Source organism: Paenibacillus sp. 05T425 (genome assembly GCF_056396205.1).
Genome location: NZ_JBFTLA010000014.1, coordinates 1 through 57,671, shown reverse-complemented (window position 1 = coordinate 57,671; position 57,671 = coordinate 1). Strand labels below are relative to the sequence as shown.

Genomic DNA, 57,671 nt, shown 5'->3' with positions numbered 1-57,671 from the left:
TCGGCATCTATGATTTGAATCGCCGGATTCTGCTCGCTGCCAACGTTCATTGTTTCATTTGTTTCAGAGAGCAGCACTCTTCTCTTCTTGCCGTTAACCACGAGCACCTGCGTTAACCCCGCATATCCTGCATTCGTAAGCTCGCTGCCTTCATAGGACGGGTAATGGGCGATCTGTGCAATATATTCAGCCTGCGGATGTACCAGCTTCTTATACTGAAGTGCTGTTACCTCAGAGGTGCCGTTTCGGGCACGGCTCATATTCGAAATGTCATCGATGGAGATCGTCATATTGATTTTGGTACCGGTGGCTGATTGCTCGATCTTCGTAATCGAAACATTGTCTGCTCTGGAAGTGAATGAAGTTCTCGTCCACCTGCCGAACTCATCGGTGTAACGCACGCCCGTCTCCGCCGTCTCATAATTCGTCCATCGCTCATAACGAGATACGCTTCCTCTATTTGCCGCGCTTAACCGGAGCTGATGTCCGGGGTGATAGCTGTAATAGAACGTTCTGATTCGGGTCGCGCCTCTCTCATCCTCGATCTTCCATTGGTCGTTCTGATTAAAGACGTTCCATCTCGCATCGCCAAGCTGCTCCGTTAACTCATCCGGAATGAATCTCGGATCTTTGGACGGATAGTTGAACCACATATACTGGAAAATGAAGCTGTCCGAATATGGCGAACCAGACGTAATATAACCGTTCTCGCCGTTGCCGCTAACCATGCCGTCCCGCCAAGCGTATCCTGGGTTGGAAGCCGGCACGTCCGTATAGGTGCAAACGTAATTTCCTTTTTCAAACAAACACGCAGTCGAAGTTGTCATCGTCTTATTTCCCCGCTTCCCAAAGCTCCTAGCATTTCGATATAATTATATCGATACAAGCATGAAAACGTTATTGATAGAGACGACCAAAGGCATCCTCGAGGTGTCGCATTTTGGCAGAGGAGAACAAAGATATGAACCTCCCCCCCATTAACATCGGCAATATGGATATTAAGCTTGCGCTCGGCGGATTTGCACTCAATGTCTTGTATGTGAAGTTCGGCTATTTCCATAGCTCGATGCGCGAGCACAGTCATAGCCACGGCAGCTATGAGCTTCATTACATCCCTAGCGGTCAAGGTATACTGGTCGCGGATGGGGAGCGTTATCCCCTAATGCCTGGAACGTTGTTTATGACCGGACCTGATGTCGCGCATGAGCAGATTCCGGATCAGAACGATCCTATGGCTGAATACTGTATCTTCTTCGAGGTTCTCACTGGTGACTCCCAGTTAACTGCAAATAAAAACAGCACGCATAAGGATAATCTCCTCTCGGAATTGCTGGTCAACACGCCGTTCTGGATCGGTCCGGACAACGAAAATATGATGCCGTTGTTCCAGATGCTTGCAGACGAACTGTCATCGAAGCGCCTCGGCTTTCATCACATGGCAACGAATATATTAGAAATGATCGTTACCCGAATGGTTAGACAGTATACGGAGCGCCTCTCCTCTCTAGTGGACGTTCCGGTGAAAACGTTGGATGACAGCAGACTGCTTACCATCGAGAACTGCTTCTTATACGAGTACTCTTCCATTACGCTAAAGCAGCTTGCGGACAAGCTGGGTCTGAGCACCCGCCAGACGGAGAGGACCGTACAAAAGCAATACGGCGTTTCCTTTAAGAATAAGAAACAGCAATCCCGAATGAGCGCTGCAGTCCAGCTTCTTGCAGAAACCGACTTGTCTATTAGTACCATTGCCGCAAGGATCGGCTTTGCAACCTTGGAACAATTCAGTCATTCGTTCAAACAATATTATGGAATAACGGCTACCCAATACAGGTCTCAAAAGAAATGACAACCCGATTTCCTATACTCTCCAGGAGTAACGCCTACCGTATTCCGAAAAACTTTATAGAACGTGCGGCTGTTGTCGTAACCGACGCATTTGGCGATTTTGTCCAGCGGCATATCTTTGGTGCCCTCGAGCAGCTGTTTCGCTTTCTTAATACGTACTTGATTCAAATATTTGACAAAGGTGTCGCCCGTTTCTCTTTTGAACATTTGTCCGACATAGCTTGGATGAAGGTTTAGGTTTGCGGCTATATCAGGCAAGGAAATATCTTTCATATAATTGGTTTCAATAAAGGCCTTCATGAGCGAAATATTCTCGTTTTGCGCAGAAGCCGCTAATGTGTTCGACGATAATGGCTCCGTTATGTGCTGTTTTTCCTCCAGCAGCGCCAAGGCGATTCGCTTCAGCAGCTCGGCGAGCTCCTGCTGATTGACAGGCTTGAGCATATAATCCACGACCTGCAGTTGAACCGCTTTGCGAGCATACTCGAATACATCATGTCCGGTTAGAATGATGAACCGTTTCACCTTCTTCTGCTGAGCCTGTTTTATGAACTCGAGACCATTAATCCCCGGCATATGGATATCCGTAATGATAAGGTCGGGGTGAAAATAGTCGATTTTCTCCAATGCGTCGATCCCATCGTTAGCCAATATGATTTTGCCGAACGGCGTGTTTTCTTCCTCGATCATATCGCGAATGCCCTCTAGTATGATGGGTTCGTCATCCACGATCATCAGCCTCAACATGCTTGATCTCCCCCGTTTGCAAAATAAGAGTAAACGTAGTTCCCTGTCCATCCCCGCTTGTAACAAGCATTTTCGATTCCTTGCCGAAATACGCCTTCACGCGTTCTGTTACATTGCCGAGGCCAATGCCCGTTCCTGACGATAAAGCGAGATCTGCTATACCGCCATGAAGTCTTAGCCGCAGATTCGAAAGCTTCGGTTCTGGAATACCCACTCCGTTATCCGTAACATGGATTTCAATAGCATCTTGTGCTCTCTTGAAATGGATAGCTATCTTCTTGGTACCTCGCATGTTCGACAGTCCGTGAATCATGCTATTCTCTACCAGCGGCTGCAATATAAATCTCGGACAACGAACCTTGAGCAGCTCATCATCCGTTTCAAGCTCGAACAGAAGATCCCTCATCCGAATCTGATGAATGGCGATATAGGCCTTGACATGCTCCAGCTCCTCCTGAAGCGTCGTATCATCCGATTGCGATAAACTATAGCGAAGCAGATTGCCTAAGGAATAGGCCATCTCAGCTACCGTATAATCCTTGTTCGACCTTGCAAGCATTCGCATCGTCTCCAGCGTGTTGTACAAAAAATGAGGCTGAATTTGGGCTTGCAGCATTTTGAAATCCGCATCCTTCTTGAGCAGCTCAACCTTCTGTACGTGATTAACGAGTTCATCGATGCGCCCCATCATGGCGTTGTAATTGGATATGAGGAAGCCGATCTCATCCTTGCCCAGCTTTCCCGCATACGGGGTTCCAATATCATCCAAGCCAACTTTACGCATATGACGGGACAGAAGCAAAATACGCTTTGTAAGCGATGACAATAGAACGTAATAAAATACCGAAAGCAATMCAAGCAGGACAATTCCAGCTCCTGCGAGCCAAAGCTTCGTCCATAAAAATTGGAACAAGGCGTCTTGTTTATTCACTTCAACAACGGTTAAACCGAGGCGCGGCACTTGTACGGAATTAACCATAAGTCTCTCTCCGTCAACAAGGAACGTATTGTCCTCTCTGCTCAGCACGGATGATTTGATCCTCGCAAGCAGCCCGGTACGAATGACCGTTTCCCTACTCGAGCTGAAGACAGTGCCCTCCGAATCCATCAGCAGAATCGTATTTTGCGGATGAATGGCGCTAAGCGCTTTCATAAACTCCTCTAGTAAAGCCGATTTAACCTTGATTTCAACAATGCCAAGTTCGCTGGTATATGTCTCACTATAAAGCTTGTGATAGTACACCAAGGAAGGTTCCGACCCGGCGTCGATTGATTTCTTCCACAATCCCTTCGCCGGAAGCAACTTCCTCTTCTCCTCGCTGCTCAGCTTGCTCCCTATCTCCGAATAGTCCGCGAATTCCGGGAAAGACAACAGCCTTTTCTGCGTTTTCGGGTATACGACAAGCTGCTCAACCATCGGCTCGCCAAGAGACGCGAATGCAAAAGCGGGACTGATCTCCTTTAAATACGAGTAAATCAGATCCCTGTCATACACGTAATCGCCTCGCAAGAAGTCAAGCAAAGCGGTATTATTTTGGTAGATGGAATACAAAGATTCGATCTTAGACAGACTGGCCTCCAAATTAGCGCCCTGCTGTTCGATATTTTGCTGATTGGTCAGTTGATACTGCGTAATTAATCGCCCATAGAGCTGGTTATAGACAAACGCCGAAAAAATAAGGAACGGGAGAACAATAAGAAAAATATATCCAACGACCATTTTTGTGCTAATACGCATAGGATCAGATCTCCTCGATAAACTGAAAGCAAGCGAGCTCATACGGAAAGCCGCCCTTGCGGGCTAACCTTCCATATGAGCTTATAAGCAGCCTCTTATTTCGTCAATCTATCATACTTTTCCTTTAAAGGTCCGTATTGCTCGCTCGCCCAAGCCTCCAGCTTCGACATTCMGATCTTCTCGGCTTTCTCTATCATATCTTCGTACGCTTGCAAAGCTTCGGCTTCCGTTGGCGCCAAATACACCTTCGTAACCTCCGTTTTCACCATATTATCAATATTGGTTCGAATAATCTGTTCAGGAGAATCCGTATCCGGATTAATCATGCCGATTGCTGGATTAAAGGTTGTTATTCGGGAATAGGCTTCCCCTTGACGAGTTGTTTCCGAACCTTTCTTATAAGAGCTTAATGCCATGCCAACTCCCGTCTCAGTTGGTACTCCCCACCAGTATACACCTTTTTGTTTTAGTGTCTCTAGATCTTGGACATTGTAGTTAAACTCAGGATATCCTTCTTCATTCCATGTCCAATCTTTCCCTTCTACTCCCCATTCCGCCGTACGCCAGCCCTCTTCCGAATACAAATATTCTAGGAACTTCACAGTCGCTTCTACATTTTTGTTATCCTTCGACACATACATGCCAAGTCCTCCGGTTCCCGTACTAACAACCGAGGCATCAGCTCCGAGAGGCTCGGCGAGCTGGATGAATTCTAAGCCAGAGTCTTTACTGGAAGCATTGAGGCGATCCGCGCCAGAATAGGTCCACGTGTAAGCAAAGCCTTTGCCGGAAACCATCATTTGCTCTGTCTCCGATTCATTCTTGTAGGCAAAATTTTCCGATGTAACATAACCGTTGCGGTATAAGCTGTTCATATACAGAATCGATTTACGAGTGGTTTCTTGTCTAAGATAATATTCAATCTTTCCGTCTTTATCTGCAAATCCGCCTACTGCTCCAAATTGCGTATCAAAGTAAGGACGTTGCCAGTTCGGATTAAGAATAAGCGGCGTCATGTCCGGATATTTCTCCTTTACGGCAGCAAATGCCTTATCCAAATCTTCTATCGTGTTAATTGTCGGATTGCCGATTCCCTCCAAAATATCTTTGCGAAGCGTTAGCCCCGGTACCATCATATGGGCATATGGACTCGCTTTCCACTCTGATTCAGAAGAGAAGTCATTTCTAATGGCATAATAATTTCCATCGCTTACCGTATTGACGAGCTCCTTGACCGGATCAAACTTCACGCTTGGGGCATATTTCGGAAAAATTTCATTATAAGGAAGGCTGATGTTGCCGTCCGACATGAGCTTGAAGTTGAAGGAAACAACGATATCGGGCAAATCTCCTGATGCGACCATCAGGGCAAGCTGTTTGTCATCCGTAGCTACCGTAATTTTTGGTTTAACGCCTGTCGCTTTCGTAATTGCCTCTGGTATTTCACCCTTCCAGTCTTGGAACGGATACCATGTTGCATCGACGAACATCGACAGCTCGACCGGTTCCTCTGTCCCGTTATTGCCGGAATCTTCTCCTTCCGCTTTACCATTGTTCGTGTTCGCCGTTCCGTTATTACCACTGTTACTGCAAGCAGATAGTGATCCTCCTATCAATAATAATGCTGCGAACATGACAATAACCAGTTTATAGCTCTTATTCATTCCCATACCCCCGTCTATAATAGTCTTATTTTAAGGCCGCCAGTCTCATTATGAAAGAGTCAGCCGAAAAACCGCATCAGCCTTTGACTGAACCTAACATCATGCCGGATACAAAATACTTTTGCAAAAACGGATAAACACCGAGAATAGGAACGATCGATACGACCATTGCTGTCGCTTGGACAGAGAAAGGCGTAACGCTGGAACGCGACATCGCTGCCGCTTGCGCATCTCCCGACGGGACCATGGATTGGTTAATGACCTGCATCATCCGGTAGGTCAGCGTACGAAGGCCCTCGTCCTGTACGAAGTAAGCCGAATCCAGCCAAGCATTCCATTGACCGGAGCCGATGAACAAACTCATCGTGGCAAGCAGCGGCATCGAGACAGGAAGAATAATTTTGGCAAAAATCCGCACCTCCGATGCCCCGTCGATTCTTGCCGACTCACCCAGCTCCTCGGGAATGTCAGTAAAGAAAGAGATCGCGATCAATAGGAAAAATAAATTCAGCATACCCGGGATAACATAAACGCCGAATGTATTGATGAGCCCAAGGCTCTTCAGCACGATGTAGAAAGCGATAATGCCGCCGGAGAAATTCATTGCTACTACAACAATCGTAAAGTAGCTCTTGCGGAAAATGAGATCCCTCTTCGCTAGGCCATATGCGACAAGCCCGGTGAACAAGACGCCTAGAACAGTGCCCACGATGGTCCTTAGCAACGAAATGCCGAAGGAGCTGATCCACTTCGGATCCTCGAGAAAATAGAGATAGTTGCCAAATGTGAACTGCCTAGGCCACAAGTACATGCCTCCGGCCGCAGTGTCGGTGCCGGCATTAAAGGTAATCAACAAAATATAGTAAAACGGATATAGCGTTCCAAAGACAACAACGACGAGAATAATCGTAATGATCGTGTCCAGTATCCGATCCTCTAGCGTTTTTCTTCTGCGCATGATGAATTCACCACTCTCTTGTTACTTATTGAATCAGAACAATCCGTTGCCCGACACGCGTTTGGCTATAGCGTTGCTGCTGAATATCAGGATCACGGAAATAACCGATTGCATAAGATCGATTGCCGTAGCGAACGAGAATCTGCCTTGGGCCAGACCGATCGTGAAGGCATAGGTTTGAATGATTTGCGACTTCTCGCTGTTAATCGTATTGCCAAGCAGCATCGATTGCTCGAAGTTCGATCCGACTAATCCTCCGCCAAGCATGCTGCCGATCGTTAGGATTAAGACAACGATGCTTGCCCCCTTTAAACCAGGCAGCGTAATGTGGATAATTCGCTTAAGACGCCCCGCGCCATCCATCTCGGCAGCCTCGTATAGCGACGGATCAATGCCGGCAAGCGCTGCAAGGAATATAATCGTCCACCAGCCCGCTTCCTTCCATATGGCTGTCGAAACTGCTAGTCCCCAGAAAGCATCCGGATCGGTTAGGATGGCGAGCGGCTCCTTGATCAGATGAAGCGACAGCAGAAAATCGTTGACGATGCCGAAGCTTGAGGAGAAGAAGGCAAACGATATGCCGGTAACGACAACCCATGAAATGAAATGAGGCAAATAGCTGACCGTTTGTACGAACCGTTTCACGAATACATGCCTGACTTCGCTTAAGATGATGGCGAACAGGATTGGAATCGGATAAGAAAAAATGACTTTCAAAATGCTAAGCACCAACGTATTGCGCACTAGCATCGGAAAATTATAGTCGTTGATGAGCTCCTTAAAGTGAGAGAATCCTGCCCAGGAGCTGCTAAAAATGCCGTCGATGCCGGTTGATATTTTATAATTTTTGAAGGCAATGATGATACCGAACATCGGAATGTAACTGAACACGAGCAGGAACAACAATCCGATCCATACGAATATCTGGAAGGGCAACTGTCTTTTGAACTGCTTTAAAAATACGGATTTCTGAATGGGGTTCGCCTCTCCTTTCGGTCTATTTCATGCGAGCTAGCTACGCTGCGACCTCTTGTTTCTCATTATAAAAGCGCATACATTCCATGAAAACGGTTCATTTCGCATAAAATGATGTCCTTTTTCAAGGTGGATCATACGGCAAAAAAAGAACCAATCATTGATGTAATCAATGATTGGTTCTCATATTGTCAAGAAACCCAAGTTGCTTTCGAAACTATGGGTTTCTCTTTTTGTTTTTTAGAATATTTTTGGAAATTACTAAGGGATTTATCTTCTTGTGCCCTCCGTTCCATCAATGGCTGGACGACCATTATCCTGCGAGTAAAGATGGGGAAACTTTCTCATCGGTGAAGGTGAAGTTGATATGTTTATCAATCTTGCGAAGCATATGATCAACAGGTACTAAATCTTCAATGGATACCAACTCGTACTTTTGTTGCTTATCTCGATTATTGCGTAGCATAGTGACACCATCCGTTCGTATAAGTTATTATCATTATACTATATTAAAGCGGTGTCGTCTTAAATTATCTAAACATAAAGAAGACTGTCGAGACTTTCTCGACAGCCTGAGAACGCACCCTGATTTCTCAAGGTGCGTTCTGTTTGATGGAACCTAAGAAGAAGTGAACTTATGACCTCATCGCAACCAGCGACGAGGCTAACTCTCAAGATCACTTCTTCGCCTTATAGAACTCGTGATATAACATCATCAACGCCCGCTTCTCAATTCGAGAAACGTAGCTCCGGCTAATGCCCAGCTCCTTCTCGATCTCCCTCTGCGTTCGCTCGTCGCCGCTGTGGAAGATTATTCTGTTAAATGCATCAGGGTTATTCATTTCGGCATCGCATCAGCTATGGGTCACGTCTGTTGGTAAGTGTCGACTTGAGCCGGCTTGTACATCCGTATAAAGCTCAATCTTCAGCCATTTGCACCATACAATCATGCTGCAAGCCGTAATGAACGCGCCAAACAACACATCGGTAGCAAAATGATCGCCCATAACGATTCGGCTATACGAAGTACAGAGCCCCCATGCAATCGCAATGATAAGCATGGTGTTGCGCCATATTTTAACGAAAGGCATGAATAACATCCAGACTAGCATCGTCCATCCGTTAGCTGAATGACCCGATGGAAACGATTTGAACACCTCTGCGGTAACGCCGTTCTTCTGAATGCCATTAGGGAGAAACCAATTGGTAAATTGCGAATAATCACCATTCATGTTACGAAACCGCATTCGTCCCCAGAAAATCTTGAGAACGTTGACCACGATCATTTCCGTGAAAACAATGCCGATACCAGCCCAAGCAGCCATATTGTACACCTTAATTTTCTCATCTGGAACCTGATTAAGCAGCAGCTGTACGATGACCGATACAATAATGACTGCGACAACACTTGCCAGCAAAACGCTTCCGCCATCCCAACCGAATTGACGCGAGACTCCGATAAAGATCATCCCGATGCCGCCAAGTCCCATAAAAAATGCACTTGCAATTCGAATGGCGAGCTTCCTGCCGAATGGTTTATCCCTTGCGTTTCTGAATAAGATATTTCCAGCTATGAAGAAGATCATAAAAGCGGGATGCTCTCCAAAGTTTTCAAAAAAAGCTCCAAATCGGGAATGCGTCTCGTTGTACACAGCTTTAGACAAGCTCATATCAGCAAAACTAAAGACAAGCATTAACGCTGCCCATCCGAGAAATAAACCAAGCATAAATCGTTTTGAACCTTTTGTTTGCATAACGACCCCTCCATAGTAAGGTATCCTTATAATTACATCAGCTATGAGTTGCGGGAGCATTCAATTGGGAGAGCAAATGCTCCAACATTTCATCTGAAAACGAACCTTGGCTGAAGGAAACGAGACTCCGGAGCGGCATTGCACCCAAAGCCGCTTGCATGATCTTTGACATTTTTTCATCCCCCTCGGCAATCCCCATAGACGCTTGGAAATTTTGTGTCAAAGCCTGAATCATAGGTGCTGCAGCAGGGTTGCTCATTAGCTCGCCCAGCAAAGAGTTCCGCGTGTACGTTTGGCGCAGTGTCACCGTCGATTCTACTTCAAGCAAAGCTTGTTGGAAGATATCTCTCGATGAACAGCCAACCATAACTGCAAATTCACCGCTCTCTACATGCCAATCTTTCAGTTCTACATTGTAATAGGCAAAGGCTCTTTTATCGAGTTTAAATGTAACTGTCGTTTGTTCACCCGGCTTCAGGTCAACCTTGGCAAACTCTCTTAACTCTTTGTCCGGCCGTATCACCGTGCTCTCCATATCTTTCACATATAGCTGCACGGTCTCTTTCCCGGAACGAGTCCCTGTATTCGTAACGGTCACCTGAACTTCAACCGTTTCCGTATCGTTCATATGCGAACGGCTGAGCGTAAGATTCGAGTATTCGAAGGTTGTATAGCTGAGCCCATGCCCGAACGGGAACAGGGGAGTCATTTTCTTCGTATCATAATAACGATAACCAACGAAGATGCCTTCTTTGTATTCCACTCGATTGCCTTCCCCTGGGAAGCTTAGGAAAGAAGGATTGTCCTCCAGCTTCTCCGGGAATGTCTCCGCAAGCTTGCCGCTCGGGTTTACCTCACCGTAAAGGATATCCGCCAGAGCCCCTCCTATTGCTTGCCCGCCTAAATAAGCTTCAACGATCGCGCTTACCGACGATACCCATGGCATTTCCAATGCGGAGCCGTTCATAAGCACGACGACAACCTTGTTATGAACGGACGCTACGGCTTCAATAAGCTGTTCTTGGTTGTAAGGAAGACGCAGATGCCTGCGGTCAGAAAGTTCGGATTCAAACCCATCAGGTATCCCCGCATAGATAACCGCAATATCTGCTTTCTCCGCTGCTCGCTTAGCCTCTTCCATTAGCCTTTTGTCTACCTCTTCAGTATCAAGAATATAACCTGGTGCATAGGAGAGGTTAGCCGTATTTGAAGCAAGCTGCTTCATCTCATGAAGCGGAATGTCAACTTGGGTCGGAACAACAATCGCACTTCCGCTGCCTTGGAATTTAGGGTTTTGAGCCATAGCGCCGATGATTGCGACTTTACTGCTTTTCTCCAGAGGGAGTACGCCGTTCGTATTTTTCAAAAGCACGATGCTTTCACCCGCTGCTTTACGTGCAAGCCGATGAGAATCCTCTTGATTGAATGAAACATGCTCCTTCTTGTTGTCTACATGCCTAAAGATGAGCTGAACGACCCGTTCAACAGCAAGGTCCAGTACCTCAACCGACAAGGTTTCATTCTGAACGGCCTGAATGATTTTTTTCTCGCTAAGGCCGTTGTTTCCAGGCATTTCAAGCTCAAGGCCAGCAGCTATTGCATCTGCAATCTGATCCACAGCGCCCCAGTCGGATACGACTACTCCATCGAACCCCCATTCCTTTCGTAATACGTCGCCTATCAGATATTCATTTTGCGAAGCATAATAGCCATTAATCTTGTTATAAGCCGTCATTACGGTCCAAGGCTGCCCCTTCTTCACGGCACCCTCGAAGCTGGTCAAATAGATTTCGTGCAAGGTACGCAGATCGATACTGGCATCGTAACTCATCCGGCGATGTTCTTGATTGTTCACGGCGAAGTGTTTCAATGAGGTGCCAACTCCTTGACTTTGCACGCCTTGGATTTGACTTGCTGCTAATTCAGATGATAAATAGGGGTCTTCGGAGAAATATTCAAAATTTCTGCCGCCAAGGGGAGACCGTTTAATATTGGTACCAGGCCCAAGAAGTACGGCAACGTCTTCCGCCTGACAAACCTCGCCAAGTGCGACTCCTACATCATGGAGCAATTCACGATTCCACGAGCTGGCTAGTGCTGCTGCAGATGGAAAGCAAGCGGAGGGAATGCCGTTGCCCATATTTAATCCTTCTGATGAACCAGCTTGTTTATGAAGGCCATTCGGACCGTTAGCAACCATTATAGAAGGGATACCAAGCCGTTCAACACCTTTCAGATGCCACACGTCCAAGCCGGAGCACATCCCTGCTTTTTCCTCCAACGTCATTTGAGCTACTAGTTTTCTTGCGTCTCGGTTCATGTTAATTCCCCCTGCTGTTAGATTTGATCAAATTGATACATACAAATTCCAATTATTAATGTTGATAATAGCTCAGCTGTCCTTTTTATTCATTCCAAACCACTCGTTCGCCTGTTCCGTTTTCTATTTCGTTAACGCTTACTTTTTCATCCGAGATCAAAACGGACATAAAGAAAAGGAACACCCGCTTCCCGCGAACGTCCCTTGAACTGCCTTGCCATCTATTAATATTTGCGATTTATAATCAAAAGCCGTATCTCATGAGGCTCCAGAGTCGCTTTCAGCTCGAGATTATCTTGAGCCAATTCGATTCGTGTCCGGTAGCCCGGTTCCGCCCTCCGATTTAAGTGCTGGTAACCAGCTGCGGATAACATGTCCGGTCCCCCCATCTCGACCCAGGCGTCGTAAGACGAGCCTTGATTACGATTAACCCATTGCTCTTCTATGACAAATTTGCCACTTAGACCATGCAAGCGTAAACCCACTTCTTCCGCCTCGGTATTCAGGAAGACGCCATAACGCGAGGTCTCCGAGAGCTGAGAATAATCGAATTGGTCATACAGCTCGTTATAATGACAATAATGATCGAAGAGGACCTGATACTCATCCCCTCTCCGCGTTACAATAACGCCTTCCTTCTGCAGGACGATTTCATCGCCGAGCTTAGCAAGGAAAGAAAAGGCATGAAACCCTGCTTTCTTAATTCCGTTGTACGTCATGAGACCAAAGCCGCCGTGAAACAACGGCTGAGGCAGACGAAACTCTTCGTGAAGATCCGTCGCCGTCCAGAAGCCCAGCCCTTCGACATTCTGACCTATCCGCAGCGCCGTACGGACAATGAATGCTGCCATATAACAGGTATCGTGAACAAGGTCACGACAATCGGTATTCGCATTCCATTCGGTAATCCACCTCTCTGACGTCGTCATCGGCAGGATGCTTGACTCTGCAAGCTCTTGTTCGACAGCTAATGGGATCGTATTGGCGTCACCGAGACGAACATCGGTAAGCCTATTCAATAATTCAGAGTGAAAATGATCGTCAAAATTCGAATCTGCCAGCAGCTCCGCAGCGGCTAGCGACGTTTCTCCCACATTCGTAAAGCGCGATAGATGATAGACGTGAAACGAGTAAAAATCGAGCTTCAGATCATGCTTACGCGCGTATTTGGCAAAATCACGAAGCCACTCTCCGTCTCCAACCATGCTTAGGTTGCCGAAGCCGCCGATCCTCAATCTGGAATCAATTGCTTTCAAGCGCTCGAAGCTTGCACGGAAAAACTCAAAAAACTGCTTGCGTGACCCTTTCCAAAAGACGCCTTCAATATCGGGTTCATTCCAAAACTCAAAGTACCAAGTCGTTACCTCCGCAATACCGTAACGGTTCAGAAGATGTCGAATAAACGCTTCAATCAAATCAAGCCAGCGAACCGTATCTTTCGGAGGCGTTACGTTTGCCTTCCACCAGAAGATTTCACCATCCGAAGATGCAAGCTGCGTCGGCATAAAACCAAGCTCTAGAAAGGGCCTCACACCTTCGCTGATCAAGTTATCAAGCAGTGTGTCGATATGGTTAAAGTTATAGTACACGCTTCCGTCTGACCGCTCATTATAAATGAGCAGCTCATCTGCGAAAATACCATGAAACCTCACGTATTCAAAACCAATATCCCTTTGCAAAATTCGGAGCTGGTCTCGGAAGTCCGAACGCAGGCCGTGCAATGCGTATCCGAAAGTCATAAGACGCGTCCACGTATGGCGCAGCTTGTCTGCTCCCGGCATGTCTGTGCGAGCTTCATAAACGACCGAGCGGGCCGGCATAACCTCATGGAACTGTCGTTGATCGACTTCGCTAAGATCTGCATACTTGAACAGCTCCGCCAGTGTCTCCTTGCTGTTAATGCTGAAATAGTCTTTTGGTCTTTCAGAGCTCACATCTACGCTTTGCAACTCGCGAAATACAGTGGGTGTCGTACCGAGCACTTCTCGGAAGACACGATAGTAGGATTTTGCATCGGGGAACCCGTACTCAAGCGCGATTTCCACGATCGTCCGATCCGTCAGCTTGAGCGGTCTTAGAGACTTGTTCAGCCTAATATTCTCAATAAACTTCTTCACCGAAATTCCCATATTGGTCTTAAAATAAGTCGACAAATACGGAGGCGTCAAAAAGAAGCGATCAGCAATCTGATTCAAGCTTAAAGTCGAATCGGCAGAATGGGCATTAATGTATTTCAATATCTCAAGCAGCCTCTGATCATCTTCACGCACATGCATGTCATTGTTCTGCTCMGGCATAGAGAACCGAGAGGTTAGAATGATAAGAAGATCAAGCAAATGACGCTCGACAAGCAGCCTCTGGGGCTCTTCACGGTTAATGACAACTTTCATAAGAGAAGCTAGCAGCGTACGGATTCTGTCGTATTCCTTCTCTCGGGCCAGGTCGTGATCTCCCGAATTAAGCCGGAATCTCATGACGCCCGTCTCGACGCCAAATCTTCGAAACTGCTCAAGATTGAACTGAAGAATCAATAGATGAGTCCCTTCCTGCTGATCAAGCGAGCGGATAAAATGGATCTCGTTGCGGTTCACGAGAAAGATGTCTCCGACGTTCAGAATCGTTCCTTGCTTATCTATCATGATTTCAATAGATCCCTTCAGAATGAACAGAATTTCCGTTTCTTCGTGCCAGTGGTACGGAAAAAACTCGACTAATTGGGTAAAGATTTTAATTGGAATATGGCCATCCTGCTTGATCGTTTCATAATGAAACTGCATATCCACTGCCCCTTCGACAAATTCACAATGTTACCTTTATCATAGGACATTGTCTAAAAATGCGCAAAAAGAACCTCGCTAGAGGAGGCTCTGTTTGGACAACTATGCGTTTAAGACTTTTTCTGGGCTCTTTCCTGCAAGTCCCGAATGATTCCCGGATATTCCTTGTCCAGCTTGTAATACAGAAGCAATACAAACTGAAGCGCAAACAACAAGAGCGGGATGTAGATGTACAGCGCTTTAATCGATGATAATGCTGCTGCAGACTGGGCGGTCTGACCGCCGACGTATCCACCGAGCGCAAGTGCCCATCCGAGGACGCCAGCTCCAAGTCCCGATCCCACCTTAGTGCCAAAGCTGCCAGCACTATAGACGAGCCCCTCGGTGCGTACACCGGACTTCCATTCCCCATATTCGATCGTATCTGCAAGCATGGCAAACCCGGATGCTGCGATCGGTGCCATACCGAAACCTTTTATAACGGAGCCTGCAATGACGATCGTTAGGCTCTCCGGATTGATCATCATAATGAACGATCCAACTATACCAATAACGATTCCGATCAGCATGGCATTGCGTTTCCCTAGATTCTTAACCACCGGCGCTAGTACAACCATACCAAGCAGCAAGGGTAAAAACGAAGTCATAGTCAATGTGCCTACCAGATCCTTATTACCGAGCACATATTCGGCATAATAGATGTTCGCCCCGCTCGTGCCTTGAATGATGAACATCAGTGTCATGACAACAACCATGATCGCCCAATACTTATTGCGGAACAGCGCCTTTACTCCGACCTTCACCGGAACGTCAATCGGCGTCGAATGTTGAGCGACTGGCTTTACCCTCTCTTTAGTAGAGCGGAATGTGACATAGAACAGAATCGCGGCAATCACGCCGTAGATACCGAATGTCATCTGCCAGCCGCGCGGTCCATCTCCCAATGCCTCTACAATCGGCGTCGTAATGACCGATACGAGCACCGCCCCCACCATCGCCATCATCATGCGGAAAATATTTAGCAACGATCGTTGGTACTGGTCTTGCGTAATTAATGAATTCAACGCTCCATAAGGAACGTTAATTGCCGTATAGAGAATGTTTACAAGATTATAAGTGACGATAATCCAAATGATTTTGCCCGTCATTCCAAAGTCCGGCATCGTAAACAGCAGTACCCCCGATATCGAGAACGGCACGGACATCCATAAAATCCATGGTCTCGTCTTGCCATGCTTGGATTTCGTCTTATCAATAATAATGCCCATACCGATGTCAGCGAAGCCATCAAGCACCCGTGAGATCAAAATAATAGTACCGACCGTAGCCGCCGCTATGCCTGCGACGTCCGTATAGAAGTAAGTTAAAAACGTTGTCATCGCCGCAAAAACGAGATTACTCGCCAAATCTCCAACGCCATACCCAAGCTTTTCTCCAAATCCGATACGTCCTTCGATCGTCTGGCCTGAGGCTGTACGAGCCGAATCAGACGTTTCGATTACTGTATTCATATCCCTTCCCCCTCCTGAATTGTTGCCGTTCCTTTTTTTCATTCCAGTTATTAATATTGATCTTAGCTCGAAAGCGCTTTTCATTCATTCCAAAGAACTCGTTCGCCTGTTCCGTTTTCTATTTTGTTATCGCTTACAATTTGTTCAGGACAAAGGATAAATATTAAAAAAGGGAACAGCTAGTTAGACCGAGACTTTTCAGGCAAGATGCAAAAAAGAACCATCTCCCTTTATAATTGAGAGATKGTTCTTTTGATTTTCTCGACAGCCAGACGCCACCTCTACAGGCGGCATCACATGATCACTTCTTCGCCTTGTAAAACTCATGATACAGCTTCATGAGTGCCCGTTTCTCAATGCGCGACACATAGCTGCGGCTTATTCCCAGCTCCTTCGCGATCTTCCGCTGCGTCCGCTCGTCGCCGCTAAGCTCCAAGTGTTCAATTAAATTTTCCAATGAAGTCTGATGACGTCTTAAAATATCAGCTGTTTCAGCTGTAAAGTCTCTCTGATGTGCTTTGCACTCCCTAACTAACTTTATTGCTTCTTTCCCAGCTGATATTTGATGTCGTTCGGGATTTTCACTATCAATTCTGCGCGCCAAGGCATCAGGGTCAATATTTACACTTACAACAAGTCGATCGACAATAAGATTCCGAATTGTACTTAACAAACTCACCTTCACGTGTCATAAACAATGTAGGTACCGTTTGCTTTGGCGTCCAATTTGGCTCTGTCTCTAGTTAATCTTATGAACTTACTTAAATCATGGATTAATGCTCCGTTATACATTTCGGATTTGACTGCTTCGCGCTGCTCCTGTATAACGTCTTTCTGCCGTTCTTGCATAATTAAACTGACAGGCCCGGCAACTGCTTGGATAGCTTCTGCAGCCTACTCTCGATAATGGCTTGCTGTTCAAGCACATCGGACAACATCTCGTACAGCATTTCATTCGTTACCGTGAAGCCGGACTCCGCCTTCAAGCTGCTAAGCTCCTGCCGCTGAGACTGACGCTCGAACTGGCGTTCTTGAATTTGCTTTGCTTTAAGCCGCTGCGGATCGGCGGGGATGTGGAAGTGGGCTTGCTGCGGTTGCGGGTCACGCTTTTTCGCCATCGGTTATCACCACCTTCATTTGACTGTTACGTTCAAATCCCACCGTTCGCAGCACAAACTCTCCTGGCTCTTCGCTGCTGACCGTAATTGTTCCAACGCCCTCCGTCAGCTTAACCGCTTGCGTCATTCCGTTCATTTCAAGCTGCACTTCCTCGTTAAAAGCAGATTGTATCTGACCTTGCTCATCGGATAAGGTTACGGTTATTGTCATCGTATCCGCTCCGTCATTCGTAATGGTTTGCTTATCAGATGACAGCATAGCGGCAAAGCCAGCCCCATATTTATTCTCCAGCATTTGCCAGCCGCTGCCGTGTTTGTATTCCAAATATTGATTGTAGTACGAACGGAATTCGATCCCATTGACAGAGTCTGCGTTCATTCTCGTTCCAGCAACTCTTGCTGGCAATGCACAATTAAAATAGGCATAACCGTCCTCGCCCCTCTGGGCAATAATAAGCCGATTAGGGTTATCATATTGTTTCACAGATAGAGGATACTCTCCCACGGCTAGATTAGCAGTTACGTTATTCCAAGCGGATGGGATAGCAGTTGGAATATCTACATACAAATACCCCCATGACGGGAGGTGATAGCCTCCGCCATATATGGTAAACTTCATACCTGCAGCTGCGTTTACAACTGCGATCGTATTATTAATATAGATATAACCGTTTCCGTCATCCGTAATATCTCCTTGCGGTATAACCATCATCCCTTGRAGCCGGGCATTAAGCCCCCAAGGCCGGGTATCGTTTAATGCTTCTTGTTCGATCGCACCGTAATAGCTGCTATATACGGCTATAGCGGATACGGAGGTTATATCGCCCTCGCTCCGTTCGGTGATCACTAGACGAATATAAGCAGCGCTTGCAGCTCCAATAAAAGGTAAGTAGGTAAACGGCGTATACCCGCCGCCCGGGTGGGTATACACCCGTGTCCATGTCCCGTTATTCAAACTGGCTTCAATATAAAAACCGCGAGGAGCTTGAGCTGCATCCGCTCCGTTAGCCGTTCCAAATGACATTCCTTCGATTCCATGATAGGTTTTACCAAGATTAATAGTTAAAAATTGCGGAAGCTGAACCATGCGGTTTATGCTCCACTGGTTCTCTCCGTCGGCAGCATAATGCACCGTAGGACTGCCGGTAAGATTGCCTCCGGTCACGCTAACCGGTTTGAATTTCGCAATATTGGAGCCTAGTCCGCCTCCCCGCAGATGTCTGCGATCAACACTGTTGTTCGCCAGCTTGTTAGCTGTAACGGCATTGTCCGCAACTTTCACGCTCGTAATCGCATTTTCGGCTACTTTATCCGCCGTAATCGCGCCATTGGTCAGCTTGCTGCTTGTGATTGAAGCCGGAGCAAGCTTATTCTCCGTTACTGCGCCATCGACAATATGCCCGGCATTAACTGAAGCCGGGGCAATTCTGCTGCCTGTAACGGAAGCTTCAGCAAGCTTATCCGCGGATACAGCACCGAGTCCCAAATTGCTATTCATAACCGCGAATGCAGCAAGCTTGTCGCTCGTTACAGATGCCGCTGCAAGCTTTTCCGATATAACTGCTCCGCTTGCTATTTTGGCAGCTATTACAGCTCCAGTTGCTAAGCCCCCACTCCCTATTGGCGGCGCATCACCCGGTTCTCCGCTATGCCGATGTCCGCTTGACGGGTGAAACAGCGCATCAATCACTTTGATATTTTCATTCTGCGCAGCGCGACTGACTGTATCGTTAGCCTCAAAGGTGTGCAGATTTGTCGGCAATTTGTTAGGCATCATACTCTTCCCTTTCAATTGGTTTCCAAACCTCAAGCTGCTCCCATGTCATATTCAAACCCTCCAGCTCTGCCCAGGATAGACCTGCCAAGTCCAGCTCCTCCCAGACCAAATAAGTGAACCGGAAGCTGATCTGCAAATGCGCCGGTACAACTTCGCGCAACGCATGCTCGACATCATCCAAATTCGGCGGCAGACCTCGCGTGCCGATAAACGTAATAATAACCTCATATTTAGAGAAGTTTTCCTCCAGTTGAATAACGCCGTTCTCGAAGGAGTCAACCACCTCTTTAATCGTGGCCAGCGTAATCGTACCCGCACCGCGAAGCTTCGTCAGTATAACCGAACGCCGCTGTTCGAATGGCTTGTCATTGTCCGTCGGAATGCCGCAAAGCTCTTCCCATTTCGATAATCCCCATGTTGCAGTTCCGACAAAGAACTGCCTCAACACGTCTTGCATGCGGGTATGAAGAATTTGCAATTCCTCTGCTTCACGGCTGGTCAAATTATCAACAAGCGCTGACTCGGAATAGTAATTAGGCAAATAATCCAACATGTCAGCCAAAATATTACGAGACAACGAAATTCACCGCCCCAGCTATAGCAACCTCATCTGCCTCCAGCGATAAATTGCCGTTAACCCCATTAATACGCAAATCGCTAAAGTCCGATATCTCTTTGATATCAAGCAGCAAGCCGAATATCCGGTTATAAGGAACAATATCATGACGGAAAGCAAGCTCCGCTAAATACTCCGTGAGTTGAAGCTGAAACAAGGCGGAAATTTTGTCCATTTCAGCTCCCGGGGCTAGCTTAAGCGCAGCCGAAACCCGAAGAGGAACTTCCTTAGCCGGCCAGACCGTTACAGAAGCACCAACCGGACGCCGCGCATCAACAGCATCGGAGACACGTTTAATAATGTCGCCATCAGGAGCTTTCTTATCTTTCGAAAGTATCGTTAGCTTCACTGTGCCATTGCCGGCCCAAACGGGAAATACTTTCACATCGCCAACGCCAGCTACCTCTAGCGCCCACTGGCGGTAATGCCATTCGTTGCCGCTTGTGGCTGGACGCCGTACCCGGTCGTAATACCGGTTAAGCAGCGATTCGTCGCTTTCGGTATCCGTCCCGTTATCGAACGGTTCCGGGTTCGTAACCGTCACAACTCCCGACAACGAGCCAAGCATCAGCTTAATCCGCCCGGCAGCAATATTCCCGGCTGCTCCCCCATTGGCCGCATAAGCTTTCACAGCCGCTTTGCCTTGCTGAATAATTCCCGGCTCAGCCGTTATGAACGTAATCGGGGTTTCCTCATCGGTTGAAACCGCTGTGCCTACGGGGATCGACACATTCTCATTGCCGTTGAATACGACAATCCCTGCCGCCTTTACGCTTTCCAGCCGGAATACGCCAACCTCAGCAGCTCTCATATCCAAAAAAACGGAAGGCTGCTGAGAACCGGCAAAACCAAACCGCAGCACATTATCCAGCTGAATATAGGCTTGCGCCAGTTCAATAGCTACTGGCGACAACAGGTCAAAGGTAACCGACCCCTGTCGTCTGTCCAGACTGTCCGGCGAGGCTGCCAGCATCCGATCCAGAATGTCTTTCTTCGTTTCTTGCTCGAACATGTTAAATGCTCACCTCCTGCTCCATTACGCCCTCGGATGTTGTGACTGCAAACGATGCGAACAGCTTATCGCCGACTCGTTCAATCTGGAATTGCCCGACGGATCGAATTCGGTCATCAGCCAGCAACGCTTCCGATATAACACGTTTGATTTCGCTCTTCAGCAGCTGCTGGGATATGTCCTGCCCAAGCAGGTCATTCAGCTCACATCCGTATTGGCCGTTGTAAATCATATAGCGATAACGAGCCGTTTCGATTGACTTGCGAATCGACTGACGCAGTGCATCCACCCCGTCGATCAACCGTTCCTCCACTTCGCCTGTATCGAAATTAAGAAGATAAGTGCGGGACGGACTAGCTTTCGGAGCAACGGCTTCATACCGTTCCTCCCGACTCTGCAGCGGAGATAATGCCATTAATACATCACCGCCCGATCCAAAATAATGTAGGTTTGGCCCTGATTGATACCTGTAACGATAACTCGTTCACCCTTCTTCAGTTCGTCGAGAAATTCCAGTTCCGCTGTCTCGACCTTGAACTCGGCGGTATCAAGACCGAAGGAATTAAAATCAAACGTTGTTACAGATGCATTAGCAAGAACCATATTGTAGTTCATACTTACACTAGTCGATGAAATCTTACCCTTATCCTTGCTCGTCAGCGTCACACTGCGTATATGCTTCGTCAGCGATTTCGCAACAATCAAATCATCCTTCTCCAGCTCGATACTCATATGATCCACTTTAATCTTCAGCTCCGGAGCGTCGGCAGTCACCGTCGCCAGCTCGAACGTAATATCAGTATTATGACCGATAGCGCGGATCAACTGAACGAGCTGGCTTGCTCCCGAGCCTTCAATGCGCTCCATGCTATTGCGCCCCCTTCTGTTCCTTGTATTCCATCTTCGGCAGATCGTCGGTTGCCGATAGCGTCAGCGACATCGTGTGGCTGCTCTTCTCATAGCGGTGCTCGTCGGCAGATACATAATAGCCGCCGACAATTCCCGTCAGCTCTTCCTTCACATAAATGCAGGAGCCGGCGATTACATCCGGGATGCCTAAGCACTCGATTCTCGCTTCGTCCTTGATCATCGCCAAATCCTTCAACAGCTGCTTGGCACGCTGCTCCATTTGCGATTTCGTCATATTCTGTCCCGGCTTCTCCAAATGCTGCATCACACCATACAGCTTAATAACCTCGCCGTCCTTGGCAACAGCCGAAAGCTCCTTTTTCTTCTCGTCGCCGCCTGCTATCTTCACTTGCGTGCGCGTCTCTTCAATCGACTGACTGTAGCTCGCCGTCAACAAATTGACGCCATTCTCCAGCACCCACTTCTTTTTCTGCTGCTTGCGGGCCAGTAATTGCAGCTTTCCTTCCTTTGAAGAAAGAAAAAACCGCTCGCCATTCTGTTTCTCTGATTCCGTCAGCGCTGTCACCATCATTTCAAATAGCGTTTTGTCGCGAAAAACCAGCTTCGGAATAACGAACTTCGTGTCGTGCACCTCACCAAGCGGTATAGAAAATTCATTACACAGCTTCTTGATAATCGCAGCGGCCGTTTGCCCGCGAAAAATTTTTGTATCCTTGTTTTTGGTCAAATAAATGTTCTCGTCGTACGCCGTCAACGTCATTTGACCGCCGGAGTCCATGGAATCGGCGAATAGCACACCGCGAAATAGCTCCTTCTTCCCATCCTCAACCAGCCGCAGCTCGGCGCCTTTCTGGAATGCAATCAACGGCTTGCGCAGATCGCTAGTATTGGAGACCTGCACCGTCAGCTTACGGGCTGCCTGCATAACATCGCCGCTCCAGCTCACGGACTTCACGATATGATCCAGATGCGCCTCTTGCTTGGCGTCCTTATAGATCACGCTCCAGCTCATGCCGGGATCACCAGCTTTTGACCGGGAATAAGCCGGTTCGGATCTTTGCCGATTGCGGCTTGATTCGCTGTGTAAACCTCGCGCCATCTGTCGCCGTTGCCTAAAGTGCGTTGAGCGATTTTCCATAATGTATCGCCCGGAACGACAATATACGAGGCTGGCGGCGTTCGCAGCTCAGGACGCTTCTCCTCCGCGATCACCATCGCTTTGCCGGAGCCTGATGTCTCCACCTCGCGAAACTCCACGGACTTATACGCCTTCAGCTCCAGCTCATAATACACATCGCCGGGATTGCCGGCGCGCTCGCTGTACTGGAAGGAGCGGATGGTTGTCAGCCCTTTAATCGCGGTTCCGGTAATATCGAGACGAATTGGCTTGCGAGTCGCCATCCATAGCTCGATTCGCTCCACGGCTTCCCACGGGGGAGGCAGATTCTCATATTCACAATAGCCGGGGTGATAGTCTCGCGGGAAAAAAGAGCCAAAAGAATATTCCTTTAAGGAAGGCTCGCCAATAATCGTATACTCGCCAAGCTGCGTGACCTGAACATCCTCGTAGCCATAGGAGCTTTTTACCGATACCTGCTCCGGATTAACCGGCAGCTGCAGCCACTCCTTCTCATCCGCCGTTTTCAGCCAAAATTGCAGCTCCGCCATTACGCCATCAGCCCTCCCGCCGACTTAATTTCGCGGGCTAACGCTCTTGCAATCGCGTCGATATCCGATTCATGGCGGACATTAAATGTATTGCCCGTAATCGATATCGATCCGCCTCCGCTGCCCCCTTGGGAAAACTGTCTATTCTCGCTGGCGTTCATTATCCGCTCGCCTTTGTGCAGCCGGGCCATCATCCCGTCATACGGCACGTAATCCATGCCATGATATTTGCTTGTGGGAGGGCCGCCAGCGCTTGAAATCGTTGGCCCTCTATATGTCCCTTGTGTTGTCACCGTTTGACTTACATTGGCATCAAGCTGCGCCTTCTTGTCGTCGTCAAACAGACTGAACAAGCCTGACAGCTTCTCCGTTACCGTGTTGATAACGCCCATAATCGTATCAATGTGCTTCTTGACTAGATACGTCACGCCAGCGATTGCTGCGCCGATGATAGCGGCTATCAGAATAATGGGCCAGAAGGCAGCTAAGGTTGCGATCGCTGTAGCGACCATAGCCGGCCCGTATGCAATCATGAGAAAAGCTACAACTGCACCTAGAGCACCTATTGCAATTTCCGAATTTGCTGTCAGCATCTCGGCTAACCAGGCAATCGCATTGCCAACCGGAAGCAACAGCTCACCAATAGGCGCTAGAGCCGTTGTTATTCGATTCTGCAGCATCGTCCACTTATCGCCAAACGTCTGCACGCTGGCAGCTTGCTGGCTAATTGCGCCGTTCGACTGAGCCATCGCTCCCATCACACCGCTGAAATCAATGGAGTTACCCCMAAGCGCCTTTACCATATCGGCGCTTACTCGTTCGCCAAAGTACATCGAAGCAATGGATAGGGCATCCGTTTCGGTTTTAGCCGATCTAATCTTGGCGGCAATCGAAGCAAAGCCCTCGCCGTAAAAGTCCTTCTTCATCGCTTCCTGCAGCGGGTTCAAGCCTTCATTCTGCCATTTCGACATCAGCTCCATCGACTGTTCGAAGCTGAGTCCCATTTGCTTCATTGGCGTTCCTAGCAGCCCCATGCTTTTCATCAAATCGCCCATGTTCGAGCCGCTCGCCCGGCTCGCGGCAAAAAACTTATCCATCCATTCCGTACTGGCCTCCGGCTTAATATCCCAAGCGGCCATCACCTTCGCAACGGAATCCGCCGCTTGAGCGCTGTTCGAGCCGCTTAACCGGGAAGCATCAAGTACCGTTTTGGTCATCACGCGCAATTTATCGCCAGTAAGCTGCGCATTGCCTCGCAAATTCCCCATCACGGCTGCGATCTCATTCAAGGATTGCGGTGTTGTTCCCCCGAGCTCGCGCAGCTGCTTGATCATCGCTCCCATTTCCGCTGGCGGAGCCATCGAAGCGGCGCGCAGTGTTTCCACCGCTGTGCTGAACGTTTTGGCCGCTTCCAGTGATTGATCCTTCAGCGAGCCAAACACGTTTCCGGCAGCGCCAATCATCGATATCGTCCGATCCTTCTCTTCATCGGACATCTGATGATACGGCATAATGCCGGCCTTATCCCGAGATGTTTGCAGCTTTGTAAGCCTGTTGGAAGCGTAAGAGGCAACGGCTGCCGTTTTCAGCTTTGCTCCCATCCATTTCTGGCTTAGTCTGGCGCTAATATCGCCTGATGCCATCTGCTGGGCAGCGCTTGCGATTCCTCCAACCGGATCGCGCTTCACGCGAACATGCTTGCGTTCATCAATCAAATGCTTTTGTGCTGCTTTCTCTAGCGGATTGTAATTTTTGCTTAGCAGCTCACTTCCCGTCGATTTACTGGCGGAAAGCGCCCCCAACTGCTTCGTTATGCTAGTGAAACCACCGGATATTTGGCTTTTCTTCATGACCTTATGCAAATCTTTAAGACCGCTAGTTAAACTAGCCAAATACTTAAGCTCTGATTTGCTCATATTTTTCTGATTCCCGCCTATCGAGAGAGAACTCATACCTGCTCACCTCCGTTCCAAGCCGCAACTTTACGACTTCATCCTGCGGGCAGCCCGCTGCTCCTCTTTGCGCGCCTTCTCTTCCTCCTCCAGCTGCAGCATCATCGAAGCGTACATGAAACGCTTCACATTCTCATCCTTGTTGAACATCGCGTCTGGAGGAATATGATGGCGCTGAAAAATAAGATGCAGCAGAAAAGCCTCGCCGCCCGCTTTGATCAGTTTTTTATTTCATCCTCATCGTTGTTGAAGCCGCTGATCTCAAGTATTTCCGCAGACAGCTTGGCGATTTCGCCGGCCAGCAGAACGCCAAGAATCGCTTCTGTTGGTGTGCCGTATTTATCAGTCAGCTCTCTTGCCGACCAATCTGGAATCAAGCATGCTTTCTGAATAACTAACGCACCGAACTGCTCCTCGTCGAGCACCTTCTCCCGCTTCTGGCCTTTCCCGATATAATGCGTGCATTGCTCCTGAATGCGGTTAATCGTTTTCCCGTCAAGCGCCTGAATTTGAAATTCCACATCAAGACGCTTCATCGGTACATCCTTCTTCGGCTTGCTGTCCGCTCCAAGCAACGCCTGCAATACTACACCTTGTCTATTGTCTGTAGTAATCATTAATAGTCAGCTCCTTCTACTTAATTGATTTATATACTGCGCCGGAATGGCAGCTCCACTCCGGCGCCAGCAATAGGCATAACGTCTATTCCGCCGTCAATTTATCCATCAGCTCGTAGCCAGTGAAATTAAATGGCAGCTCCTCTTCCACAATCGATCCGACCTCAAAATGCATCAGCGGCACCTTGTCGAAGGTTACTCCCTTCAGACGAACGCGGTATGCGCCATACGATTCCGGATCTTCCAGCTTCAGAATCAACTCTGTCGTAAACGTGCCTTTGCTGTCATCGGCAATTTGCCCGATGAGCTCGACGAATTCGGACGTCACCTTATAGCCGGTAATCGTTCCCGAGCCGCTGAGTCCGGTCACCTTATGCGCCGTCCAGCGCGTTCCGGCACGCTTGATTTCTTCCTTCGTAATTTCCACATTCGCTTCCGCCGATTTCACATTTGTCAGCCATCTGCCGTCGTAATAGACGTAGCCGTAAGTACCGTTAATGACGCGAGTTGAATCCAGCACAACAAATCCCTCCTAAATTTAGTTAAAATCGAATCTCCGTTAAACTCTAATCGTTAACAGAATCCGCTCCATGCTGTCGATCTCGGTGAAGCCAATCAGCAAGTACACGGTATCGCCTTCGGACTTCCGTTCCGGATCAAGCGTAACCGCAATGTCAGTCAGCACATTGTTCAGCTCAAGCCGCTCAAGATAAGCCTTCACTGCTGCGATCAGCGCCGCTTGACCGTCTGCATTATTGTCCAGCTTGCCGATATAGGACTCGGCAGCCGCTTTCGGAATATCGGTCGCAATCGCTTGACGGGCGCGGATGGCGCGGATTTTGCGGCCGCTGGTAGCCAGCCCTTGCTCTACCTTTACCTTCTCGCCGTCATGCACAAGCACAAGCGAGCCTTGCTGAAGCGAGCGGTTGATCTCGCTGTTCTTCAATCGTTTATTCACGTCATTCGCCCGAACCGGGCTGTAGGTAATCGACTTATTGATCGCTGTCCCCGCGATCAAGCCGGCAATATACGGCGCATAACTTGCGGAGCTGTACGTTCCTCCATTGATGACAGCACCCGTAACCAAATTCACGACATAATCGTCGGCCAGATCAACGCTGCGCTGATTGCCGGTGTCAATCGACGAATCATCCGTTAGGCTTCCGCCAAATACTGTGATGAAATGCTTGCCCTCGTCCTCGCGGTTGTCCTTGCACCAAAGCTGCGCAGCCGAACGTTCATCCGCCGACAGCAGCTCCGGATAAACAAATACGTTAAATTGTCTCGTGCTGAAAGCGTCGCGAATGCCAGCATATTCCGCAGCAGATACGGTATCGCCGGCAATCGCCGGTACGGTATACACCAGTACCTCCTTCGCTCCGCCTTGCAGCACCAGCGAGATTGGCTCGACTGCATCTGCGCCAAACAGCTGAATGGCCTCAATCTCCTTTTCAACCGTATAAAACTGTCCTGCAATCGCCGTACCCTCATACTCGAATAACGGCAATGCCACTACCCCTCTTGCGCCGCCTTTTATTTGTGCCGCCGCTGCTTCTACGAAATTGATGTACAGCCCCGGACGCACCGGCAGGCTGATTGGATCCCATGTACCGCCCATTAATTAATGCCACCCTTCAATCGAATTGTTGTACGCATTTCAACCTTCTCCATCTTCTCCAGCTGCTCGAACACAATCGGCTCGCGCGAGCGCACCGTTAGTACGGCGCTGCATGCCCGCAACCCGCTTTCGAGTTTAATCGGAGCATTCAAGCTGATCGACTCTACACGTTCATTCCATACAGGCTCGCCGCTAACGGCTCTTGGGCGCTCGTTCATCACATACCTGCTGACTGCTTCCATCCATAACACTACGGTTTCCGCAGTCTCCGCATACGTGATAATCTCGAACTGCCGTTCTATTGCCGTGTAGCTTCTCGTTTCATTGCGCCGCGTTTCTTGCTTGAAGCTTACAGTAAACTCTCCGCTCGCCGGCGCTTCCGGCTCCTGATAGCGATGAACCGTTGCGGCTGGAAAAATTTCAAGTAACAGCTCCGCTAGCCTTACGATTTCCCCAGATACAAACATCCTTGCACTCACCTGCCATCCGTGTGAACCATTGTTCATTTGCTTGTTGGGCACCCATTGAACATTTGATCCCTCGCTTCTAACATTTGATCAGTTGACATTTCGGATTATAGGCTTAGCGGCAAACAGCGAAAAGGATGAACTTTCTTCACCCGGGGGGGTGAAAACAGTTCATCCTTCTCGCGCGGCATATCTATTTGTTATAATAAAACCAATCTTACTGATGATAGATTCGGAGGAATTGTATGGAGTCAATCCGTGTCATGCTGGTGGATGATGATCCGTTCTGGCGGAGCCATATAGGGATGGACCTCGCCGTCGAGCCAGACATTCAAATGGTCGGAGTTGCAGCAACCAAAGAAGAGGCTGTAGCGCTTGCCATTCAAGAATTGCCGGATGTCATCCTGATGGATATCAATCTCACCGGCAACAATCTTGACGGTCTGGATGCGGCAGAGCAAATTTTGCGTGATGAACGCACAAGGTCTGCCATCGTCATAATGCTAACCTCAATCACCGAGTCTGAAGTCATCTTGCGTTCCTTCCGGCTTGGCGCAATGAATTATATTAACAAATCCAGCTATCAGGATATATTGCTGGCCATTCGCGAGGCTACCTGCGGCCGGGCTTCCATTCATCCTGACGCTGCCCGCGCCATGCGCAATGAGGTTCAGCTTATGAAGCTGTCGTCAACGGAGCGTGAAGTTTTCGATCTCCGTCAGAATGGGCTCAGCAAGCGTGAAATTTCGGAACGGCTGCACAAGTCAACCAACACGATTAAATCGCAATTGCGCAGCATTAAGAATAAGCTAACCAATTTCAAAATGGATTAGTTCGGCAACTTGTATCAAGCTGTCTGCTCATGATTCGATTCTTTGAGTTCATTAAGCTCAGCAACTTGAATACGTTCTGACGGTTTAAATTTATGGCGTGGAAAATGCAGCCGGAATGTCGTTCCCTTCCCCAGCTCGCTGGCAGCGACCGTAAGCTTGCCTCCATGCTTAGCCATCACGCCGCGGCAATAGGATAACCCTAAACCGTAATTCAAGGCGTTTTTTTTCGTCGTGTAGAAGGGCTCGAAAATTCGGGACAAATCCTCAGGCGTAATTCCTGCGCCATTGTCGATCACGTCAATCCGCAGCTCCCGCCTCGCATACGAGGTGTGCAGTCTGATTTCTCCGCCCTCGCCCGATATGGAGTCCAGCGCATTGCGAATCAGATTCGACAGCGTTTCCTTTAGATGCACCTCATCGCCAATAAGCTTTCCATACGTTTCATACGAAGTCGTTAGTCGAACCGCTCTGCTCTCTGTTAGCGGACGAGAAGAAGCTGTTACTGCTTCAATCAGCTCTCTTATTTCCAGTGTGCTTACATCCAGTTCAATATCTTCCGCTTTTTCTTTAATACGATTCACCATATGGAGCAAATGCGAGGTTAAGCCATGAATCTGGCTAATCGTTTGCACAGCATGCTCCTGTTTGCCTGAAGCCAGAAGCTGTACGCTTTTCTCCGCCAAATAATCGACTTTCTGGATCTCATTCTTAATCGAATGGTTCAGTATCGTAACTCCCATCGTCAGCGTTCGGATAGAGTAATCAAGCCGTTCCCGTTCAATTCGCAGCTTGAGGCCGAATATGCCGTAACGGATGGAGAAAAACAGCATTGCGGCAAACAAAGCAAATATGATGACTACATTCGCCTGCCACACCCCATTGCTGCGCAGCTCGAATGTCCACCAGCCCAATTGCAAATAATCCATTCCCATGTAATCGGATACATAAGCCCAGAGCATCACGACAGGAAGAACTAATGTCCTTCTCTGGCTATTGCCGCGCGCACCCTTGCGCTCACGCACATAAGCAAGCATATAGAACACACAGCCGAAAGCGACAAACAAACCGTCCCATAACCGGAATAAATGAAGCTCGAATGTGTTCCACGGCTCGTTAATCAAATGATCGCCAAACAACACAGCCATCCCAACGAACAATAGAATGGTCCATCCCCGTTTCCATGCAAGCGATATTTTCTCATTCAGCAATAGTCCGCTCATGCAGAATACATAAGGCAATACATAGAAGTACAAGTTCATAGCGACCACAGTAGTTAAATAGAGCAATCGGCTTAACAGCTCAGGCAGCCAAGCAGCATCTACGAAATAAGGCATTATGGTCAAATGCATGCTGAACGTGTAGCTGGCCATCCCTCCTACAAGAAAGGTTTGCGCGATCCAAAAGTTCGAGGTCGTGCGACGGAATAAGAAAAATATCCCCAGCGACCACATGGAGAGAAACATCAAGATATACAGAAACTTCACTATTCTGACCCCTTTAAGCTTGGATTACCTGCTCCCTCTTATCTATTCCCTGAGCCCAACCGTTATTCCTTTACTTTGGAACGTCTTATTCCTCAGAAAGAAGGTGACAACGGCATGCGTTCGCCCAACGGCAATCCGTTCATAATATGCAGCGGCTACATCCGGGAAGGAGCGGGCAGCCCGATGACGGACAGCGCATCGTCTAGCGTTTCCTTAAACTTCATGGTCAGCCAGAGGCGCAGCTGCTGCGGTCCGTCTTCGGCCTTCAGAATCGGACACGCCGCATAAAAATTGTTGAACAGCGTCGCCAGTTCATGCACATAGTGGCAAATTATGCTTGACGCATTTTAATCCCCCGTATTATATGTATTCCTTCAATCAACAACAAAAATTGCATGTAATGCGGCTTTCATAATAGTATGATAATCCCTGAAAAAGAATTTCTTGATCGAGAGTATTCCAGTGTGTCGTTTGCACAAGTGTCGGTTATCTATATTCTGTACATACTCCCCTACTTGGCCAGCACTCAAGCTTACTCTCGAGAGKATTCGGTGTACCGTTCGGGTTATACTCCTTCTCAAGTCTTTTAACTTCTTTGTAGGCTTTTTTAACATCCTCCCAGGCTTGACGTTCCTCTTTAGTTTTTCTTTCACATGCAACTCCTAAACTTAAAAGAACGCAACAAAACACAAGTAAAAAAATACGAATCATATGAATACCCACGGCGAATTCATGAACCCAATAATGCCCATAATTAGAAAAGTTAAACCCCTCATTTGAACGTCACATTTGATTAAATGCTTGGCTGATCAAATGATCTCGATATTCCAGATCCATAGCTGCAACGATTCTTTTATTAGGCTTACTCATTTTGGGCTTGATTTTCGTTTCGTTTTTTAGCACATTGAAGGCTATTCGTTTTACAATCGCTAGATTATGGGCTGCTGCCTTGTCGAGGGTTTTATTGTGGTCGTCTCCAAATGTAACATCCAGGCTCCAATGCATGCTTTCGATACCCCAATGTTTCCTTGCTGCCCGAGCAAAGTCGGCCACGTTGTCTACGCTTCCGTTGAAACAAGCCGTTTCTGTCGTTGTTTGAGTAAGGTTCGCAATCATCGTGGCCTCGCGTTTCACCATGCCAATCCCCATCAATTTGGCCCAGTCGGCTTTTGCATCGATGATCCCTTCCAAATCTGTTGTATACCAATAGGTGCGTCTCTCCAGGCGCCCATGCCCTTTTTCAAGGGTACTATGCATGTGGATCGCCTCTCCTTCGACGTCACTTAATGTCCCGGCTTGTTCCGCCAGAGCGAAATAGTGTTGGACCTCTTGCCCATTCTACATTCCGAAGCAGTATGAGAAGAAGGAACTAATATTTGTTTGATCCTCTCAATATGTTCCTTCATGAATTTGCCTTGATATCCTTGTCCTTACAATCATAACATTTGCAAAATACAGCGGGCAGCGACATAAGATGCTTCCAAAACATCCCTCTCATGAGGTAAGCTAAGCGATAACAGCATTCTCGGAGGGATAAGGATGAGTAACGGAAGATATCAAGGGACATTTTTTGAATATTTTAAACTTGCCAATTGAAGTGATCATCTTTCGACATTTTGTAAAATTAATACAGGTTATCTAACACTTAAAATTACCAAAAGCCACGCATAAGGGCATGAGCCCGGTACAGTACCGAACACATGCCCTAAAGGTCGCGTAATATAAATATTTTTTAACTTTTCGGGGCCACTTCATTGTTGGTAGTCTATTTTACCCACAAACTCACCGCTTCGCCTTATAAAACTCATGATAAAGCTTCATCAACGCCCGCTTCTCAATACGGGACACATAACTGCGGCTGATACCCAATTCCTTCGCAATCTCCCGCTGCGTCCGCTCGTCGCCGCCGTGGATGAGCCCGAAGCGGCCAATGACAACCTCTTTTTCCCGGTCATCCAATATATCGAGGTTTTTGTATATTTTTGATTTCTCGATCTTCAGCTGCACTTTATCCGCCACATCGTCGGCTTCCGTGCCGAGGATGTCGATGAGCGTAATTTCGTTGCCTTCCTTGTCCGTACCGATCGGGTCATGGAGTGACACGTCCTTGCGCGTCTTTTTAAGTGACCTTAAGTGCATAAGTATTTCGTTCTCGATACAGCGTGCCGCGAACGTCGCCAGCTTCGTGCCTTTGCCGGTCTGGAAGCTCTCGATCGCCTTGATGAGACCAATCGTGCCGATCGAGATCAGGTCCTCGAGATCCTCGCCCGTGTTATCGAATTTTTTTACTATGTGGGCTACAAGTCGCAGGTTGTGCTCGATAAGCAAGTTACGCGACCTTGCATTTCCTTCAGCCATCAGTTGCAAATGCTTTGTTTCTTCTTCCTCTTGAAGCGGTTGAGGAAAAGCGTTATTTTTCACATAAGACACAAGCAGCGACAACTGCTTAATGAACAACGCAATAGCAGCGAACAAACCCATAATACGTACACCCCCATGCTGTATTGGCAAGGTCGAGGCTGCTGCCTCCCCTAGCAAGAACGTCAGTTGTACATTGTATGTGGGTAACCGCCTAGAAGTGCATGTACGGGTAAAGTTAAACCTTAATGGGGGAGAACCTCAACATACCATACGATCATGCAACCTAATACGGTGAGTAATCGTTATTTAAACAAAGAGTCAACACGACGGGGGCGAGCTCAATGAAGGTTCTGATTTCGATTATAGTACTTGTTCTACTAATCGGCTGCTCTGGGGGCAACGAATTGCCATTTGAACGTTCTGCTATCACCGATTATATCGAAGAAAAAGGGTACACAATTATTTCCTACGAGGGACCCTCGTCAAGCTATGAGCTGACCAAGGAGAAGCTGACCCAGCTCCCCTACATGATGTATTGGGGACTTCAGTCCGTTGATCCCGCCGATTATATCGGCAAAACCATTAACTCCGAGAAGTTTATCGTAACGAAGCACCCGCTCGCTAATGGCAAAGTGGACGTTTACGTCTATGAGGTCGATGGCAAGCCTTTCGGCGGAACATCGTACCCACATGGCGATACGGCGGATGGCGGCTACTGGTCGCTCGAAGGGAAGACGTTGGAGGAGCTGCAGCCGAAGTCCTTTCAGGAGTGGCGTGAATCTTGGGTAGTCAAATATACGGATAACTAACACTCTCCGCACCAAAAGGACCACTGTATAGCCAAGGGGCGTCCCTCGCTTTACAGTGGTCCTGTTATTATCTAGTTAATTACGCAAGCTTTTCAAAGCACCGCTCCACGATATGACCTGATCCAACATGGCGTTTACGTTTTTCCCATGCACATCGGCTGGTTTGAACGCCCTGTTCCGGTCGAAATCTGTATAAAGGGAAAAGGTCGGATTGTTGCGGACATCGGCTACGCACACCTCGCCCAATATTCCCCGCAAATGCTCTGCGGCGCGAGCCCCGCCGGCCGAACCGTAGCTAACGATACCGGCTGCCTTGTCGTTCCATTCCTTGCGAGCAGAGTCGAGCGCGTTCTTCAGTGCGCCGGTAATGCTATGATTATACTCCTGAACGATAAAGACATAGCCGTCGAGCCGATCAATTGTTTGCTGCCACGCCTTCAAACCCGGCTCCTCCCCGTTTCCTTCCCCATAAAAAGGTAACTGGTATTCGCGGATATCGACGATTTCGTATTCCGCATCGCTTCGTTTGCCCGCTACCTCTTTCACCCATTCGCCTACTTGCGGACTAACCCGTCCTTGCCTTGTGCTGCCTAATATAATGCCGATTTTCAACAATTTGTCCTTATTCATTGCTTTCCCCTCCTCAATCGTTATCCATCGTAAGAACGATTTTCCCCCCGCCATGCCTAGTCTCGATTAAGCGGTGCGCTGCTTGGACTTGTTCAAGCGGAAATGTCTGACGAATGGTCGTGCGTAGCTTACCACTGGCATGAAGCTCGGCAAGCTCAGCTAATCTGGCTGCAGAACGCACGCCGCGGACAGCCGGAATGCCGAGCTCTTCAATGATGTCGTATGCGACAAACGTACAGATTCGGTTTCGATCCTCCACTAATTCGACAGATGCCCGCACACCCTCGGCGCCGGCCGTATCGAAAGCCGCATCGACGCCATCTGGAGCGAGCGCGCGTACCCTCTCGACCAATCCCTCTCCATAAGTCACCGGTATCGCCCCTAATGAGCGAACATAGTCGTGGTTGCTCTCGCTTGCCGTTCCGATGACCGTCTTCGCTCCCCACAGCTTCGCAAGCTGTACGGCATAAGATCCCAGCGAGCCAGCGGCGCCATGAATCAGAACCGTATCTCCTTCTCCGACGCCGATGGCACGAAGGGCGATATAAGCGCCTTGCCCGTTACCCGTCAAGCCGCCTGCAACTTCCCATGGCATATTAGCCGGTTTCTTCACCAGCTGGTCAACACCCACCACCACATATTCTGCATAGCAATTCAACAGTGAATAGCCTAGCACCTCGGTGCCAGCCGTAAACTCCGTCACGCCATCGCCAACCTGATCTATAATGCCGGCGAATTCATTCCCCGGGATTTTCGGCAATTGCTCGCTTACCCCCGGCGGTGTCCATCCGCTCCGGATACTGCAATCATAATGCTGCACGCCCGCTGCTTTCACCCGAACCCTCACTTGTCCAGGTCCTGCTTGCGGATCCGGAAACTCCATCACCTTCATCACTTCCGGCCCCCCCGTATTCATGAAACGCTGCTGCTCTCATCCTAACTCCTCCTTTTACGTTCCTGTTCCTCTTTCCAAACCTAAACCCGTATACCAATAAAATACCTACATGTAAAAGACCAAGTACAAGATAAAGATTGCTGTACACGAATGCCTTCGGTTCAATGATCATCGGACTCCAATGTACGCCTGATCCATGATCGACGATTTTCCCGTATAGACTCGCGGAGATCGCTCCTGCCATAAAGTTCGACATGGCCAGCAAACCCATTCCTATGCCAATCTGCTCTTTCGCCAGCGTCCGGGATATTTGATTGGACAAAGCCATGTAAAGAAAGGATTGTCCGACGACGCCAAGGATTAGAAAACCCGCGATAGCAACCGGTGATCGTTCCGCAAATATTGACATCAAGGCGAAGCAGATCAACAACATGGCCGAAGCGGAATAAAATAGAAACGGTATCCCTTTCCGGTCCGCCAGCTTGCCGCCGCTTCTTCCCAATATCGCTGCCGTAACGGCTGCCGGCACCATCACGAAACCCGTCATTGCGGTATCCAACTGCTGAACTTGATTTAATAGCTGCGGAGTCAGAAAATAAAGCGAATACCCGATGCTTGTAGCAAGAAAGGCTATCGTTAAACCTACCGAATACCCTTTATTGCGGGTCAAGCCCCGAGGAATAAACGGTTCAGCACCGTATCGAACCCTAAGCCATAATAAGATGAACAAAACGACAGAGAAAGCGCCCACTACCCACGCTTCATACGTGATGGCAAGAAGCAGCAAGGTTGCCGCTGCCACGAGCAGGCCGCCTCCAATCCAGTCGATACGCTTGCTTTGCCTCTCGCCCTCGTCTTGCAGAAATCTTCGATAGTACGGCAATGCCAGTAAGGTCAAGACGGGCATGAAAAACAGCCACCGCCAATCGAGGGAGCTGACTACAAACGCGGCAACGACCGGACCGATCGCGCTGCCGATCGACATCCCTGTCATCGCAATAGCGAGAACCTTGCCTCGCTGCTCTTCGGGATAATAGCGGACAGGTATAATGCTTGCCGCCGCCGGAATGACCGCCGCACCGGCTGCCTGTATAACTCGGCCCAGCAGAACCATCCAATAGGCTTGGGCAATCAATCCAAACAGGGAGCCAATCGCCAGCAGAACAAGACCAAACGTCAGCACGCTCCGAAGTCCATACGCATCTGACAGCTTTCCGTAAATGACGGTCCCAACTGCATAGACCAGCAAATAACCTGACGTCACCCAGCTGACTTGCGCGATCGTAAGCCGAAACCGTTCGGCGATATCAGGCAAAACGATGTTGAACATCGTTGCGCTCATGACGGATATGATCAGCGTGAAGGCGAGAATGTAGATGATTGGCTGCCCTTGCCCCTTCTTCGCTTGTATGACCATTTCACCACCTGCTTTCTCTTGCACAGACTTATTTCCCGGGAAAGCATTTATGCTTTTTCGCTTGCTTAATGCTATTTTATAGCCGATAATCAATAATTAAAAATACATCTTTGAACATATATATTATTCCATCAAGTATATAAGAGGAGGGATCGACCGTGGAAATGTTGCAATTGCGTTATTTTCAAAAGGTAGCCCGAATGGAGCATATGACGAAAGCCGCTGAGGAGCTGCAAATCGCTCAGCCCGCGCTTAGCAAAACGATTGCCCGGCTGGAGGAGGATATCGGCGTTCCCCTATTTGATCGCATCGGCAAACAAATCAAGCTGAACACGCTCGGCCGAACCTTTCTGGAAAAGGTGGATGCGGCGCTTGAGCTTCTGGAAGAGGGACGCCGCCAAGTGTCTGACTTGGGCGGTCTGCAATATGGAAGCATTCGATTGGCTATGACGTCACTGGATCGCTTATCCGATCCACTCGGCGCTTTTCTAGCATTATATCCTGACGTCAATATTCAAATCACGCAAACGTCGACGGACGAGATGGCCCGCATGCTGGAGACGGGCAGCATAGACATCGGATTTACGGCATTGCCGATCGAGCTCGCTGGATTATCTTCAGCGACCGTGCTCAAGGAAGATGTGTATGTCGCCGTCCCTCGCGATCACCGCTTCGCAGGCCGCAGTACGATACGTCTCAGCGAGATAGGCAATGATCCGTTTATTGGATACAAGGAAGGGAATGCCATGCAGAAAATCAACGACGCCTTCTTGAGGCAAGCCGGCATATCGCCGAAGTTCGTCTGCCAGGTAGACGAACCCGCGGCTATCGTCAGCCTCGTTCGCGCCGGACTAGGCGTAGCGATGTTCGGCTGCATAAGCGGAGAAGAAGCTGGCATTAAGCTGCTGCGGGTCGAGTCCCCTGTATGTCATCGGAGCTACCGTGTCTATTGGTCGGAAAACCGTTATTTTTCACTAGCGGCGCGCAAGTTTCTTGCCTTTATCGAAGGTTATTTCAAAAAACAAGCGTAAACGGCCGTTGCCGTCCTTTCATAGCAACAGCTAACGTTTCGCAGTGAAATATAAGAACAGAATAAACAGCAAATTTTATACTTCTTATATTTTAAGAAGACCGCATGAAGCCTAAGCTCCACGCGGTCTTCTCGTATACCCGTCTATTCTACAATTGGCTTCATCGTACGCAACATGCCGTAGATGCCGTTAACCTGCTCATCCGGCACGAACTTGAACTCCGCTTGGCTCTTGCCGCCGATCAGCTCGGCCGGAATCGGGTAATGCTTCGTTTCGAATACGCGACGCCACCATTCCGGTCCGGATCTCTCGCTGACGAACAATTGATCGTCCACGTAGATGTTCATGACGCGATCGCGGTTCATCGCGAAGTACATCACTTGCAGTACATTGTCGCCGGCCGGATCAACGTTCAGCTTATAGCTGAACCAACCGCCGCCATGCGCCAGCCTGCCGTTCTGACCATCCCATGCGCCGCTGAACGTCTCTTCGCCCTTGATCTCATGCTGCAGCTCGTACTGATCGTTGCCGACTTGAACGCTATCGATCGTAGCATCCTTCACGAGCTGCTCCCATCTGCCCTTCTCCAAATGCTCATTCAGCTCATCCGAGCCTTCCTCCACGATGTTCCAGTAGATGCCGTAACGTTCATGGTGCTGCTTGTAATGAGGGGTGAACAACAGCCGCTCATCCTCATCGGTATTCCGAAGCCTAAAGGTCAAGGATTCGCCCTCTTGGACGACATGCTGCTCGGCCCCTTCAATCCATTCCTCGGCTGTCATGCCAGACGGGATAATAAAGTCTTTGACAAGCATTCGGCGAGTAGGGACGCGAACCATAATGCCTGTCGAAGCTTGCGTCATATCCTCCGTTCCAAGCGCTGCGCTCAGTACGACCGGACCATATTGGAAACCGACGACATTCCGGTTATCCGGCAAGCGCGAGACGATCAGCTTCATCGGAAGCGTCAGCGAAAGCGTATCGCCGTCACTCCACGTTCGGTCTACAGCGATAAAGCCACCCACGGCTTCAGCCGATACAGCCACGCCATTCAGCTTCACGGCGACTTCGCCTCTCACCCAGTAAGGAACGCGGAAGCTCAGCTTGAGCGGCTTCACTTGTCCGTCTTCGATTGCCACCGCAAACGTCGTTTGATCGCTCTCCGGAATGCCCGAATTTTGCGTAATTTGTACGCCTTGCTCGCTCCACTGCAGCGTCGAACTTACATATTGATTGACGAACAGCTCATTGCCTTTATGGAAGTAGAGGCTGTCGTTCAGCTTCGTGAAGCTCTCCATCCCCGTGCCGGTGCAGCACCAGAAATGGTCGAACGGAGAGCTGTATATTTTAAAATAACCCGTCGCCATCGGCTGGAAGTACATCGTCATGCCCGTTTCCGGATTTTGCGAGGAGAGGATCGCATTCACATAGTTCGTTTCGTAGAAGTCCGCATACTTCCGGTCTTTGGTCAGCTTGAACAGCTCGCGGGTCAGCTTCAGCATATTGTAGCTGTTGCATGTCTCGCAAGTAATATCGGTACGTCTGCTGTTCAGCGTATTCGGTTCGCCGAAGTGCTCGGACTCGCTGTTGCCACCGGTCATATAGCTATGGTTGTATACGACGATATCCCAGAACTTTTTCGCCGCCTCGAGATAGAAGCTCTCGCTCTCGCCAACCGCCAAGAAACGGTTCAACGCGCCGAGAAACTTCGGAATCGTTGTGTTTGCGTGCTTGCCTCTAAGAATATCTTTGCCCTGCGCGGTCGCTTCGAACAACGGCAGTTCGTCGAACTTATGCGCCGCGTCCAGATGCTTCGCGTCGCCCGTAATTTTGTACAGCTCATATAGACAATCGTTCATTCCGCCGTATTCTACCGCAAGTACGGTCGCTCGCAATTCATCMGACCAACGCGAAGTGCGCGAAGCCACCCAATCGCCTAACCGAACGACGGTATCCAAAGCAATCTTGGAACCTGTCGCATGGTAGATGGAGATCAATCCCGCGATGATCTTATGCATCGTATACCAAGGCACCCATGCCGGCTGCTTATTCTCTACATTGTCGATCAGCGTCTCGGGAAATGCCGACAAGTACCCGCTCTCGAATTGACATTGCGCCAGCTCGGACGCCAAGTAATCAAGCTTCTCCAGCAATACCGGATCTTTCGTATTCGTGTAGGCCTGCGATAACGCCGTTAAGTAATGTCCGAGCGTATGACCTCGAATCTCTGTATTTTCCCAGCCCGGATAAATCTCGGCTTTGGGCTCAAGTCCCCGATTGGTCCGAAAACCGGCAAGCAGACGGTCGATGTTGTAGCTCTGCAAATATTCAAGCTCTTTCGCAAAAGCGTTGACGTGATAGGGTCCCGTCAGTACCACCTTATCCATTCCGAAATCGAGCAAATCGCCTCGTTTCAGCGTCGCTTCTTGTATCGTCATCTTACTTCCACCTTTCTTCTACCGTTAATAGAGCGCTATCAAATCTATTTACAGATTAGCGCTATACGGCGGCTAGCATAAGTGGCGAAACGTTCGAATTCGTGTAAAAAAGTCAGATTTTCTTTCTCGTCGCAGCACCAACAAAAAACGATGCTTTATCGGGTTGTTATTGCGTTAGCCGCCTGCTATCCTATTAACAATATGCCTTTCGACATGTGAAAAGGTTAGATGAGGTAGGTGTAGTCAGAATGCTCGGATATAGGCTTAACGTCGAAAAACCGCTTGCCCTAAAGATGACGGGCAAGTTCGTCTCGCCTTCGCCAGACTGGACGCATATGAGCAGGCTGCTGTTGGATTACGAATTGTTCGTTCAGACGAAGGGGCAATTGTTTATAGCCGATGAAGAGGAGCAGCATGTGCTGCAGGAAGGCGACTTTCTTCTTATGCCGCCCCGCGCCAAGCAGTTTGGCTATCGGAAGTCGGATTGCAGTTTTTATTGGCTGCATTTTACGGCAGACGACCACTTAACGGACAGCTGCGAGATCGAGTCCTACGTTCCACAAGAGGGAAGCATTGTCATCCCTCGCAAAGGTACGCTGAGTAATGACAAAATCGTCGTACTGATGAAGCAACTGCAAGATTCCGTGCGAAGCTATCAGGATACGACGCTGAATAACTATTTGACGACGAGCATCTTATGCGAACTGTATAACCAAGCCTACTTGTCCAAAAACGCGCCGAACAAAAAGCTGAAGCAGCTTCAGCTCTACAATGACATCGTCGACTATATGACTTGGAATCGGTTCGAGCAGTTGAAGGTGTCGCAGATCGCCGATCATTTCGGCTATAACGCCAAATATTTGTCGCATCTGTTCTCGACGATTGCCGGCGTATCGCTCAAGCAGTTCATCATGCAGCAGAAGATCGAATCCGCTTCGTTCCTTCTCACGGACACGAACCAGACGGTCAACGAAATCGCGCTGCAGCTCGGCTACCACGACAGCCAGCATTTCATGAAGTCGTTCAAGCAAATGACGAATCTGACGCCGACGGAGTTCCGCAACGCCTCGGCGAATCGGTTGCTTTACTATAGATAGTTGTAATCCCGCTCGTATTAATGGAATGATCTAACATGGCTAATTCACTCGCAAACGAGTATGATCGTAATTGCGTTTCCAAAAACAGCAAGAGTCAGTTGCAGCAGCGATAAGGTGGTATCCGCAGTGGGATTTTTAGCAATAACATATTGGCGTAAATTAATAGGAGGCTATCCGAAGGACGCGATCTCGTTCATAGCGGCTAGCTTGGCGAACGCGATCGGAAGCTCTATTCTATGGCCGTTGACGACGCTGTACGTGCATCAAGTATTGGGCAGGTCTTATGCCGATGCGGGATTGGTGCTGTTATTCCAAGCGCTCGCAGGCGTCATCGGGCAGCTCGTTGGCGGAGCGATGTATCATAAATTCGGACCGAAAAATTTAATCGTAACGTCGATGGTCATTTCCGGTTTATTAATCGGACTAGTCGTTTTTACAAGAGATTACTGGATATACGTGGCGATGACCAGCATCTACGGATTAATGAACGGGGTAGCTGCGCCGGCGATCAACGCCTATATCGGCTTTCGCTGGCCGGACCATCGGCGGAAGCTGTATAACGCCATCTACGTAGGGAACAATATCGGACTGGCCGTCGGCGCTTCGGTCGGAGGACTTATCGCAGCGATCTCCTTTTCGATGACCTATGTCGTTACGGCATTGTCGACGGTCGCCTTCGGCGTCTTCCTTCTCTTATTCATGCAAACCGAACGCCGCTCCACGGCTAACGACTTGGCGATGAAGACGTCAATATCGGCTGCAAGCTCCTCTTTCGCGGGAATGGAGGAAGAGCTGCCGCTGCTCAAGAAGCTGATGAATGTCCGTATCTATTTATTTCTGGGCATCGGTCAAATGCTGTTTTTCGTCTCGATTATGATATGGAATAGCGGCATCGCGCCTTATCTGAGCGACGGCGGTTACCCGCTATCGATGTACAGCCTGCTATGGACGACTAACGGTATCGTTATATTCGCCGGGCAGCCGATTACCAATTGGATCAAGAGGAGACTTGCCGGTTCGCTTCGCATGGAGATCGTGGCAAGCTCCGTTATTTGCACGGCAGGTTATTTATTCATCGCCCTATTCCATGACAACTATATATGTTTGGTGATCGGCATGATCGTATGTACGCTTGGAGAGATGCTGCTCCTTCCGGTCATCCCGACCTTCTTCTCCGAAAATGCGGGCAAAAGCGCGCCTTTCTACATGGGCATTGTTGGCGGCTTCGGCAGCGCCGGCCGTATGATCGCGCCAACGATCTACGGTACGATATACGATCAGACCGGCATTTCGCTCGTCTTGTATTTGGGCATGGCAGCTTCCCTAATATCTTTCGTTGTGTTCGTCGTCCATGCGTACTTGCATAAATCCTCATAGCTTTGCCCAAAAAAGCCGCATGAAGCTTTCACTTCCATGCGGCTTCTCTATTAAGCCAATTAATATAACGGGAATTTCTGACGAAGATCCTCTCGGTGCAAGACGTTCGAGTCCTCGCGGATATAGTGGCAGACGTACGAGCGGCGCCAGCGGTCCTTGCTCCGGTTCTTGTTCGAGGAGTGGATCAGCAATTCGCTGAAGAACAAGATATCGCCTTTCTCCATCTCGACCGGAATTTGTCTCGACGTGTCCACGCCTTCCGTTTCCTCCGTCCAATGCTCATGCTCCTCGATGTTTTTCACCGCGCCGTGCGGCAGCAGCCCAAGCTTGTGCGTTCCAGGCATCACCCATAGGCAGCCGTTCTCGATATTAACGACTTCCTCCATCGCTGTCCAAGCCGCAATCATGGTCATCGGATCATTCTTGATGTAATAATAGTCCTGATGCGCGGCTTGCCCCGGCGAGCCCGGCTCTTTATAGAAATACATGCTTTGGACGCATACCGCTTCCTTTCCCATTAGCTGCGCAAGCGCTCCGCGCACAATCGCGTTCTTCATCAGTTGTCTGGAGAAGCTGTCATGCTTATGCGGATTAAACAATCGCAGCGAATATTTCTTCGCTTCGTCGCAGGCCGCCCACTCCGGCATCGGACGCTGGTTTCGAATATCGTAGATGTGTCCGTTAAAGGCATCGATCAAGTCATCCGACATTCCCTTCTTATACAGAAAGTACCCTTGCTCTCTAAAAAATTCGACTTGCTCCTCTGTAAGCGGCTTAAGCGGTGGTGTGAAAGTAATATTCATCCTTGCTTATCCCCTTTGCTATTTATTGGATTGCCATTTACTATACTCAAAGCATACGCTTACAGACCTGTTCCAACAATGGCTGTAATTTGCTAATATGTATCTGTGGTTGATAATCCAGCAATTCCATCAAGGCGGTGACGTATTGGCTAACGCTGTATCCTTTGACGCTATAACCTCCGTTACTTCCGGTTCGATCGTCTATCCGCGGGGAGGCCGATTCGGTCCGCGTATTCAACAGGACATTCAGCTCGTCATGTTATATACAGGCGAGATGACGGTTACGATCGACGGCCGCGAGCTTCATGTACAGCCCGGACATACGGTGCTGCTGAAGCCCGGTCACGAAGAATCGTTCACTTTCTCGCGCACGGAGGAAACCTGGCACCGCTGGGTTGCCGTTCATGTGCCTGAACTGGAGAAATCTGCGCGCGCAGAACTGTACGCGCTGCCCGAATATTTGCCTCTGACGGAGGAGATGAACCGGCTCACTGACCTGATCTTGAACGTTCAGCGCCAATCGGAGCATACAGCCCCGCTCCTGCTAAGCTTAGGTCACGCCGCTCTTCATCTGTACCCGAATGAATCCTCGAGAGCGCTGCTTCAGAAGGAAAAGCATCCTGCCGTATACGCCGCGCTGGAATGGATACACGAGCATCATAACGACGACGTATCGCTCAAAGCCATCGCGGATCATGCCGGCGTATCGGCGGAGCATCTCGTTCGCTTGTTCAAGCAGTTCGAGCAGACGACGCCGATTCATTATTTATGGCAATACCGCATTGAACGCGCCGTAGAACTGTTGACGAATACCGGTCTCAACGTAACCGAAATCGCCCATCGCTGCGGCTTCAAAACCTCTCACCATCTCGCGCGTCTCATAAAGCAATCGACGGGAAAAACAGCCTCCGAGATTCGCCGGCTCTCGTGGGGCAGCCTTCGCAAGGCGTAGGTGCGGGTGTAGAGTAAGCCTCAATTCTAGCCCACTTTTAATTGCCGTTTCATGTGGACGCTTACGCTGGCTACCACAAGGTGAAGGTTGTCACGCTCGTAGGATGTTGGGCCCATGCGCGCCGCAAGTTCGACGAGGCATTGAAGACATTGACACCTTCTTCAGATAAAACCGAATCAGTAGCCCAACAGGGGCTTCAGTTCTGTAATGAGCTATTTGCCATTGAGAGCGTTTCGTTATCTCATGTACCTGTTCGAACAGCTCCCTCAGTTGCCTGGCCTTACAAATTCCGGTGCACTGAACAACTTACTGCCGTGGTCTCCGACGCTGCCATTGGCCTGCCGCATTTCCACTGTCTTAGATCATACGTAAAACAGCCCTCAACTTGATGACAAGACGGGGGCTGTTTGTCGTTTACGTATGTACGGTGAGGATAATGTTCCAATATAGAGGGAATTGTGTGCTTTTTATCGAAACCTAAAATAGACATTGAACGACAGCAAACGGGGGTATTGAGGTGGAAGGGTTTCATACATCGGATGTTTTGGGTTGGGTTGGCGGGATTATAATATTTGTGATCGTATTGTCTGGTATTTTGTTCATCGTTCACAAGGCCTTCAATCATGAGGGGTGTCTAATTACGATTGTTGCGCTCTTCCTGGCGGGGAGTGCAGCGAACATTACGCATGATTGGATTAAGACGGATGTGCAAGCTCTCATCGACGAGAAACAGGAGAATAAGGCATTTCCCAATCTGCTTCGTCTGCAAGAAGGGGAGCTTGCGGTCATTGTAGGTCAGAATTATGAACAAGTTAAAGCTTTTAATCTGAAGGAACAATCCTCCATCTGGACTTATCAGGTGGGAGAGAAGCTCGAAGCGGTATCCATGTTTTACACGATAGATTCGGAACTTAAATTCTATATATCGGATATAAACCTCAATCAATCAGTGTCCGACAGCATCGAGAAGGTCGTTTGGATCGCGATCAAGAACAGCAAGAAATCCAGCGTTTCAAACGATTCTTCGCCCCTGCCGGATCATTATAATGAGATTTTAAGAAAACAACGGGGGCTTAAGGAACGGGAAACAAAATACGATCAATACAGTTATACGGTTAGCAGATATACGGATATCAAATACACGGGGGAACCTCCGGCGAATAAGTTCGATTGGAGTTCAGGATGGACGGGCGGCGCATTAATCTGGAATTACGAAGCGAAGAGCCCTGTAGCGACAGAGACATACGAAGTGAATGACACTTACGTATTCGGAGATGAGGGGCAACTGCTCTACGGTCTCGATCTTCTGAACGGTGAGCTTCGTTGGAGGGTGCAAGTGCCGGAGCCGCTCCTTCGTACGATGATCCCTGTTGCCGACCGGAACTTAATTATCGGCTTCGGCCAGCGCAAGGTATATGTGTTCGATGCCGGGACGGGCGAGTTGGAAACTGAATTCGAAATGAAAGGAAATGTTCAGGCAATGCCTGCTGTTGCGGCACAGATGCTGTATATTACCGACAGCGCAGGTAACCTGTATGCGTACGATCTCGTGCTTAACCAAGTGATATGGGAGGAGCAATTGGCCGAAGCATCGCTAGTGCCTCCATTGCAAGTGAAGGATCGTCTTTATGTCGGCGGAGTCGACGGAGCTGTTATATCCGTCTCTGCGAGCGATGGTCGCGTGATCGAGCGATATCAGATTGGGGAGGAGCAAATCACTAACGGCATGGTCTTGGTCGATCAGCGAAACGTGTATTCCCAGAACAGTATGGGGCAGACGACAGTTACACCGAGATAAATACTTTCCTTACAAAAAAAACGAAATAAGCTCGCTGAATATTCCTGGAATCTCTTTATAATAATGGTTACAATCTACTTCTTAGCCTGTCAAAAGTACATATTATTTGAGAAGTTGTAGCAGTTGTCTCAGTAATGAGAGATTGAGAAATTTTTTATTGAAGAACAAGTGTGAACATCCCTTTACCAGGGCGTCAATGCAGCAAACACCACTATTTCGTTTTTACGTAAGCGTAAAACTGCCCTCAACTTGATAACAAGGTGGGGGCTATTTTACGCTCGCGGTGTAGACTTACTAACGTTGTACGAATAACTGGAATTTCTCCCGTTAATGCGGCGCTCTCGGCCTGCTTTTATCGAATAGTGGGAATTACTCCCGTTAATAGCTCAGGTTGTCTGCCGGATGAGCGAGATCATTGAAAATAACGGGAGGAATTCCAGTTATTCATCGCATATTCGATTATTTGCGAATGATTAGCAGGAGGAATTCCCTTTATTTCATACCTAGCAAACAGCAAGAGGGCAACCGCTATTCGCAACGGCTGCCCTCTCATTGAACTTATACTGCTGCCATCCCGTGGCAGTACCTCTTGAAATCGCAACGTGCGCACACAGCCAAAGGCGATTCCGCCACGTCGAATTGCTTCGACTCGATACGCTGAATCGTTGCCGCCATCTCGGCCATTGCCGATTGCAGCTCGCTCTCCTCGCGCGTGAACGACACGACCTGCTCGCCATCCGTCTCCCCCGTATAGAACAACCGCATTGCCTCTGCCCGCAAGCCGGTCCGGTTCTCCCACATGGCTGCGTACAGCAGCAATTGCTTCTTGTACCGCGACTGCTCTTCATCGTCTCTCGGTTTGCGTCCCGTCTTGAAGTCGATGATTTCGTAGCGGCCGTCACGTTCTAGAACCGCGTCCAGCTTGCCGTTCATCAAATAATCGCCGACAAAGGACGATACGGCAAGCTCCGAGGACACGACGCCAAGCTCATTCAGCCTCACATATTGCAAGTAGTTGAACGTATGCTCATAAGCTATACGTTTCATTTCCACAGGAGCTTCCAATCCCGTCTGCGTCAGCGCGGCGTAATGCTCTTCAATCGACGTCTCAAGCTGCTGCTCCGTTACGCGCGTGCCTGTCTGCATCGTCTGGTGCATGTCCTCAATGGCAAAGTGAACGAGCGTGCCTAGCAATGCCGGAGCGCCCGCCGCCGATTCGAAGCCGAATACGCGTCGCAGCAAGTAATAGCGCGGACAATCATTATACAGCGCAACATCCGTTGTGTACGCATAACTTCGCTGCAGAACGATGGGCTTAACCGGCGTCGCCTTAAGCTCATCCAAATAAACGTTCGGATCGCGCCAGCTTCGCAGCCGCCTGTACAAAGGTTCGATATATTCCGATGGCAACTGGCCTCTGCCGCGATAATCAGGTCCTTGCTCGTTGCCTGTAAGCACAAGCAGTTCCTGGGCACGGGAGAAAGCCGTATAGAACAGACGATAGAAGTCATATTCGCTCGTCTGGGCGAGCGGCTCGAACGGCTGTCTCGCGTAGTAAGGACGCAGCGTTTCCTCGATCCAGTCCGACTGAGAATAATGCGTACTGTCTAACGAGCCTGTCACAATAATCGGAAACTCCAGCCCCTTCGATTGGTGGAAGGTGAAGAAGGATACCGATCCGCTAGGCGCATAGTCCGACTCATCCTCGTATTCGTCCTGCCCAATCTCCTGTACGTAAGCGATGAAGTCGAAGAAGCTTAACAGCTTGTCCGCCACCCCAAGCTCCTTCGTATTCGTTTCGTGAAGCTGCTCGAAGCGCAGTAACCATTTGGTCAACGCCGCCATATTGCGCACTTCCCGGCTTTCTCTTGCGCTGCCAAGATCCTTTGTCGCAACAAGCTTGTGGAACATCGGAAACTGCAGCAGCTCATAGAACAGATCGAGCAAGCTTTCGGAAGCCGCCGCCCCTTGCTCAACTTCCGCGAATGACTTTTTCATTGCCTTGACCCATACAACGAATTCGATATGCTCGGGCGACAGCGACTCGTTCCGAAGCAGCCTCGTGCATGTCCTAATATAAGAAGGCAACTGCCTCTCATCGATGATGGAAGAGAACAATACGGCGAACGTGCCGATCGCTAGCTGAACTTCCGGACGGTCAAAGTATGCGTTCCGCCTAGGCGCAAAGACGGGAATGCCGCGCTGCTCCAAGTAATCCGTCAGCCGTTTCACTTCCGGGCTGCGCACCGACCGGAATAAGAAGGCGACCTGATTCCAGTCCGTAATAGCGCCCCGCTCCATGACATGGTTCAGGAAGTGATACACTTCCTCATGCCAATGCCGCTCATTGCGAGAGCCCGCCAGCTTAATAACCCGCGACGTCTTGCCGTTATCCGGCTTATCGGGCTTAATCGTCTTCTCCAGCCGATACGAAGTACCGTAACCATCCTTCCAATTGCACAGCTTCATCCATGACGCGAAAAAATTAATAATGCGCGGATGCGAACGGTAATTGACGTCCAGCTCAATGACCTTGCACGCTCCCAGCTCGAAATGCTCCTCGAACCGCACCAAGTTTTGTACCGTTGCGCCCCGGAAACGATAGATCGACTGGTCGTCATCCCCTACGACGCACAGATTGCCATGCTCGCCGGCAAGCAGCAAGATAAGCTTCTCTTGAATCGTATTCGTATCCTGATACTCATCGATCATCATGTACTGAATCGAACCGCTTATTTCCTGAAGCACGGCCGGATGCTCCTGCAGCAGCTTCAGCATCGTCATCTGAATCATGCCGAAGTCAAGCGCGTTCAGCTCGCGCAGAAGCTGCTCATAGAAATGATAGGCTTCGCCGAGCGCTCTAATCGGAACATCGTTCGATGCGATCAACTGCCGCGGATCGAGCATCTCTTCATTGACCTTGTTCAGCCAATAAACGAGACGCTGCGTTCGGCTAATCGGCGTCGGGTCTCTGTATGATCCGTCCTTGAGCGTCAAGTAAACCGCATTCTCGATCGCAAGAAAACGATCCATATTGCGGTATACCAAATAATGCAGCTCGAAGTCATCMAACAACCGGAACCCTTTGCGCAAATGCGTAAGCGTACGATACTTGTCCAGCAGCGTCAGGAAGATCGAGTGAAGCGTGCCGATCAGCAAGTTCTGCACGTTCACAGTCGCCCCCAGCTCCTGGAGACGATGGAGCAGCCGCGACTGAAGCTCGAACGCCGCCTTGCGCGTGAATGTCGAGATCATAATCCGCTCTGGCGGTACTTGCTTTTCGATTAACAGATGCGCTACCCGATTGACCAGCGTTCGCGTCTTGCCCGAACCCGGCCCTGCGATCAGCAATAACGGCCCTTCTGTTGTTGTAACGGCTTCTTGCTGGGATGGATTCATCATAAGCTGCTCCCTTCTAGCGCACGCTTTGCCCGATCTTGACGGCTTGCAGCTTCTGCCTAACGAGCAACAATACTTGCTCCGAGAGGGTTTGAATTCCTTTTTCGACGATCAGCTTCGTAAAGGCGTTGTTTTTGTTGAAATATGCATTAAGCACGAGCTCTTCGCCTAGTGCCAATCCTCTTATTTTCACAACATGCGGATGCTCCGTTACGCCAATCAGCTCATAATCTGCTATGGCTTCAGCGAGTATCGGCACAACGGCGTCCTCTACTGCTTGAACCAATGACGCTGAAGTCTCCGCATCGCCTGCCACTGTGCCCGCGCTTGCGTTTGTAATGAGCGTATCCATGATGAGCTTCATGATTCGATCGTCAAGGTTGCGGACACCGTCCAGCAATTGATAGGAGCTGATCGCCAGCTTCGCGTTATAGTGGACGGATATACGCTGCTCCGCGTTCTCAGTCCGCACATGCCAGATGAACTGATACGGTTTATATTCGATATCCGAAGGTAGAAGATTATAGTGCCGAAGCTTATCCGCCACGCCTTCTGCAAGCTGCCCTACGGCATCCGAATCGAAACGAATATCCTCCAAGGGCTCGATTGCCGGCGGATAGATGGTGTACAGGCTGCTCTTGGCCCGCGTTGTAGCTGTATATGCCCAGCGGAAATATTGCTCGCTTCGCGTCGAGCTGCTGAATCTGTAGTCGACGATGACCGACTTCCATTCGCCGCCTTGACTCTTGTGACCAGTAATCGCATAGCCGTATTTCACCTGCAAGGCGTTAAAGTACGGATCGGAACGAAGCATTTCCGAGAACAGCTCTTGCTTCTGCTTCAGATGAGGATTGCGCATACGAAAATCCGCCATTAATGCCCGCTGCTCCAACTGCGGAATTTCCCGCTCTCCCGAATAAAGCAAATTCTCGTACACCTTCGTCTTCACTTGCAGAGGCTCGCCGTTTAACCCGGTCAACGAGACGATTACGGTCCGGAACGACAGCTTAACCTCTTCCTCTTCGCCCTTTAAGCGGATTCTTCGGATCTCCGGGTTCGGACTGACACGTACGACGCTGATGAAATCGCCATTGAATAGCGGTACGCCATCGACCATCGTATTTTTGACGACCAGCAACTGATCGCCTTGCACAATATCGCTAGGGTTCATGCCCAGTCTGCGGCGAATCGCCCGATTGTATTTGTAAACCGCATCGTTCGTCTGAGCGATCAATATAACGCTCTCTTCATCGGCAGGCGACCACCGCGAGCTAAAGACATCAACCGATCGTTCAATCGGAATTTCATGGATATCCTTCTCGTTGCTCTGTATCGTTAACGCGCTGTAGCTTGCGCTCTCAAGCTCGCCCCGAATGCGCATCGAAGCCTGAAGGATGCCGCTGTCCTGTGCTTGCCGATAGACATCGGACAGCTCGAAATGCTCGCAAGCCAGCGCATGCTTATCTGCCAAATAATCGATGGACAATGCCGGCGACATTCGGCTGTTGACGGGAGGGAGCTGCGCATAATCGCCAATAAAAATGACCTTCCGCCGCGATCGATCGAGAGCAATATAAGCCAATAAGTCCGACAACAGCTTGCCGGAGCCGAACTTCAAATGTTCATTATCGCTGTAGGTGTCCGAGACCATCGAAGACTCGTCCACGATATAGACGGTATTCATCGCATCCTCATTGTTTCGTAGGCGGAACAGGAGCTTATATTGTTCCTCTTCCAGCTCGAGAACAGAATGTTTGGGGTCCAATTGATAGACAAGACTATGTATCGTAGATGCCGGTTGATTCGTTTTTTTGCGCAGCACCTTGGCCGCTCTGCCTGTAGGCGCAATATAGCGAAACGGTTGATCCACCGCTTTAAAGTATTCGCATAGACGGCTAAGCATGAACGTTTTTCCCGTTCCCGCGTAACCTTTTAATACGAAAGCCTGAGTACCGCCATTAATGAAGCTCTCCAGCTTAGCAATCGCTTCCGCCTGACTGCCGGTAAGGGCAGCCCGATCAAAAAAATCGGCTATCCGCATGCTCATAAGCACTCCTCCTCTCTCTATTCTATGAGTCTAATTTCGATAGCCTGCTTCGTTATTCGCTGCTTCTTGCGATCATACGAATCCGTCACATAAAAGCTAACGCGCTGACCCACCAGCAAGGAACGCGCTTTGCCAATCACATCGCTAGCTCTGAAGAAGACCGCTCCCGACTCGTCGCCGGCAATGAAGCCCGACTTCCCTTCACCGATCAGCTTCTGAACGATGCCGCTGCTCTTCTCCAGCTTGCTCAGCCTCAGGCTGTTCCAATAACGCTCCAATTCTCTTGGATTGCCGGCTTTCGTTAAGCCCGTCTCGTTCTCAAGCGACGTTATTCGTGAAACGAGACGTTCTATTAACGGCCAGCCGTTGTGCGCGCGAAGATCCCGTACGAGACTGTAGTGCTGCAGCGCTTCCCGCTTAAGGTTAAGCTCCTCTAGCATCGCCCCGAGCTCGAGCAGCAGCTTCATCTTATGCTTCGATTCCCCGCTTCTGGACAACAAAGCGACTGCCGCAGACCGAAGCGCCTTTTCCTTGTCGCCAAGCTGCGAATACAACTTGAACAATTCATGATACGCGAGCCAATGATTCGATTCAATGCCAATTTGCTCCAGCTGCCGCGTCGCTTCTTCAGCATCGCCCAGCATGGAGACAGATACCGCTTTTTTGATTCGAATCCATATATGATGATTATAATGAAAGCTAGCAATTGCTTGAAGCGCTTCGTCCACTGCTGCAATGCAGGCTTCCCATTGTTCCAGCCCGAACAACCCGATTACCCGATTATAATGCCATTCCTCGAAAGGGGACGCCAGCTCTCTGACCACACCGCTTGTATCGGTAATACCGATCGGATCTTTGTTCAACAGGCTGGGGTCCAGCTTGCCTAACCACTGCATGAACAGATGCCAAGGCGGACTTCCTTTGCTCTTCAAATGCTTAAGCACCGCGAATACGGTCCGTTCGTAGGGCGAATATTTATCCTGTGTCGTCATTTCAATAACGAATGCGGCGATTTTGAACATTTTAGGCTCATCGACTCTACGATCGTCCACTTGCTTGACGTACAGATCATACAGGTTCCATGCGTACGCATTCCGATTAGGCTCATTCTCGGGCATGCTTATATAGACAAGACGATTAAGCTTAACCGCTCTCGAGAAATGCTGTGCTTTTCTTAAACATTTGCTGTAATAAAATAGTTCCCATACGCCGAATTGCTGCTCGTCGGCATCATATAAAGAGTCAAATATACGAAGCGCGTCTCCGTATTGCTGGAGCTTGGCCAATCGTACGGCTTCTTGCAAAGTCATTTGTAGCAGCCCCTTCTGCTAGAATGGCAGATCGTCATCGGACACGTCGATCGGCCAGCTGTCGTTGTCGTCTTCCGTGATGCCGATCGTACCGCGCAGCAGCTCCACCTCAAGCTCCAGCATCGCAATGCGCCGTTCGTAATCCTCTTGCCGCTTAAGCTTAGCGTTAATGGCCGCAATCTGTCTCTTTAACTGAGCCATCTCGTCTGAAGACGAGGAAGCCGCGGCTGCCGGCGGCAGGTCCAGCTTTTGATTCATGTGACGCAGAAGCTCCATTATTTCTTTGTCTCGCTTAGAGTCCCCTGCTCCTTGTTCTTTCCGCTTCATGAACTCTTCTTCTATATGATCTTGCAGCTTTTCAACGGCAATCGTTACTTCCTCGTGCACAATCGTTTGCAAGTTACCAAGTACCTGTTGTTCATTCATGCTCTTTAATTGTTCAAGCTTAGCGATTGCATCCTTGGAATGTTTGGCCAGCTCCTGAAAAGCATGCGACTGGTCCAGCCCCTCCATGGCCGCTTGGAAGCTTGCCGCGACCTCCGAGAAACTCGCAATCGTGTCGTCAAGCTGCTTCGTGTTCGAGGAAAGCTCTTGAAATCGTTTGATAAGCTGTTCAATCGATTGATTTTCCGTTTTTGCCGCCATATGCCTACCGTCTCCTTTAATGAACCGGATTCATAATCTGTATCAAATCTCTTGAAATTTTCGCAATATGCTCCATATGATCCGTATAAGGCTTCGTCATTCTATCAAAATAACGGCTCATCAGCCCTTCGTTATTCAGCTTCAGCAGCTCCTTAACCGGCAATGCCCCTTTGCGGTGCATTTCTCCTTCAATATCGTAGGTGTCCGTTTTCTGCGACGATAGCAGCGCTTGAAGCAGCAGCCCCGCGTTTTTGCCGCCGCGCAACAAGACTACCGCTTCGTCATATTCACGCAGCTGGATCAATGCCTCGCCCGCTTTGTCCGGATCTTGATCCTGCTCATACGCCAGCATAATCTTGCATCGTTGGATGCCGCGCTCAGCAAGCGCGTACGAAGCGCCTTGTCCCTTTCCCTTGCGGAGGATGGCCTCGTAGACCGATATCGCATGCGCATACATCGCTTCTTGTTCAGAATCCTGTGCCTCGCTTAAGTTTTGATCAAGCGTGGAAACCTCCTCCATGCCTAAACGGTCGGCATCGAATCTCTCGACGATTTCGGCCTTGTCGCTTAACCAGCGCCTCGCCTCCGGTCCCAGCTTATCCTCGATGATGCATAACGTATCGCGCGCACGGGTAACCGCCACATACAACAGATTGAAATAATAACGGTAAACCTCATGGCTAAGCTTCGTCTGCGGATTAAAGATCGTGTCCCACTCTTCACGGAACGTCGACATCATCCTATAGCTGATGATCGTTTTGCGCTCAATCCCTTTAATCTCCGACACCGTTAACACGCGTGACTCCAGCTCCGGGTACACTCCAATCAATTCCAGCTTCACCGCATCGCTAGGAACGACAATCATGACGTAGCTTTTGTCGGCTGCATGYCTGAACAGCTCTTCCTGATCACCAAGATATAGAATAGGACGATTCGTATAACCGCGCGCAGCTGTTTCCATCCATTCCAATCGCTGTTTGGTCCGTATTCTGTTGTTGCGGAGTCTCGCAACTTCATTAGCGAATTCCACAATGCTGCGACTGGATCGATAGTTCTGGGTAAGCGTTGCTTGTTGTCCGATACGATCGTCCCCGCTTACGAACTGACAAATGCTCGCTACCCTTCCCGCGTCAAAAAACGTAGGGTTAATCGTTTGGTGAAAATCGCCGCAAACATACAGATTCGTTGGACGCTTCAGCAATTGACTCATAAAATAAATTTGAAGCTCTGTTAAATCCTGCACCTCATCTATCACCATATAATCGTAGACGGGACGGCTATGAGACAATGCTTTGCGCAGCAAGTCTCCTTCCTCGTAAAACCCTCGATTGTTTTCTCGATGAACATACTGCTGATAAGCCTTGAAAATATGGAGAACCTTCTCCTGTTGTTCCCTATCGAACATGGAGTATTGATTGCCTAACGAGAGGTATTGCTCGTCGGTAATTCCCTTGGATTTCACTATTGCTTCATTTAACGTACGAATGACGCTTATGCGGAAACGCTCGGAGCTTCCCGATCCCATCTGCCGGTTAATGAATCGGCAAATATCCGCCATTGGCTCCCGAAGCTTAAAGCTATGTCCAGACTCGTCATAAGCAATCATCTCGTTATCATGCAGCAGCATTAATAACTCGCTGTCGTAATTTAAGGAAGAGACAGCTGCCGTATACTGCCAATCGCTTCCGATAATGCCTTGAAGGATGCCTCTGCGCTCCTTCCATAATGCCAACGGGTCAGGCCATTGCCGCTCATGGCCCTTCTGATCTCGGTACCAAGCTTTGAATTTTTCATATGTAATGACGTTGCCATGCGCGATGTCGCTTTCGGATTCCGCAATCAGCTCGCGAAACATCAGAAATTCCACTTTTCCGTCAAACTCGCTTCGATCCAGTCCATAAAGGCGAATCGCGATGTCTTCGAACAACGCCTGCACCTTATCCTTCAGCCGCTTCGAAAACGTAATGTAGACGAGCTTAAAATCTTCGCCTCGGTGATGTCTGGCGTAATTCGCCAGCTTGTAAGCGCCGATCGTCGTTTTGCCGCTGCCTGCCGAGCCCAGCACCAGCTGTCCCTCATGTGCCGCCGATGCGCATTCATATTGGATCGGGTCCAAATAATAAAGCGGCGCGTCCTCTCCGAACAATCGCTCGATCTCATCCGTATCCGTGTTTATCATATAAGGCGCCGAATAATAGAGGGAAAAATCGACGGTTTCCGCCTCTTGTCCTTTACTTTCGTTTGCCGGTGCCGCGGAGCCGCTCTCCTCGAAAGGCAACAGCTCCTGTATGCCGAAATTCCGTTTCTTGGCCGCTACGATTTGTTTATCGTGACTGCAATATTCCATCAGCACCAGACTGTTGCGATCCTCTTCCCTAACATCGTCATAATAAAGGCCCGCAAACGTACACAAGATGCGATCGCCTTCGTCGTACTTGAATTTAAAGATCGATTCGCCCGCCGATTCTATCTTCCTCATGCTATTGCCTTTGGAAAGCGAATGAAAGTTATATTTGTTTTCTTTCAGCTCGGTTACTAGAGACAAGACGCGTTGCTTCACCTTGACCTGCTTGTCCTTCGGAACGGACTTGTAAAATTTATCTAGAACTAAAATCTTCAATCCAAGCACCCCACTCCGCCACAAATCTGATTCTTTAGTCCCATATCATTCAAGTCTAAGGTAGAAAAAACAATCTGTCGATGAAATATTTGGAAGATCATTGCATTCGTATTCCTGCGAATCCCTCTGCTAGAGATGCCCGTTTTCTGGAGACAATTTCAATGATGCGGCGCTTTAGAAAGAAATCCAGTTCCGTCCGCTCGAAGCAGAACGCCTGCTCATGATCCAAGTGAACCTTGAACAACAGCAGCGACCGCACTTCTATTCGCAGCAACTGTCCTTCGTAGATATAAATCTCCTTGCCATTCGTGCAATACGTAATCGCATCTAAAGCTCTTACATTCAAAATCATCATCGCAGCGGTTCCTTCCTTATGACTAATTTGCTATTTCTTTTCATGTCTCTATGTGAGACAATTAGTACAAGAAATTGGTACGTAATGACATTACGAGACTATATTACATAGATTTGTGTCAATTCGCAACTACAAATTAATAAAGAGGTGAACGAGCATCCAATGAAAGAAACATTATCCCGCTTACGCAAAACTAGAAAAATGACACAGCAAGAAGTTGCCGAAAGTATCGGAATTGCTAGAAATACGTATACCCAGTATGAAATAGGCCGAAGAATTCCAGATTATGAAACGATCCGGAAGCTCGCGGCCTTCTACAATGTGAGCGTCGATTATTTGTTAGACGGAACGTCAGATCAATCCATTCAATTGCTTGATGTACTCTCGCAGCCCCAATTTCGCATATTTATCGGCGATTATGAGGTGAACGAAGCGCAAAGCAAACATCTTCTGACGATTGTCCGCACGTTTGCCGAGGCACTCTCGCAAAAATAACTTGCGCATATGCCACTTTTCGACAACCTTTTTAGTCTAAAGGTGGTATATTGTTTTTCGTTAGTTTTTTTGCAACCTGAGTACTACTCTTATTCTAAGGAGGGGGTGAATGGAATGTATGGAGATAACGAATGAATACCGATTTGTGCCGCTGCCGCCGCCGATGTTCGGCTGCTGCTACATGGATGGCCCATTAATGCGAATCGATCTTAACCGGATGCACGTATCCATGCTGAAGAGCGAACTAGAAGTTGATCTTACGCTGCTTGACCAATTACTTAAGGAAAGCGAAAGAAAATTTATTATTCTAGAACTCATTAACGATAAGCTAATACCTATAAATTAGAAAATAACGAAGAGCAGCAGGTGCGTCCGATCCAAGGACGGTCGTACCTGCCATCCCATTCCTATATAGATTATTTAATATCCAAAACAACTTATCTATTTATTTACTCATTTATTATGGAATATTGACGTATTCCTAATGATTTATGTTTATTCTATTCGCTGTTAAATGGCTGTGAACCTAGGCTTTACGCGGTTTTTCAGCCAAAAAAGAACCTTGAAATTCATTTCAAGGTTCTTTTTTATTGGAATAATAGATTAATATAAAATTATTAAATGTTTCAATATTTAAGATGGTAGCGTCAAGAAGTTTGTGTAAGAAGGTAGGAATATCCATCGAGACGATGGGTAACTGTTATGTCTGAGTGTTCTGACGTTTTTACAGGTAGGGGGTCAGCCCCACCATAGATTTGGGAGTTATTGGTTAATCGTTAGATTGTGAATAGCGTCTCTCGAACATCTCAGTAAGCTTCTTTTTGACTTCCGGCATACCGAATCCGGGTATGATGGTATGATGCGTTCC

48 protein-coding genes and 4 pseudogenes (1 of these 52 running past the window's edge) are annotated in these 57,671 nt (G+C 48.9%); 11 read left to right on the top strand and 41 right to left on the bottom strand.

From position 1 onward, the window contains the following. Positions 1–827, bottom strand: partial view of a glycosyl hydrolase family 95 catalytic domain-containing protein gene (locus AC1DF0_RS26220; protein ID WP_477576195.1) — the 5' portion only. Its footprint begins 1,876 nt before the window's first position; 827 of the gene's 2,703 nt are visible here — the first part of the coding sequence; the start codon lies at positions 825–827; the stop codon falls past the left edge of the window. A 134-nt stretch (positions 828–961) separates the two neighbouring features. On the opposite strand from AC1DF0_RS26220, the gene AC1DF0_RS26215 reads away from it, so the two are divergent. After that, positions 962–1,849, top strand: a complete 888-nt coding sequence (locus tag AC1DF0_RS26215; RefSeq protein WP_442052614.1) for an AraC family transcriptional regulator — start codon at positions 962–964, stop codon at positions 1,847–1,849. Here AC1DF0_RS26215 and AC1DF0_RS26210 read toward each other — a convergent pair. From AC1DF0_RS26210 to AC1DF0_RS26090, 25 genes and pseudogenes are all read right to left on the bottom strand, one after another. Continuing rightward, entirely contained in the window at positions 1,837–2,595 is a 759-nt protein-coding gene (locus AC1DF0_RS26210; RefSeq protein WP_477576192.1) for a response regulator transcription factor, read from the bottom strand. The genes AC1DF0_RS26215 and AC1DF0_RS26210 overlap by 13 nt on opposite strands. Beyond that, positions 2,570–4,333 (bottom strand): sensor histidine kinase, encoded by a 1,764-nt coding sequence (locus AC1DF0_RS26205; protein ID WP_477576190.1) that lies wholly within the window; start codon positions 4,331–4,333, stop codon positions 2,570–2,572. The genes AC1DF0_RS26210 and AC1DF0_RS26205 overlap by 26 nt, the downstream gene beginning before the upstream one ends. 95 nt (positions 4,334–4,428) lie before the next feature. Beyond that, positions 4,429–5,997: an extracellular solute-binding protein gene (locus tag AC1DF0_RS26200; protein WP_477576188.1), complete on the bottom strand. Its 1,569-nt coding sequence runs from the start codon at positions 5,995–5,997 to the stop codon at positions 4,429–4,431. A 76-nt stretch (positions 5,998–6,073) separates the two neighbouring features. Then, on the bottom strand, positions 6,074–6,955 hold the full coding sequence (locus AC1DF0_RS26195) for a carbohydrate ABC transporter permease (RefSeq protein WP_477576186.1): 882 nt from the start codon (positions 6,953–6,955) through the stop codon (positions 6,074–6,076). Positions 6,956–6,988: 33 nt separating this feature from the next. After that, positions 6,989–7,891 carry an ABC transporter permease gene (locus AC1DF0_RS26190; RefSeq protein ID WP_477576184.1) on the bottom strand — a complete coding sequence of 301 codons (903 nt, stop codon included), beginning with the start codon at positions 7,889–7,891 and terminating at the stop codon, positions 6,989–6,991. Between the two features lie 333 nt (positions 7,892–8,224). Beyond that, positions 8,225–8,396 (bottom strand): annotated as a pseudogene (locus AC1DF0_RS26185) (transposase); the annotation flags it as partial. A gap of 211 nt (positions 8,397–8,607) precedes the next feature. Further along, positions 8,608–8,730: pseudogene (locus tag AC1DF0_RS26180) on the bottom strand (sigma factor-like helix-turn-helix DNA-binding protein); the annotation flags it as partial. Between the two features lie 54 nt (positions 8,731–8,784). Beyond that, positions 8,785–9,684 carry a phosphatase PAP2 family protein gene (locus AC1DF0_RS26175; protein ID WP_477576182.1) on the bottom strand — a complete coding sequence of 300 codons (900 nt, stop codon included), beginning with the start codon at positions 9,682–9,684 and terminating at the stop codon, positions 8,785–8,787. 37 nt (positions 9,685–9,721) lie between these two features. Then, positions 9,722–12,004 (bottom strand): glycoside hydrolase family 3 C-terminal domain-containing protein, encoded by a 2,283-nt coding sequence (locus tag AC1DF0_RS26170; RefSeq protein ID WP_477576180.1) that lies wholly within the window; start codon positions 12,002–12,004, stop codon positions 9,722–9,724. 224 nt (positions 12,005–12,228) lie between these two features. Further along, positions 12,229–14,781, bottom strand: coding sequence for a GH39 family glycosyl hydrolase (locus AC1DF0_RS26165; protein ID WP_477576178.1), 2,553 nt, complete (start codon positions 14,779–14,781; stop codon positions 12,229–12,231). A gap of 110 nt (positions 14,782–14,891) precedes the next feature. Continuing rightward, positions 14,892–16,292: an MFS transporter gene (locus tag AC1DF0_RS26160; RefSeq protein ID WP_477576175.1), complete on the bottom strand. Its 1,401-nt coding sequence runs from the start codon at positions 16,290–16,292 to the stop codon at positions 14,892–14,894. A gap of 301 nt (positions 16,293–16,593) precedes the next feature. Beyond that, a pseudogene (locus tag AC1DF0_RS26155) lies at positions 16,594–16,728 on the bottom strand (sigma factor-like helix-turn-helix DNA-binding protein); the annotation flags it as partial. 415 nt (positions 16,729–17,143) lie between these two features. Beyond that, positions 17,144–17,410, bottom strand: a complete 267-nt coding sequence (locus AC1DF0_RS26150) for a hypothetical protein (protein ID WP_477576173.1) — start codon at positions 17,408–17,410, stop codon at positions 17,144–17,146. Continuing rightward, positions 17,394–19,187 carry a discoidin domain-containing protein gene (locus AC1DF0_RS26145; RefSeq protein WP_477576171.1) on the bottom strand — a complete coding sequence of 598 codons (1,794 nt, stop codon included), beginning with the start codon at positions 19,185–19,187 and terminating at the stop codon, positions 17,394–17,396. The genes AC1DF0_RS26150 and AC1DF0_RS26145 overlap by 17 nt, the downstream gene beginning before the upstream one ends. Beyond that, positions 19,177–19,764: a putative phage tail protein gene (locus tag AC1DF0_RS26140; RefSeq protein ID WP_477576169.1), complete on the bottom strand. Its 588-nt coding sequence runs from the start codon at positions 19,762–19,764 to the stop codon at positions 19,177–19,179. The genes AC1DF0_RS26145 and AC1DF0_RS26140 overlap by 11 nt, the downstream gene beginning before the upstream one ends. Next, entirely contained in the window at positions 19,754–20,815 is a 1,062-nt protein-coding gene (locus AC1DF0_RS26135) for a baseplate J/gp47 family protein (RefSeq protein WP_477576167.1), read from the bottom strand. The genes AC1DF0_RS26140 and AC1DF0_RS26135 overlap by 11 nt, the downstream gene beginning before the upstream one ends. Before the next feature lies 1 nt (position 20,816). After that, positions 20,817–21,230 (bottom strand): DUF2634 domain-containing protein, encoded by a 414-nt coding sequence (locus AC1DF0_RS26130; protein ID WP_442053170.1) that lies wholly within the window; start codon positions 21,228–21,230, stop codon positions 20,817–20,819. Next, positions 21,230–21,682 (bottom strand): DUF2577 family protein, encoded by a 453-nt coding sequence (locus tag AC1DF0_RS26125; RefSeq protein WP_477576164.1) that lies wholly within the window; start codon positions 21,680–21,682, stop codon positions 21,230–21,232. Before AC1DF0_RS26125 ends, AC1DF0_RS26130 begins: the two co-directional genes overlap by 1 nt. Position 21,683: 1 nt before the next feature. Then, a complete protein-coding gene (locus tag AC1DF0_RS26120) occupies positions 21,684–22,697 on the bottom strand; it encodes an XkdQ/YqbQ family protein (protein WP_475819980.1) in 1,014 nt (337 codons plus the stop codon). Next, positions 22,694–23,353, bottom strand: a complete 660-nt coding sequence (locus tag AC1DF0_RS26115) for a LysM peptidoglycan-binding domain-containing protein (protein ID WP_477576161.1) — start codon at positions 23,351–23,353, stop codon at positions 22,694–22,696. Before AC1DF0_RS26115 ends, AC1DF0_RS26120 begins: the two co-directional genes overlap by 4 nt. Next, the gene (locus tag AC1DF0_RS26110) at positions 23,353–25,269 is read right to left on the bottom strand and encodes a phage tail tape measure protein (RefSeq protein ID WP_477576159.1); all 1,917 of its coding nucleotides are present in this window, start codon (positions 25,267–25,269) and stop codon (positions 23,353–23,355) included. The genes AC1DF0_RS26115 and AC1DF0_RS26110 overlap by 1 nt, the downstream gene beginning before the upstream one ends. Positions 25,270–25,523: 254 nt before the next feature. Further along, positions 25,524–25,922 carry a phage tail assembly chaperone gene (locus AC1DF0_RS26105; RefSeq protein ID WP_475819977.1) on the bottom strand — a complete coding sequence of 133 codons (399 nt, stop codon included), beginning with the start codon at positions 25,920–25,922 and terminating at the stop codon, positions 25,524–25,526. 85 nt (positions 25,923–26,007) lie between these two features. Next, positions 26,008–26,442, bottom strand: coding sequence for a phage tail tube protein (locus tag AC1DF0_RS26100; RefSeq protein ID WP_337102570.1), 435 nt, complete (start codon positions 26,440–26,442; stop codon positions 26,008–26,010). Between the two features lie 39 nt (positions 26,443–26,481). Beyond that, entirely contained in the window at positions 26,482–27,540 is a 1,059-nt protein-coding gene (locus AC1DF0_RS26095) for a phage tail sheath subtilisin-like domain-containing protein (RefSeq protein WP_477576156.1), read from the bottom strand. Then, positions 27,540–28,007, bottom strand: coding sequence for a hypothetical protein (locus AC1DF0_RS26090; RefSeq protein WP_477576154.1), 468 nt, complete (start codon positions 28,005–28,007; stop codon positions 27,540–27,542). Before AC1DF0_RS26090 ends, AC1DF0_RS26095 begins: the two co-directional genes overlap by 1 nt. Positions 28,008–28,252: 245 nt before the next feature. On the opposite strand from AC1DF0_RS26090, the gene AC1DF0_RS26085 reads away from it, so the two are divergent. Next, positions 28,253–28,840 (top strand): response regulator, encoded by a 588-nt coding sequence (locus AC1DF0_RS26085; RefSeq protein WP_442053160.1) that lies wholly within the window; start codon positions 28,253–28,255, stop codon positions 28,838–28,840. A gap of 14 nt (positions 28,841–28,854) precedes the next feature. Here the strand turns inward: AC1DF0_RS26085 and AC1DF0_RS26080 are convergent, their stop codons facing one another. The 4 genes from AC1DF0_RS26080 to sigK form a co-directional block, all read right to left on the bottom strand. Further along, on the bottom strand, positions 28,855–30,324 hold the full coding sequence (locus tag AC1DF0_RS26080) for a sensor histidine kinase (protein ID WP_477576151.1): 1,470 nt from the start codon (positions 30,322–30,324) through the stop codon (positions 28,855–28,857). A 155-nt stretch (positions 30,325–30,479) separates the two neighbouring features. Further along, on the bottom strand, positions 30,480–30,644 hold the full coding sequence (locus AC1DF0_RS26075; protein WP_477576149.1) for a DALR anticodon-binding domain-containing protein: 165 nt from the start codon (positions 30,642–30,644) through the stop codon (positions 30,480–30,482). 463 nt (positions 30,645–31,107) lie between these two features. Continuing rightward, positions 31,108–31,632 (bottom strand): ISAs1 family transposase, encoded by a 525-nt coding sequence (locus AC1DF0_RS26070; RefSeq protein ID WP_477576287.1) that lies wholly within the window; start codon positions 31,630–31,632, stop codon positions 31,108–31,110. A gap of 474 nt (positions 31,633–32,106) precedes the next feature. After that, the gene (gene sigK / locus AC1DF0_RS26065; RefSeq protein ID WP_477576285.1) at positions 32,107–32,808 is read right to left on the bottom strand and encodes an RNA polymerase sporulation sigma factor SigK; all 702 of its coding nucleotides are present in this window, start codon (positions 32,806–32,808) and stop codon (positions 32,107–32,109) included. A 218-nt stretch (positions 32,809–33,026) separates the two neighbouring features. Here sigK and AC1DF0_RS26060 point away from each other — a divergent pair, with 218 nt between their 5' ends. Beyond that, a complete protein-coding gene (locus AC1DF0_RS26060; RefSeq protein WP_442052747.1) occupies positions 33,027–33,494 on the top strand; it encodes a hypothetical protein in 468 nt (155 codons plus the stop codon). 75 nt (positions 33,495–33,569) lie between these two features. On the opposite strand, the gene AC1DF0_RS26055 is transcribed toward AC1DF0_RS26060, so the two are convergent. The 3 genes from AC1DF0_RS26055 to AC1DF0_RS26045 are packed head-to-tail and all read right to left on the bottom strand — an operon-like array spanning position 33,570 to position 36,436. Then, positions 33,570–34,124 carry an NADPH-dependent FMN reductase gene (locus AC1DF0_RS26055; RefSeq protein ID WP_442052746.1) on the bottom strand — a complete coding sequence of 185 codons (555 nt, stop codon included), beginning with the start codon at positions 34,122–34,124 and terminating at the stop codon, positions 33,570–33,572. Between the two features lie 13 nt (positions 34,125–34,137). Continuing rightward, a complete protein-coding gene (locus AC1DF0_RS26050; protein WP_477576283.1) occupies positions 34,138–35,016 on the bottom strand; it encodes an NADP-dependent oxidoreductase in 879 nt (292 codons plus the stop codon). Continuing rightward, positions 34,931–36,436, bottom strand: coding sequence for an MFS transporter (locus AC1DF0_RS26045; protein WP_477576281.1), 1,506 nt, complete (start codon positions 36,434–36,436; stop codon positions 34,931–34,933). The genes AC1DF0_RS26050 and AC1DF0_RS26045 overlap by 86 nt, the downstream gene beginning before the upstream one ends. A 158-nt stretch (positions 36,437–36,594) precedes the next feature. Between AC1DF0_RS26045 and AC1DF0_RS26040 the strand changes: the two genes are divergently transcribed. Then, positions 36,595–37,467 (top strand): LysR family transcriptional regulator, encoded by an 873-nt coding sequence (locus AC1DF0_RS26040; protein WP_442052745.1) that lies wholly within the window; start codon positions 36,595–36,597, stop codon positions 37,465–37,467. 143 nt (positions 37,468–37,610) lie between these two features. Here the strand turns inward: AC1DF0_RS26040 and AC1DF0_RS26035 are convergent, their stop codons facing one another. Continuing rightward, positions 37,611–39,905 carry a beta-L-arabinofuranosidase domain-containing protein gene (locus tag AC1DF0_RS26035; RefSeq protein ID WP_477576145.1) on the bottom strand — a complete coding sequence of 765 codons (2,295 nt, stop codon included), beginning with the start codon at positions 39,903–39,905 and terminating at the stop codon, positions 37,611–37,613. A gap of 248 nt (positions 39,906–40,153) precedes the next feature. On the opposite strand from AC1DF0_RS26035, the gene AC1DF0_RS26030 reads away from it, so the two are divergent. Together AC1DF0_RS26030 and AC1DF0_RS26025 are read left to right on the top strand one after the other, a co-directional pair. After that, a complete protein-coding gene (locus AC1DF0_RS26030) occupies positions 40,154–41,002 on the top strand; it encodes an AraC family transcriptional regulator (protein ID WP_477576143.1) in 849 nt (282 codons plus the stop codon). Between the two features lie 126 nt (positions 41,003–41,128). Continuing rightward, positions 41,129–42,379: an MFS transporter gene (locus AC1DF0_RS26025; RefSeq protein WP_477576141.1), complete on the top strand. Its 1,251-nt coding sequence runs from the start codon at positions 41,129–41,131 to the stop codon at positions 42,377–42,379. A 59-nt stretch (positions 42,380–42,438) separates the two neighbouring features. Here AC1DF0_RS26025 and AC1DF0_RS26020 read toward each other — a convergent pair whose 3' ends face one another. Further along, positions 42,439–43,182, bottom strand: a complete 744-nt coding sequence (locus tag AC1DF0_RS26020; protein ID WP_442052741.1) for a phytanoyl-CoA dioxygenase family protein — start codon at positions 43,180–43,182, stop codon at positions 42,439–42,441. Positions 43,183–43,327: 145 nt separating this feature from the next. Between AC1DF0_RS26020 and AC1DF0_RS26015 the strand changes: the two genes are divergently transcribed. From AC1DF0_RS26015 to AC1DF0_RS26005, 3 genes and pseudogenes are all read left to right on the top strand, one after another. Continuing rightward, the gene (locus AC1DF0_RS26015) at positions 43,328–44,134 is read left to right on the top strand and encodes a helix-turn-helix domain-containing protein (RefSeq protein WP_477576139.1); all 807 of its coding nucleotides are present in this window, start codon (positions 43,328–43,330) and stop codon (positions 44,132–44,134) included. A gap of 50 nt (positions 44,135–44,184) precedes the next feature. Then, a pseudogene (locus AC1DF0_RS26010) lies at positions 44,185–44,361 on the top strand (IS66 family transposase); the annotation flags it as partial. Positions 44,362–44,651: 290 nt separating this feature from the next. Then, positions 44,652–45,932, top strand: a complete 1,281-nt coding sequence (locus AC1DF0_RS26005) for an outer membrane protein assembly factor BamB family protein (protein WP_477576137.1) — start codon at positions 44,652–44,654, stop codon at positions 45,930–45,932. Positions 45,933–46,490: 558 nt separating this feature from the next. On the opposite strand, the gene AC1DF0_RS26000 is transcribed toward AC1DF0_RS26005, so the two are convergent. From AC1DF0_RS26000 to AC1DF0_RS25975, 6 genes are all read right to left on the bottom strand, one after another. Next, positions 46,491–49,334, bottom strand: a complete 2,844-nt coding sequence (locus AC1DF0_RS26000) for an ATP-dependent helicase (RefSeq protein ID WP_477576135.1) — start codon at positions 49,332–49,334, stop codon at positions 46,491–46,493. 13 nt (positions 49,335–49,347) lie between these two features. After that, the gene (locus tag AC1DF0_RS25995) at positions 49,348–51,378 is read right to left on the bottom strand and encodes an ATP-dependent DNA helicase (protein WP_477576133.1); all 2,031 of its coding nucleotides are present in this window, start codon (positions 51,376–51,378) and stop codon (positions 49,348–49,350) included. Positions 51,379–51,395: 17 nt separating this feature from the next. After that, the gene (locus AC1DF0_RS25990) at positions 51,396–52,688 is read right to left on the bottom strand and encodes a hypothetical protein (protein WP_477576131.1); all 1,293 of its coding nucleotides are present in this window, start codon (positions 52,686–52,688) and stop codon (positions 51,396–51,398) included. Between the two features lie 18 nt (positions 52,689–52,706). Next, positions 52,707–53,333 carry a hypothetical protein gene (locus AC1DF0_RS25985; RefSeq protein ID WP_477576129.1) on the bottom strand — a complete coding sequence of 209 codons (627 nt, stop codon included), beginning with the start codon at positions 53,331–53,333 and terminating at the stop codon, positions 52,707–52,709. 16 nt (positions 53,334–53,349) lie between these two features. Further along, complete coding sequence (locus tag AC1DF0_RS25980; protein WP_477576128.1) at positions 53,350–55,953, bottom strand: UvrD-helicase domain-containing protein; 2,604 nt, start codon at positions 55,951–55,953, stop codon at positions 53,350–53,352. Between the two features lie 97 nt (positions 55,954–56,050). After that, positions 56,051–56,308 (bottom strand): hypothetical protein, encoded by a 258-nt coding sequence (locus AC1DF0_RS25975; protein WP_477576126.1) that lies wholly within the window; start codon positions 56,306–56,308, stop codon positions 56,051–56,053. Positions 56,309–56,470: 162 nt separating this feature from the next. On the opposite strand from AC1DF0_RS25975, the gene AC1DF0_RS25970 reads away from it, so the two are divergent. Next, on the top strand, positions 56,471–56,803 hold the full coding sequence (locus tag AC1DF0_RS25970; RefSeq protein WP_477576124.1) for a helix-turn-helix domain-containing protein: 333 nt from the start codon (positions 56,471–56,473) through the stop codon (positions 56,801–56,803). A 109-nt stretch (positions 56,804–56,912) separates the two neighbouring features. After that, positions 56,913–57,149: a hypothetical protein gene (locus AC1DF0_RS25965; protein WP_477576122.1), complete on the top strand. Its 237-nt coding sequence runs from the start codon at positions 56,913–56,915 to the stop codon at positions 57,147–57,149. Positions 57,150–57,671 lie beyond the last annotated feature (522 nt).

What these genes read in the sequence shown, in the direction of transcription:
- AC1DF0_RS26215 (WP_442052614.1), top strand. Translation starts at nt 962, where the DNA reads ATGAACCTCCCCCCCATTAACATCGGCAATATGGATATTAAGCTTGCG.
- AC1DF0_RS26210 (WP_477576192.1), bottom strand. Translation starts at nt 2,595, where the DNA reads ATGTTGAGGCTGATGATCGTGGATGACGAACCCATCATACTAGAGGGC.
- AC1DF0_RS26195 (WP_477576186.1), bottom strand. Translation starts at nt 6,955, where the DNA reads ATGCGCAGAAGAAAAACGCTAGAGGATCGGATACTGGACACGATCATT.
- AC1DF0_RS26175 (WP_477576182.1), bottom strand. Translation starts at nt 9,684, where the DNA reads ATGCAAACAAAAGGTTCAAAACGATTTATGCTTGGTTTATTTCTCGGA.
- AC1DF0_RS26170 (WP_477576180.1), bottom strand. Translation starts at nt 12,004, where the DNA reads ATGAACCGAGACGCAAGAAAACTAGTAGCTCAAATGACGTTGGAGGAA.
- AC1DF0_RS26160 (WP_477576175.1), bottom strand. Translation starts at nt 16,292, where the DNA reads ATGAATACAGTAATCGAAACGTCTGATTCGGCTCGTACAGCCTCAGGC.
- AC1DF0_RS26150 (WP_477576173.1), bottom strand. Translation starts at nt 17,410, where the DNA reads ATGGCGAAAAAGCGTGACCCGCAACCGCAGCAAGCCCACTTCCACATC.
- AC1DF0_RS26135 (WP_477576167.1), bottom strand. Translation starts at nt 20,815, where the DNA reads ATGTTCGAGCAAGAAACGAAGAAAGACATTCTGGATCGGATGCTGGCA.
- AC1DF0_RS26130 (WP_442053170.1), bottom strand. Translation starts at nt 21,230, where the DNA reads ATGGCATTATCTCCGCTGCAGAGTCGGGAGGAACGGTATGAAGCCGTT.
- AC1DF0_RS26125 (WP_477576164.1), bottom strand. Translation starts at nt 21,682, where the DNA reads ATGGAGCGCATTGAAGGCTCGGGAGCAAGCCAGCTCGTTCAGTTGATC.
- AC1DF0_RS26120 (WP_475819980.1), bottom strand. Translation starts at nt 22,697, where the DNA reads ATGAGCTGGAGCGTGATCTATAAGGACGCCAAGCAAGAGGCGCATCTG.
- AC1DF0_RS26115 (WP_477576161.1), bottom strand. Translation starts at nt 23,353, where the DNA reads ATGGCGGAGCTGCAATTTTGGCTGAAAACGGCGGATGAGAAGGAGTGG.
- AC1DF0_RS26105 (WP_475819977.1), bottom strand. Translation starts at nt 25,922, where the DNA reads ATGATTACTACAGACAATAGACAAGGTGTAGTATTGCAGGCGTTGCTT.
- AC1DF0_RS26095 (WP_477576156.1), bottom strand. Translation starts at nt 27,540, where the DNA reads ATGGGCGGTACATGGGATCCAATCAGCCTGCCGGTGCGTCCGGGGCTG.
- AC1DF0_RS26090 (WP_477576154.1), bottom strand. Translation starts at nt 28,007, where the DNA reads ATGTTTGTATCTGGGGAAATCGTAAGGCTAGCGGAGCTGTTACTTGAA.
- AC1DF0_RS26085 (WP_442053160.1), top strand. Translation starts at nt 28,253, where the DNA reads ATGGAGTCAATCCGTGTCATGCTGGTGGATGATGATCCGTTCTGGCGG.
- AC1DF0_RS26060 (WP_442052747.1), top strand. Translation starts at nt 33,027, where the DNA reads ATGAAGGTTCTGATTTCGATTATAGTACTTGTTCTACTAATCGGCTGC.
- AC1DF0_RS26055 (WP_442052746.1), bottom strand. Translation starts at nt 34,124, where the DNA reads ATGAATAAGGACAAATTGTTGAAAATCGGCATTATATTAGGCAGCACA.
- AC1DF0_RS26050 (WP_477576283.1), bottom strand. Translation starts at nt 35,016, where the DNA reads ATGAAGGTGATGGAGTTTCCGGATCCGCAAGCAGGACCTGGACAAGTG.
- AC1DF0_RS26045 (WP_477576281.1), bottom strand. Translation starts at nt 36,436, where the DNA reads ATGGTCATACAAGCGAAGAAGGGGCAAGGGCAGCCAATCATCTACATT.
- AC1DF0_RS26030 (WP_477576143.1), top strand. Translation starts at nt 40,154, where the DNA reads ATGCTCGGATATAGGCTTAACGTCGAAAAACCGCTTGCCCTAAAGATG.
- AC1DF0_RS26020 (WP_442052741.1), bottom strand. Translation starts at nt 43,182, where the DNA reads ATGAATATTACTTTCACACCACCGCTTAAGCCGCTTACAGAGGAGCAA.
- AC1DF0_RS25995 (WP_477576133.1), bottom strand. Translation starts at nt 51,378, where the DNA reads ATGAGCATGCGGATAGCCGATTTTTTTGATCGGGCTGCCCTTACCGGC.
- AC1DF0_RS25990 (WP_477576131.1), bottom strand. Translation starts at nt 52,688, where the DNA reads ATGACTTTGCAAGAAGCCGTACGATTGGCCAAGCTCCAGCAATACGGA.
- AC1DF0_RS25985 (WP_477576129.1), bottom strand. Translation starts at nt 53,333, where the DNA reads ATGGCGGCAAAAACGGAAAATCAATCGATTGAACAGCTTATCAAACGA.
- AC1DF0_RS25975 (WP_477576126.1), bottom strand. Translation starts at nt 56,308, where the DNA reads ATGATGATTTTGAATGTAAGAGCTTTAGATGCGATTACGTATTGCACG.
- AC1DF0_RS25970 (WP_477576124.1), top strand. Translation starts at nt 56,471, where the DNA reads ATGAAAGAAACATTATCCCGCTTACGCAAAACTAGAAAAATGACACAG.
- AC1DF0_RS25965 (WP_477576122.1), top strand. Translation starts at nt 56,913, where the DNA reads ATGGAATGTATGGAGATAACGAATGAATACCGATTTGTGCCGCTGCCG.